The organism is Janibacter alkaliphilus (assembly GCF_013408565.1).
Taxonomy (GTDB): Bacteria; Actinomycetota; Actinomycetes; order Actinomycetales; family Dermatophilaceae; genus Janibacter; species Janibacter alkaliphilus.
Genome location: NZ_JACBZX010000001.1, coordinates 899,691 through 953,768 on the forward strand (window position 1 = coordinate 899,691; position 54,078 = coordinate 953,768).

The following is a 54,078-nucleotide window of genomic DNA, read 5'->3' on the forward strand; positions in this document are numbered from 1 at the left end:
AGACCACCCGCCCGTCCTCGGCGCGGATCACCGCCGGGTCGAGCCGGTCGATGAAGCCGCGGGCGGCGTCCTCGAGGTCCTGCTCGTCCTCGAAGGGCAGGCTCTCCAGGAGCCGGGCGTGCTGGGCGGCGATGTGCGGGGAGGGCGGGCGGGGGCCGGTGTCCATGACGTTCAGGCAAGCACCTCGGAGGCTCCGGCGGGAGGGGTCGGCGGTGGCGCGTCGCGAACGGTCAGGACTGCGCGCCAGGCGTGCCTCGATCGCTCCCTCCGGGGGTGGCCTCCGGGCGTCGGCCGAGGACGACCGCCTGCGGGTCGCGCTCCCGGCCGGCTGCCGGACGGGCACGAGCCGCGACCACCTCGAGGCCGGCCCGCTCGGCGGCCGCGGCCATCACCTCGGGGGTGCGGTGGTGACGGACCAGGGAGACCTCGTGGCCGAGGCTGCGGAAGGCGGCGCCGACCTCGTGCGTGCCCGCCCCGGACTGGAAGCCGAGCAGGACCGAGCCTCCCGGCCGGAGCACCCGGCGGACCTCCCGGAGCGCGCCGGGCAGGGCGGCGTCGGTGAGATGGATCGTCGAGTACCAGGCGAGCACGCCGTCGAGCGTCTCGTCGGCCAGGGGCAGCGCGGTCAGGCCGGCGCGGTGCACCGGGAGCCAGGGATGCTCGCGGCGGGCCACGGCCAGCATCCCGGCGGAGGGGTCGGCACCGGCGATGCGCACCCGTCCCCCGGCCACGTCGCTGACGAAGCGGGCCATCCGTCCGGTGCCGCAGCCGGCGTCGAGGACGCGGGGCGTGATGCCCGCCTGCCCGGTCGGCCCAGCCAGCCCGGCCGCCCACGACCGCACCGCGTCGAGGTCGGCGGGCTGCTCGGGCTCGGTCGTCGGGTAGTGCACGGCATAGTCCTCGGCCGCGAGGTCGTAGGCCCGCACCCCGTCGTCCACCTCGTCACCCACCACCCCGGCATCCTCCCGCGTCGCTCGCCCGTCCACCCCCGTCTCTGCACACCCTGTCGGGGTGGGGGTGGCGGCGTGATGCTTTCGTGATCTAGGGTGGCCGCGGCTCGCGCGACCGCGCGGGTTGCTCGCCGGGGGCCACGCCCAGTCCCGCCAGCCCCGGTGGACCCCTTGAAGCACGCCTGGCGGGAGCGGGGGACCCACTTACGACCGACCGGCACGCCGGTCTCGGGGTGAAGTCCTGACGCGTCGCCCCAGACGCGCCCGGGCAGGGTGACCCTTCCACCCCAACCCGACAGCTAACCCCGCAGGCGTCAGGAGCCACCCCTATGACGCAGTATGTCGGGCGCCACCGTGCCCCTGCCACCCCCCTGACCTCCACCCTCCCCGTCCGCGGCGCGGTCACCCTGGGCAGCGCCGCCGCCCTCGGCCTGGCCGTCCCGGCGACCGCCACCGCGGCCCCCAGCGCCACCGAGACCGCGAGCACCTCCGAGACCACCAGCGCCGCCCGGTTCAACGCCACCGTGCGCGCCGGCGACAAGGGCTGGATCGTCCGCTCCATCCAGCGCCGCCTCGGCATCCCGGTCACCGGCAAGTACGAGATGAAGACGTACTACGCGGTGCGCCACTACCAGCGCGACAACGGCCTGACCGTCGACGGCATGGTCGGCCCGTGGACCGGCCGCAAGATGGGTCTGCCGGCCTCGTACAAGACGGCCAAGCGCACCACCTCCACGACGACCGCGGCGAGCCGCTCCACCAGCCGCAGCAGCATCGTCAGCACCGCTGCTCAGTACTACGGCACCCCCTACCGGTACGGCGGGACCACCACCTCCGGCTTCGACTGCTCGGGCTTCACCCAGTTCGTCTACCGCAAGCACGGCAAGTCGATCCCGCGCACCGCCGAGCAGCAGCGTCGCGCCGCCTGGAAGACCTCGAACCCGCGGCCGGGCGACCTGGTCTTCTTCGGCGCCCCGGCCTACCACATCGGCATCTACGCCGGCAGCGGCAAGATCATCGACGCCGGCCGCTCCGGCAGCTCGGTGACCAAGCGCTCCATCTGGACCAGTTCGGTCACCTACGGCCGCTTCTGAGCCGACCTCCCGGCCCGTCGGTCACAGACGGCTCCCGGCGCATCCACAGGTTCGTCCATGGACTGGCGTCGTGACGCTTTCGTGATCTATGGTGGCGGGCGGCTGCGACGACCGTCGCAGCCGCTCGCCAGGGAACGCCGAGTCCCGCCAGCCCTGGCGATACCCCTTGAGCTTGTCTGGCGGGAGCGGGGGACCCACGTCCGTACGACCGGCACCACCGGTCTCGGGGTGAAGTCCTCGCGGGTCCGAGAGGGCCCGTAGGGCGGGGTGGTCTCCACCCCAACCCGACAGCTAACCCCGAAGGCGTCAGGAGACGACACGCATGACGAAGTACACCGGGCGTCACCGCGCCCCCGCTACCCCCCTGACCTCCACCCTCCCGGTCCGCGGCGCGATGACCGTCGGTGCGGCCGCCGCCTTCGGCCTGGCCATGCCGACCGCCGCGCAGGCGACCACCGCGGCGCCGACCGCCCCGTCCGCCGTGAGCGCCCAGAGCGCCGGCGAGACCACCGAGACCTTCTCCGACTACGTCCGTCGCGGCGACCGCGGCTCGGTCGTGCGCGAGATCCAGCGCGAGGTCGGCGGCATCGCCGTCGACGGCGTCTTCGGCCCCCGCACCGAGAGCGCCGTGCGCAGCTACCAGCGCTCCAACGGGCTCTCCCCCGACGGCATCGTCGGCCCGAACACCGGCAGCGAGATGGGTCTGAGCGGCGCGTCCAGCTCGTCGTCCTCCTCCTCGTCGAGCAGCTCCAGCTCCTCGAGCACCGCCAGCCGGTCGTCCTCGCGGACCTCCAGCGCCAGCTCGGTCTCCTCCTCGAGCATCGTGAGCACCGCCAAGAGCTACATCGGCACGCCGTACGTCTACGGCGGGACCACCCCGTCGGGCTTCGACTGCTCGGGCTTCACCCAGTACGTCTTCGCCCAGCACGGCAAGTCGCTGCCGCGCACCGCGGAGCAGCAGCGTCAGGCGGCCACCCCGGTCTCCAACCCGCAGCCGGGCGACCTGGTCTTCTTCGGCGCCCCGGCCTACCACATGGGCATCTACGCCGGGAACGGCCAGATCATCGACGCCGGCAGCTCGGGCAGCACCGTGAAGCAGCGCGACATCTGGACCACCGCGGTCACCTACGGCCGCTTCTGAGCCGACCGACCGATCCTGACGAAGGGGTCCTGGCCGTCCGCGGCCGGGGCCCCTTCGCCTGTCGGTGGGCGGACCTAGGGTCGTCACCATGGAGCTGATGCAGGCACGCGAGCTGGCGCGGGAGGCGATGGACGCGCACGGGCTGAGCGACTGGGGGCTGCGCTTCGACCGGGCGGTGCGCCGGGCCGGCGCCTGCCGGTACGGCGACCGGGTGATCAGCCTCAGCGCGCCGCTGACCCGGCTGCACGACGAGGCCGACGTCCGGGACACCGTGCTGCACGAGATCGCCCACGCGCTCGCCGGGCCGCGGGCCGGTCACGGACCACGGTGGCGCGAGACCGCCCGGAGCATCGGGGCCTCCCCGCAGCGCTGCCTGCCCGAGGACGCCCCGCGCATCCCGGGCCGCTGGCTCGGCGTCTGCCCGCAGGGCCACACCATCGACCGGCACCGGCGCCCCAGCCGGGTGATCTCCTGCCGCCGCTGCGCCCCCGGCTTCCGGGCGGACGCGGTCTTCGAGTGGACGTACGACGGCCGGCCGGTGGCGATGGACGCCGCGTACCAGGCCGAGCTGGCGTCGCTGGCCCGGGCCGACGCCCACCCGGGAGCCGGCGCGAGTGGCGGTGCGAGTGGCGGTTCGAGTACCGGTGCGACCTACGGCGAGGCGCCCCCTGCGCGCCTCGCCGTAGGATCCCGTGCCCGGATCACGGCCGGTGGTCGTTGGTCCGGACAGATCGGGCAGGTGATCAAGCGAGGCCGGACCCGCTACCACCTGCGCTGCGGCCGGCACGTCGTCACCGTGCCCTTCGCGCTGGTCGAGGAGGTGCGAGGGTGACGCCGGGCCGGTCACCCACCCACCCCGGTGCACCATCGACGCTAGGCCTGTATCCCCGTCCGGGCATCATGCGATCCGGGTGATGCCCGTCGGCCGGTCAGGTGTCTGAGCAGGCTCGTTGAGGCGCTGGTTCGGCGCGGCGTATCCTGGCGGTGCCGGGGTTCGATACGCGGGGGTGTCGTGCCACAAGAGCTGCGGAGGCGTCTGCTCGCAGACAAGATCACCGTCCGGCCGCCCCGTCCGGGGGTGGTGAGCCGGCGGTCCGTCATCACCCGTGCCCGAGGCACCGACGCGCGAGTCGTCGGGGTGACCGCCCCGGCGGGCTACGGCAAGTCCACGCTGCTGGCGGAGTGGGCCTCGCTCGAGGACCGGGCCGTGGCGTGGGCCTCGCTCGACCGCTTCGACGTGGCGCCCGCCGCCCTGCTGACGCTGCTCGCGCGGGCCACCTCGCAGGTCTGCCCGGACAGCGAGAAGGTGGTCGCCGACATGCACGGGACCAGCTCCTCCATGCTGGGCCGCTCCGCCCCGATGCTGGCCACCGTGCTGTCCCGACCCCCGCGCCCCTTCGTCCTCTTCGTCGACGACGTCCACCTCGCCGCCTCACCCGCCTGCCAGGACGTCCTGGAGGTCGTCCTCGCCGGGATCCCGGAGGACTCGCAGGTGGTGCTGGCCAGCCGCCATCAGCAGCCGCACCTGGCCCGGACCCGGGTGGACGGGCGCACCCACGAGATCGGCCGCGACGAGCTGCGGATGGACCTGGACGAGGCACGGCGGCTCTTCGCGGCCGCGGACGTCCGGCTCTCCGAGGCCGAGATCGCCACCAGCGTCACGCGGGCCGAGGGGTGGCCGACCGGGCTGAGCCTCATCGCGCTCTCCGTCGGTGCCGGCGGGGAGGCCGCCGCCGGCGGCGAAGGGAGGTTCGTCGCCGACTACCTCTACCGCGAGTGCCTGCGCCGCCAGCCGGAGCACGTGCAGCGCTTCCTCCGGCGGACCGCCGTCCTCGACCACCTCTCCGGCCCGGTCTGCGACGCCGTCCTGGAGCGGCACGACGGGCGGGTCACGCTGCGGGAGGTCGAGGCCCGAGGCCTCTTCCTCGTGCCGGTGGACGCCACGCAGGGCAGCTACCGCTACCACGCGCTCTTCCGGGAGTTCCTGCTCGGCGAGCTGGAGCGGACCGAGCCCGGCCTCATCGGTGGCCTGCACCGCCGGGCCGCCGACTGGCACCACCGCCAGGGCCACCTGGACCCGGCGATCCAGCACCTCGTCGCCGGGGACGACCTCACCCGGGCCGCAGAGCTCGTGGCCGGGCACTCGGTCCCGACCTACCAGCGCGGTCAGATCGACGTCGTGGAGCGCTGGCTCGGCGAGCTCGGGCAGCGGATCGTCGACGCCTCGCCCGAGCTCGCGGTGATCGCCACCTGGGTGGCGCTGCTGCAGGGGCGGGCCCTCGACGCGGAGCGGATGGCCACAGTCGTGGAGACCCTGCCGCCCCCGGAGGCGGGTGAGGAGCAGCTGGTCTTCGAGTCGGCGCGGGCGATGCTGCGCTCGGCGATGTGCCGGGAGGGGCCCGAGCAGGCGCTGCTGGACGCCCGCTTCGCCGTCGAGCACGAGCCGGAGTGGTCGCCCTGGCGGGACCAGGCGCTGCACCTGCTCGGTGCCGCGCTGCTGCTGGTCGGAGACCGGGACGGCGCCCACGACGCCTTCGTGCAGGCGGCGCTGGTCGCCCACGAGGCCGGCAACCCGGAGTCGGTGATGCTCAGCGAGGCCGAGCTGGCGATCATGGCGGCCGACGAGGGGTCGTGGGAGTCGGCCACCGCGCACGTCGGCGTCGCCCTGCGGGTGATCGACGACCATCACCTGGAGGGCTACCCGACCGCCTCGCTGGCGCTGGCCGCGGGGGCCAGGCTGGCCGTGCGGCGGGGGGATCCGCAGGTGACCGAGCGGCTGGTCACCCGGGCCACCCGGGCGCGGGCGCACAGCACCCACCTCGTGCCGTACCTGGCGGTGCGGACCCGCCAGCAGCTGGCCGAGGTCTACGCCGCGCGCGGCGACCGCGCCGCGGCGCGGCACATGATCAGCGAGATCGACACGCTGCTGCTGCGCCGTCCCCGGCTCGGGGTGCTCGTCGAGGAGCTGCACCGGCTGCGCGAGCAGCTGCGGCACCAGGCCGCCGGCGCGGTCAGCGTGCCGCTGACCCCGGCCGAGCTGCGGCTGCTGCCGTACCTGCAGACGCACCTGACGATCGCCGAGATCGGTGAGCGGCTGTGCGTCTCGCGGAACACGGTGAGCACCCAGGTCGGCTCCATCTACCGCAAGCTCGAGGTGACCACCCGCAGCGCGGCCGTGGACCGGGCCGTCGAGGTGGGGCTGCTCGGCGCCTGAGGCCAGGCGACCTCCCCGGGCGGACGACCGCCGTGGGGGCGCCCCCTTCGCCCGGTTCTGCGCTGACCCCTTCGTCGTCCACCACCGACGAGAACCTCTCGCTCTCGGGGGAAGCCTACCCCGGCGACCGAGCGTTTATCGGGTTACCCGATAAGGGGGGGGACGGGTGGGACGGTCAGTACTCGCCGAGGAGGTCGAGGTCCACGCCGAGGGCGATAGCCACGCGCGGTGCTGCGGTGACCACCTTCGCCCGCCCCACGAGGGGGCCGATGGCCTCGAGCACGTCGACGATGTCCTCGGCGCTGGCACCCTCGCTGACCGCGTGATCGATCTCGTGCCGCACCGACGGGCTGGAGGCGTCGACCGCGACCAGCGCGGCGAAGCGCACCAGGCACCGGGTGCGGGCGTCCAGCGACACCGGGGTGGCGCTGGCGCAGGGTGGGTCCTCCGGCTGGACGTCGAGGACCAGCCGGCGCAGTCGCTCGCTGTGATCCATGTCTCTAGTGAATCCCAGCCTCCGCCACCACGGTTCACCCGATCTGCGTGATGTGCCAGGGGTGGCGCGGCACCTACCGTCGATGACGAGGGGCCGGACTCCACCATCCCCCCGGCGCCCGGCCCCTCCTCGACATCGTCCGGCACGCCGGCCGCCGTGCACCGTGCGCGGCGGCCGAGCCGGCTGAGGAAGGAGTCCGTCATGGACCTGCTCGACGTCCTGCTGTGGATGGTGTGGGTGTGGGCGGTCCTCGCCTGCATCTGGCTGCTCGTCTGGATCGGTATCGACATCTTCCGCGACCGTGAGCTCAGCGGCTGGGCGAAGGCGGGCTGGGTGATCTTCCTCGTGCTCGTCCCCTTCATCGCGGCCCTGGTCTACCTCATCGCGCGCGGCGACTCGATGGCCGAGCGTGAGCGTCAGCGCCAGGCCGACGCGATGCGCGAGCACGCGGACTACATCCGGTCGGTCGCGGGCACCTCGCCCAGCGCCGAGATCGACCAGGCCGCCGGCCTGCTGGACGCCGGCGTGATCAGCCGAGAGGAGTTCGACGCGCTCAAGGCCAAGAGCCTGGCCTGAGCGGCGCCGCGCCGAAGGGGGAGCCGTGCGCACCGACGACGACCGAGCGGGAGCACCGCCCGCCGGCCGGTGGCGCGGGGTCCGCGAGGTGACCGCGGTGCTCGTGCTGTCGCTGACGGCGATCCTCACCGCATGGTGCGGCTTCGAGTCCTCGAAGTGGGGCGGGCAGATGTCCATCCAGTTCAGCCAGGCCTCCAGCGCGCGGATCAGCGCCACCAACCTGGACAGCCAGGCCCGGGACGCCCAGGCGGTCGATCTGACCATCTACGAGATGTGGCTGCAGGCCCGTGCCGAGGGTGACGACGAGCTCGCCGGCTACGTCGAGGACCGGTTCACCCCCGAGCTGGCGGTCGCCTTCGCCGACTGGCGTGCCGACGGGGAGACCGGGCGGTCCCCCTTCGCCGAGGAGTCCTACGTGCCGGTGGGCCAGGCCGACGTCGAGGCGGCATCGGCGCGGGCCGACCGCCTCTTCCAGCAGGCCCTGGAGAGCAACCAGCGCGGCGACCGGTACGCGCTGCTGACCGTGCTCTTCGCGCTCGTGCTCTTCTTCGTCGCGGTCTCCGAGCGCAGCCGCCAGGAGTGGGGCAGCTGGTTCCTGCTCGGGCTGGGGATGGTCGTCGCCGCCCTCGGCGTTGGGCTGATGGTCAGCTACCCCGTCCTCGTGTGACCCCCGCCCTGCGCAGCTGCCCGGGCAGTTCGCTCCACCAACCGCAACTGCCCGGGCAAATTCGGCCCACCCTCCGCAACTGCCCGGGCAATTTCGCTCACCGTCCGCAACTGCCCGGGCAAATGCGGAAGGGGGTGACCGCGGGTGGGAACACCGCGGCCCGCCTCCCGGTTGGCACCGAGCATGAACGTCTCGCAGATCCTGCCCCCTGGACTGGAGCTGCCCGAAGAGGGCAGCGTCACCATGTTCTCCACCTCGTGGTGCGGCTACTGCCGCCGGCTGAAGTCGCAGCTGGACCGTCAGGGCATCGGCTACACCGAGGTCAACATCGAGACCACCCCGGGCACCGCCGAGCTCGTCGAGACGATCAACGGCGGCAACCAGACGGTGCCGACGGTGCTCTTCCCGGACGGCAGCTCGGCGACCAACCCCTCGCTGGCCGAGGTGGAGAAGCGGCTGGCCTGAGGCCGACCGCACGCGCCGGAGCTCCCCGGGACGGCGCGCACCGTCCCGAGGAGCCCTCGGTCCCGCTGGATCAGCGCGGGCAGTTCTCGCCGGGCTGACCACCGGCCTGAGCCGGGGCACCGGACGGGCGCTCGCCCTGGGCCGGCGCACCCTGCGGCCGCTCACCGGCAGTCGGCGCCTGGGCCCCGGTGCCGGTCGCGGCGGTCTGCGCCGTGCCGGTCTCGTTCTCGTCGGTCGAGCCGGTGGCCTCGGTCGAGGCCGTGGACGTCTCGGTGCTGGACGTCTCGGTGGTCGACGTGTCGGTGGTCGACGTGTCGTTGCCCGACGTGCCGGAGGTCTCGGCACCGGCCCAGCAGGACTGCGATGCCAGCCACGGGGTGGTGCCCTGCTCGGTGTAGAGCTCGATCGCCGCGGCGTCCTGCACCGACTCCGGCGCCGAGGACGCGCTGGTGTAGCCACCGGCGGCGTCCATCGACTGCCAGGTGGAGTCGAGGAACTGGTAGGCGCCCGACGCGCCCGAGCTGGGATTGACGGCGGTGTAGTCGCCGCCGCTCTCGCACTGCTTGATGGCCTCGAGGACCGGGATGCCGGTGTCGGCGGCCTGGGCCGAGCCAGCGGTCATCGCACCGCCGACGAGCATGGTGCCGCCGACGCCGATGCCGGCCAGGGTCCGTCGCAGGGAGGTCTTCATGGGTACTCCTCGTGGTTGGGGACGAGACGCCATCCTGGGCAGCGGTCCGTGTGCCTGACGTGTGCCGTCCGTGTAGGCGCGGACATCTCGGCCGTCCTCTCGGGCGCACAGCCGGCTCGGCGCCACGGACACCGGACGCGCACCTGGCCCACAGCGCCGGCACAGCCCCGTCGCGTCCACTGGGAGCATGAAGGCGCTCCTCGTCGACCTCGGTGAGCTGACGCACCCCAACCTGGCCACCGCCCTGCGGGCGCACGGCCACACCGTCGAGGTCGTCGGCTCGATCACCGAGGCCGTCTGGGTCTGCCACGAGACCCGGCCCGCCGTCACCCTCGCCTGCGTCGACTGCTCGGGCGCCGTCGAGAGCCGTCTCGCCGAGCGGCTGCGGGCCTCCGGGGCCTGGTCGCCGCTCATCGTCATCGCCCAGGAGTCGCGGACCGAGGACGTCGTGGCCTGCCTGGACGCCGGCGCCGACGACTACGTCACCCGGCCCGCCCGGCTGGTCGAGGTCTGCGCCCGGGTGCGCGCGCTCGGCCGCCGGGACCACGCCCCACGCGCCCCCGTCCTCGAGGCCGGCGACGTCCGCTGCGACCTGGCGACCGGTGAGGTCACCCGCTCCGGTCGGCCGGTGGACCTCTCCGCCCAGCAGCAGGCGGTGCTCGTCGAGCTGCTGCGACGGCCGGGTCACGTGCTCAGCCGGGCCGAGCTGCTGGACTCGGCCTGGGACCCGGCAACCGACCCGGGCTCGAACGTCGTCGACCAGGCCGTCGCCGCGCTGCGTCGTCGGATCGACACCCCCTACGGCCGCGACGACATCGAGACCGTGCGCGGCCGGGGCTACCGGTGGAAGGTGGGCTGAGCGCGCCCGTCACCCGGTGTGCGGTTCACTGGTGGGGTGAGCCACCCGACGCAGCCCGAGCCGCCGTCCGGCGCGGACCAGGCTCCGGCGCACCCCGGCGCGTCCCGCTCCCCGCACGGTCCTCGTCGCCGTCGCCGTCGGCTACGGCGCGGTGGCCGGGGCGGTGGCCGGGCTCACCTTCGTCCTCATGCGGTGGCTGGAGCACACGGTGTGGTCGGTCAGCGATGCCCGCTGGTACATCCCGGTGGCCATCCTCGTCGGTGGGCTGCTCATCACCGCGCTGCGGCGCCGGGCCGGGCGCTCCGACCTGGAGCAGCAGGTGCGCGAGGGTGCCGACCCGACGACGCTGCACCGGCGGCGCACCGCCTACCTCGGCGCCAGCGCCGCGATCGCGGTGGGCTTCGGCGGCGCGATCGGCCCCGAGGCCGGGCTCATCGCGGTGGTCTCCGAGCTGTCCGCGCTGGTCTCCCGTCGGGTCGCCCGGGACCACACCGAGGCGGTGGCCATCGGCGAGGCCGGCACCGCGGCGGCGCTCGGCGGTCTCTACGGCTCGCCGCCCGGCGCGGCCGCCTACGACGACTCGCTGCTCACCCCGCCGAAGGCGGTCAACCTGCTCGCCGCGATCGCCGGTCTCGGCGGCTTCCTGCTCGTGCGGAGCGTCAGGAGAGCCACGCGGGCCATTGACACCCGGGCCACTGACACGCGGGCCACTGACACGCGGGCCCGGCGAGACCGGGCCAGCAGCACGAGAGGGGCCCTGCGGCACGTGCCGCAGGGCCCCTCGCGTCGATCCGGTGACCGACCTGACGTCAGCGCACCACGTGTCAGCGCTTCACGTCGTAGCGGTCCAGGTCCATGACCTTCGTCCAGGCGGCGACGAAGTCGTGCACGAGCTTCTCCTCCGAGCCCGCCTGCGCGTAGACCTCGGCGACCGCCCGCAGCTCGGCGTTGCTGCTGAAGACGAGGTCGGCGCGGGTGCCGGTCCAGGACTGGCCGTCCGGGCCGGTGCCCTCGAAGCGCTCCGAGTCGTCGACCGCGGTCCACCGGGTGCGCATGTCGAGCAGCCCGGTGAAGAAGTCGTTGCTCAGCGTGCCGACGCGGTCGGTGAGGACTCCGTCGGTGGAGCCGCCGGCGTTCGCGCCGAGCGCCCGCAGGCCGCCGACGAGGACGGTCATCTCCGGCGCGGAGAGCCCGAGCAGGTTGGCCCGGTCGACGAGCAGGTACTCCGCCGGGAGCCGGGCGTCGCGCTCCTCGAAGTTCCGGAAGCCGTCGGCCTCCGGCTCGAGGTAGGCGAAGGACTCCACGTCGGTCTGCTCCTGGGTGGCGTCGCCGCGGCCCGGGGTGAAGGGCACCTCGACCGCGACACCGGCCGCCGTCGCCGCCTGCTCGACACCGAGGTTGCCGGCGAGCACGACGAGGTCGGCGAAGGAGAGGTTGGTCTCGCCCTGGATGCCCTCCAGCGCGGAGACCACCGTGGCCAGCTCGGCCGGGTCGTTGACCGTCCAGCTGCGCTGCGGCTCCAGCCGGATCCGACCGCCGTTGGCACCGCCGCGCATGTCGCTGGTGCGGTGGCTGGAGGCGGCCGCCCAGGCGGTCTTCACGAGCTGGGTGACGCTCAGCCCGAGGCCGGCGATCTTCTCCTTCGCCGCGGCGACGTCGGCCGCGGTGGTGCCGAGCTCGTTCGCCGGGATCGGGTCCTGCCAGAGCAGCTCCTCCTGCGGCACCTCCGGGCCGAGGTAGCGCTCGACCGGGCCCATGTCGCGGTGGGTGAGCTTGTACCAGGCCCGGGCGAAGGCGTCGGCGAACTGGTCCGGGTTCTCGTGGAAGCGGCGCGAGATCTTCTCGTACTCCGGGTCCATCCGCAGCGAGAGGTCGGTGACCAGCATCGTCGGCTTGCGCTTCACGCCGGCCTCGTGCGGGTCCGGGATGATGTCCTCGGCGTCCTTGGCGACGAACTGGTGCGCGCCGGCCGGGCTGGCCGACAGCTCCCACTCGTAGCCGAAGAGGATGTCGAAGAAGCGGTTGGTCCACCGGGTCGGCTGGTCGGTCCAGGTGACCTCGAGACCGCTGGTGATGGTGTCGTTGCCCTTGCCGGTGCCGTAGCTGTTCTTCCAGCCGAGGTCCTGCTGCTGCATCCCGGCGGCCTCCGGCTCCGGGCCGAGGTAGTCGTCGCCGTCGGCGGCACCGTGGGTCTTGCCGAAGGTGTGCCCGCCGGCGATGAGGGCAACGGTCTCCTCGTCGTTCATCGCCATCCGGCCGAAGGTCTCCCGGATGTCGCGGGCGGCCGCGACCGGGTCCGGCTCGCCCTCGGGGCCCTCGGGGTTGACGTAGATCAGACCCATCGTCGAGGCGGCCAGCGGCTTCTCCAGCTCGCGGTCGCCGGTGTAGCGGCGGTCGGTGCCCAGCCACTCGGTCTCGCTGCCCCAGTAGACGTCGTCGTCCGGCTCCCACTCGTCGACGCGGCCGCCGGCGAAGCCGAAGGTGGTGAAGCCCATCGTCTCCAGCGCCACGTTGCCGGTGAGGATCAGCAGGTCGGCCCAGGAGAGGGCGTTGCCGTGCTTCTGCTTGACCGGCCAGAGCAGGCGTCGGGCCTTGTCGAGGTTGACGTTGTCCGGCCAGCTGTTCAGCGGGGCGAAGCGCTGCTGACCGTGGCCACCGCCGCCGCGGCCGTCCTGGACGCGGTAGGTGCCGGCGCTGTGCCAGGCCATCCGGATCATCAGCGGGCCGTAGTGGCCGAAGTCGGCCGGCCACCAGTCCTGGGAGGTGGTCAGCACCTCGGCGATGTCCCGCTTCACGGCCGCGAGGTCGAGCCCCTCGAAGGCGGTGGCGTAGTCGAAGTCCGCGCCCAGCGGGTTGGACACCGGCTGGTTCTTGGCGAGGATCGTGAGGTTGAGCCGGCCGGGCCACCAGTCGCGGTTGGCGTCGCCCTGGGTGGGGTCGGTGGTCCCGTGCATCACCGGGCAGCCCCCTTCGACAGGGGCCGGGGAGTCCTGGTTCACCTCGGCGAGCGCGGCATGGGCGTCGTTGGTCATGCTCACGTGTCCTCTCGGGGTCAGGCGGTGGGCTCCGCCGACGGATCGCCGGCGGAGGGTTCATGGGTGCCGTCGGGCCGCGGGCCGCGGGCGGCGCAGTCCGGGCAGGTGCCCCAGTAGATGACCTCTGCCTCGTCGATGACGAAGCCGGAGTGGTCCGAGGCGGTCAGGCAGGGCGCGGAGCCGACCGCGCAGTCCACGTCGCCGACGGCGCCGCAGCTGCGGCAGACGACGTGGTGATGGTTGTCGCCGGCCCGCAGCTCGTAGCGGGCGAGCGACCCGGCGGGCTGGATGCGGCGCACCAGGCCGGCCCCGGTGAGCGCGGCCAGGCAGTCGTAGACGGCCTGGTGGGAGACGGTGGGCAGGTCCCGCCGGACCCGTTCGATGACGGTCGCGGTGTCCGCGTGCGGCGCCTGCGCGAGGGCACCGAGCACGGCGGCCCGGGGGCGGGTCGCCCGCAGCCCGGCTCCCTTGAGCAGGGCGCCGACGTCGGTGGTCATGGGGTTCAACGATCCGCCCTTTTTTGGATCGTGTCAAGATTAGGCGACCCTAACTGCCCTGCCAGGACGTCGGCGCAGCTGGCATGCACGGTGCGGCAGGGCCGGACCATGCGGAGGCCAACCGCGCTGCAGCCGACCGCGCTCGGCCGGTCACGCTCGGGCGTCCATCACCCGGGAGGCCCCCGCGCGGAGGATCTGCTCGTCGGCCGTCAGCAGCACCGCCCCCTCAGCCTCCGCCTGCGCCAGCAGCAGCCGGTCGAAGGGGTCACGATGCTCCAGGGGGCTGTCGCGGACGCCGAGGGCGTGCTCCGGGCTCACCGGCAGCAGCACCGGACCCGACCTCTCGATCGCGGGCAGCAGCGGAGCGGGGTCGGGGAACTTCCCGATCGAGTGCTTGATCGACAGCTCCCACAGGCTGGCGGCCGAGGCCAGCACGGCGGTCGCACCGTCGATGCCTCGCCGGGCACCGGACCCGAGCCGGGAGTCGTCGGTGAGGACCCAGAGCAGGACGTGGGTGTCCAGCAGGATGCGGGTCACCGCGACCCCAGCAGCCTGGACACCTCGTCGTCCGAGTCCCGCAGGTCGTCATCGTCGTAGTCCAGGTCGAGCTCGCCGTAGACGACGCTGCGCTCCTGGTGCGGCACGAGATCGGCGATGGGGACGCCCGCGCGCGCGATGGTGATGCGCTGGCCCGACCGGACCCGCTCCAGCAGCCGCGACAGGTGCGTCTTGGCCTCGTGGATGTTGACGACGGCATCGGCCTCCATGGACTTAGTCTAGTCGACCATTCTGATCCACGGGCACGTCTCGCCACGCGACTGCTGCTAGGCACGCGTGGTGTGGTCGCCGACCATGGTGTGCATGAGCTTCGACACCCCGCGAGGCGCGGCCTTCACCGCTGCGGAGCGAGGGCTGCCCCGACGCAGCCGCGCCGAGGTGGCCCAGTCCGACGGCCTGTGGCTCGCCGCAGAGAATCTCGTCCGGAAGGTCGCCGACGCCCTGCTCGACGACGACGTGGAGCGGGCACACCGCGTCGCCGGGCGCGCCGCCGCCCTGCCCTACGACGAGCACCAGGAGATGTGGCCCGGCGTCGCCGTGGCGGACCAGGAGATCTACAACACCCTGACTGACGCGGTCGAGATCTGGCCCGCGGACGACCACAGCTGGGTCGACGCCGTCTCCGCCGGCATGGCCGAGTCGCCGACCGCCGCGCAGCAGCTGAGTCATGTCGCGGCGATCCTGGCGCACACCGCGACCGACGTCGAGATCGCTCCCGCGGAGCAGGCGCGGCTCTCCCGGATCGCCGGCGCCCAGGACCCGATGAGGCCGCCGGCCGACGACATCCCCCGCCCGGAGCACACCGACGCCATCGTCGCGCTCGCCCAGGTCGAGCTCCGGCTGCGCCACCACCTCGACGAGGCGCTGACCGCTCTCGACGACCCCGAGAGCTGATCGCGAGCGCCCGCACCACCCGAGAGCTCACGTCCCGGAGCTGGCGCCCCCAGGCGCGGGGTTGGGCGGTCACCGCCCGCGCTGGTCTCAGGGGCAGCAGCGCGGGCGGGACCGGGGTTCGAGGGGAGGTCAGGCCGGCTCGAGCCGGGCCTTGATCTCGGGCTTGACGACCTTGCCGACCTTGCTGCGCGGCAGGTCGTCCCAGACGTGCACCTCCTTGGGTGCCTTGACGCTGCCGATCCGCTCCTTGACGAAGGCGATGAGCTCCTCCGGCTCCACCGACGCCCCGGCGTGCGGCTGCGCCACAGCGACCACCCGCTCGCCCCAGCGCTCGTCCGGCCGGCCGATGACCGCGCAGTCCTGCACCGCGTCGTGCGCCATGAGGGCCTGCTCGACCTCCGTGGAGTAGACGTTGAAGCCGCCGCTGATGATCATGTCCTTGGCCCGGTCGACGATGAAGAGGTAGCCCTCCTCGTCGAGGTAGCCGATGTCGCCGGTGTGGTGCCAGCCGTGCGCCGACGCCTCGGCGGTGGCCTCCGGGTCCTGGTAGTAGCCGGCCATGACCAGCGAGCCGCGCACGACGATCTCGCCGCGCTCGCCGCTGGGCAGCAGGCTGCCGTCCTCGGCCATGATCGCCACCGTGACCAGCGGCGCCGGCCGGCCGGCGGAGGCCAGCCGGCCCCGGGCGACGTTGCCGTCGGCGTCGAGGTGCTCGCTCGGCGGCAGCATCGAGATCATCATCGGCGCCTCGGTCTGCCCGAAGAGCTGGGCCATCACCGGGCCGATCCGCTCGATCGCCTCCTCCAGCCGGGCCACCGACATCGGGGCGGCGCCGTACCAGAAGCACTGCAGCGAGGACAGGTCCGTGCGCTCCAGCTCCTCGGCCTGCAGCAGCATGTAGATCAGCGTCGGCGGCATGAAGAGGTGGGTCACCCGGTGGGTGGCGATCCGGTGCAGCACGTCGTGCACGTCCGGGGCGCGCATGATGACGACCTCGCCCCCCTTCGCCAGCACCGGGAAGCACAGCACCCCCGCGGCGTGGGTCAGCGGGGCCACCGCGAGGTAGACCGGCCGGTGACCGAAGGGGTAGCCCATGAGGGTGAGCGCGGTCATCGCCTCGATGTTGCGCTCGAGCAGGACCACCCCCTTCGGCCGGCCGGTGGTGCCGCCGGTGCCGACGATGAGCGCCAGCTCGTCGTCGGCGTGCCGGTCGACCCGCAGGTCACCGCCCGCGGCCAGGAAGTCCGCCCAGGTCAGGTGCCCCTGCGCCGGGTCGCCATCGAGCCGCACGAAGGTGTGCACCCCCGGCAGGTCGGGGGTGATCTGCTCCACCAGCGGGGCGAAGGCCCCCTGGTAGATCACCACCTCGCAGTCGAAGCGGTCGAGCAGCTCGCGGTTCTCGGCGGCCTCGTTGCGGGGGTTGATCGGGCACCAGATCGCCCCGGCCCGGCTGATCCCGAAGACGCTGGCGAAGGCCACCGGGTCGTTCGCCGAGATGATCGCGACCTTGCTGCTCGTGCTCGCCCCGCGGGCCACCAGCGCGGCGGCGACCTGGTGCGAGAGCTGCTGCACCTGCGCATAGCTCAGGCTCTGGCCGTCGGTGGTCAGACAGGGGGCCTCCGGGCCGAGGGAGGCCCCCTTGTCCAGGTAGTCGACGAGGCGCACGGGGCTCAGCCCTGCACGGTCAGGACCGGCTCGGCGACGAGCCCGAAGGCCCGCAGCACACCGAGCAGCTCGCGGTGGCCGAAGGCCTGGCAGCCGCTGGCGAAGCCGACCCGCTTGGGCGGCTGCTGCAGCAGCGAGTACGCCGCGTAGGCCTGCATCAGCCCGGTCTGCTTGTAGTTGCTGTTGCCGTGGATGACGCAGTGCGCCCGGCCCAGCGGACCGGAGGCGTGCACCGAGTCCAGGGACTTGTTCAGCCGCGGGTTCTCCCGGGGCGGCATGACGTCCATGACCTGCCGGGCGGTCGCGGTGAGCGCGGCGTCCCGGTCCTCGGGGCTCATGTCCTTGGTCGCCTCGAGGGCGGCGGCGACGATCTGCGGGACGTTGTTCATCAGGGCCGCGTTGAAGACCCCGCCCTGCGCCTTGCAGCTGGCCACGCGGGGGTCGCGCTTGAACCACACCGGGTGGCTGGTGCCGCCCCACGGCAGCGAGAGCGCCAGCTCGTGCTGGCCCGGCACCACCAGCGGCACCAGCCCGGCACCGGCCTCGAAGGGGACGTAGGCGTTCTCCTGCAGGTAGTAGGCCGAGGAGGTGGCCGCGTTCACGAGGATGGTCCGGGTGGAGGCGATGGTCGGGCTGCCGCCCCAGAAGACCGCGATGTCCAGGGTGTCCAGGCCGGGGGTCTCCAGGCAGATCTGCGCGGCGATCTCGCCGACCGTGTACATGTGCGCGATGCCGGGCGAGAGCAGCAGCCCCTTGGCGGCGAAGTCGGCGCCGTACTCCTCGTCGCAGGTGATCAGCCAGTCCTGCTCGCCGGTGGTGTCGGTGTAGTGCGCGCCGGCGGCCAGGCACGCCTGGACCACCTCGGGACCGAGGTCGCTGAAGGGACCGACGGTGTTGAGCACCACCTCGACCCCGGTGAAGAGCTCGGTGAGCGCCTCCACGGTGTGCTCGACCGTGACGATCTCGTAGTCGGCGGTCTCGATGCCGGCGACGTTGGAGCGCATCGAGTCGGTGAGCTTCTCCTCGCTGCGCCCGGCCGCGATGAAGGGCACGTTGTACTCGCGCAGGTACTCGCAGACGAGCCGCCCGGTGTATCCCGAGGCCCCGTAGACGAGCACCTTCTTCTCGGTGCGCTGCTCCTGCTGCGTGCTGTCGGTCATGTCGCTCACATCCCCATCCCGCCGTCGACCGGGAGACCTGCTCCCGTGATGAACCGTGCTGCGTCCGAGGCGAGGAAGACCACGGCGTCGGCCATGTCCTCCACCTCGCCCAGACGTCCTGCGGGGGTCAGCTCGACGACCCCCGCCACCGCCTCCTCCGGAGAGGCGAAGAGACCGAGCTCGGCGACGTCGTTGGCCAGGCCCGCACCCATCGCCGTCGGCACGAGGCCGGGGTAGATGCAGTTGACCCGCACGCCGTAGCCGAGCTTGCCCGACTCCATCGCGGCGACCCGGGTGAGCCGGTCGACCGCCGACTTCGTCGCCGAGTAGACGGCGATGCCGGGGAAGGCGATGGTCGCCGCGACCGAGGCGACGTTGATGATCGTGCCGCCGGTGCCGGCGATGCCGTCCGGGCGCATCGTGCGCAGCCCGTGCTTGACGCCGAGCGTGGTGCCAAGCACGTTGACCGCGAGCTGGCGCTGCACGTCGGCCGGGTCGACGTCGACGACCAGGCTGGTGATCTCGATGCCGGCGTTGTTCACCAGCACGTCCAGGCCGCCGAGCATCTGGGTGGTCGCGACGACCGCGTTCTCCCAGCTCCCTTCGTCGGTGACGTCGAGGGCGACGAAGCCGTGGCCCTCGCCGAGGGCGTCGGCGGCGGCCTCGCCCGCCTCGATCTGCACGTCCCCGATGACCACCTGCGCCCCGGCGGCGGCGAGCGCGGCGGCCATGCCCTGGCCGAGGCCCTGCGCTCCTCCGGTGAGGAGGGCTCGGCGCCCGCTGAGGTCCAGTCCGGCCATGGCATCTCCTTCGACAGGGCCCTCGACGGTGAGGGCGGTGACCTGGATCACCAGGGTGGCGGTGAACTTGACGGTCGTCAAGACTTTTCTTTGACAGATGTCCAGACGAAGGGGTGCCGGGGAGCTCCACGAGCGGCGCTCGTGGAGCGCGGCCCCGACGGCAGGGCTACGCTGAGGCAGGTCAGGAGCGTGCGGGCTCCACGGAGGCGAGGAGAGAGACATGGCGATCGCGGCCGGGACGTCGACGCACCTCGAACCCGCCCAGGAGGCACCGGAGCAGGCCGAGCGGGGCAAGGCCGACCGTCGAAGGGACGAGCTCGCCGACTCGGCGCTGATCACCCTCGGCCAGCTCGGCTACGCCCGCACCAGCCTGCGCGAGATCGCCGCGAACTCGGAGTTCAGCCACGGGGTGGTGCACTACTACTTCCGGGACAAGACCGAGCTCATCACCTACTGCGTGCGGCGCTACAAGACCACCTGCTCCAAGCGCTACGACAGCGTCGTGGAGAGCGCCGGCACCGCCGACGAGCTGGCCGAGGGCTTCGTCGCCCGGATGACCGGCACGCTGCGCGAGGAGACGGCGATGCACCGGCTCTGGTACGACCTGCGCGGGCAGAGCATGTTCGAGCCGGGGCTGCGCGAGGACGTGCGGGCGATCGACGACCTGCTCGAGGCGATGACCTGGCGGGTGCTGGCCCGCTACGCCGAGCTCTCCGGGACCGCGGTGCTGGTCGACCCGCCGACCGCCTACGGCCTGCTGGACGGGCTCTTCGAGCAGGCGGTGGTGGCCGCCTCCGACGACGTCGAGAGCGCCGCCGGACGGCTGGCCGAGCGGGTCACCGCGGTGCTGCCGCGCGTCCTCGGCTGACCCGTCGGTCTCCGGTCGGATCGAGGTGATCCGCGCCGCTGACGAGGGCGTCGATCACCTCGACGCCAGCTGCTCGCGGTGGTGGTGGTAGGCCACCCCGACGAGGCCCAGCAGCACGAAGGGCGCCACGGCCAGCGCGCTGCCCGTCACCGCCCCGAGGGCGATCCCCAGGGCGCAGCTGCCGGCGAGGATCAGCCACCGGACGTCGTCGCCGCGGCGGTCCTGGGTGCGCTCGCGCCACGACATCGCCCCGCCGAGCAGCACGAAGGGCACCACCCACACCGCGCTGCCGAGCAGAGCGGCCGTCATCACGCCCAGCGCCAGCGAGATGGCCAGCCAGCCGAGCACACCGGGGTCGATGAGGTCGCGTCGTCGATCCATGCGACCAGTCTCGCGAGCGCGACCGGCGTGGTCATCCCCCGACCGAGGGATCTCTCGCTCCCCCTGCGGGTGGAGCGCCGTCCGGCGCGATGGAGGTGTCCGAGCCGGGTGGAGGTATCTCGACGCGCCCCAGCGCGTGCCATCACCTCCACCCAGCATCCAGGGCCGCGGCCGGGGGCGATGGGCTGGTCAGTCGAGCTCGCGCACCGCGCCGGCGTCGACGTGCCAGCGCCGGGTCAGCCGTACCCGCTGCAGCATCCGCCGGTCGTGGGTGACCAGCAGCAGCGTGCCGTCGTAGGCGTCGAGGGCCTGCTCGAGCTGCTCGATCGCCGGGAGGTCGAGGTGGTTGGTCGGCTCGTCGAGCACGAGCAGGTTGACCCCGCGCGCCTGCAGCAGGGCAAGCGCCGCCCGGGTGCGTTCGCCGGGCGAGAGCGAAGGGGTGGTGCGGGCGACGTGGTCGCCGACGAGCCCGAACTTCGCCAGCAGGGTGCGCACGTCGGCGTCCGGCCACTGCGGGAGCTCGTCGGCGAAGACCTCCGCGAGCGTGCCGTCACGCTCGAGCCGGGCGCGCGCCTGGTCGATCTGGCCGACCAGCACCCGGGAGCCGAGCGCGGAGCGGCCGGCATCGACCGGCGCCTCGCCGAGCAGGGCGGCCAGCAGGGTGGACTTGCCGGCGCCGTTGGGCCCGGTGATGCCGACCCGGTCGCCGAGGTCGAGCTGCAGGTCGACCGGCCCGAGGGTGAAGCCGCCACGGTGGACGACGGCACCGGCGAGGGTGGCGACGACCTCCCCGGAGCGCGGTGCGGCGGCGATGCTCAGCCGCAGCTGCCACTCCTTGCGCGGCTCGTCGACGACCTCGAGCCGTTCGATCATCCGGTCGGTCTGACGGGCCTTGGCCGCCTGCTTCTCGGAGGTGGCGACCGCGTGGTGCCGGATGAACTTGTCCTTCTCGACGTTGCGCGCCCCGCCGGCGCTGCGGCGGGCGGCCCGCACCCCCTTGTCCGCCCAGGCCCGCTGGGTGCGGGCCCGGTCGGTGAGCGCGTCCCGGGTGCCGGCGTACTCCTCGTACGCCTCACGGGCGTGCCGCCGGGCGACCTCGCGCTCCTCGAGGTAGGCGTCGTAGCCACCGCCGTAGGTCGCCACCCGCTGCAGGCTGCGGTCGATCTCGACGACGGTCGTCACGGTCGCGGACAGGAAGGCCCGGTCGTGGCTGACCAGCACCACCGGCTCGGCCCGCTCCCGGACGAAGGACTCGACGAGCTCCAGCCCGTCGGTGTCCAGGTCGTTGGTCGGCTCGTCGAGGAGGTAGACGTCGTAGCGGGAGAGCAGCAGGCCGGCGAGCCGGGCCCGGGCGGCCTGGCCCCCGGACAGCGAGGCGACCTCGCGATCGAGGTCGGCGGCCAGCCCGATCCGGGAGAGCACCTCGGCGGCGCGCTCGTCGAGATCGGGGCCGCCGAGGGCGAGCCAGTCCTCCAGCGCCTGCGCGTACCGGTCCGCCTGTCCGGCATCCTCCGGGTCCGCGGCCATCGCCTCGGCCGCGGCATCCATCGCGACCTGCGCGGGTCCGACGCCGGTAGCCCGGGCCAGCGCCTCGCCGACGGTCTCCCCCGGCGGCCCGTCCGCGGTCTGGGCGAGCAGGCCGATCCGGGCCTCCGGCGGGCTGGTCGCCACCTCGCCCTCGAGCGGCTCCAGCGCACCGGCGAGGACGTGCAGCAGGGTCGACTTGCCCGAGCCGTTCGGCCCGACCAGCCCGACCACCTCGCCGGGACCGACGACGAGGTCGAGCTCGTCCACGAGGGTGCGCGCGCCCCGGCCCACGGCCACGCCTCGGGCCTGGATCGTCGTGCTCACGGCCGCATCATCGCACCCGCCGGCGCGGCCGCCCAGCGGGTTTCCGACGGGCGCGGGGTGCTTCCGCTGCGCCCCGGGCGGGGGCACCCACCCGCGGCTAGGCTGCGGCGGTGCCCGAGGGATCCAGCGACACGTTGTGGAGCCTGATCGCCGCCGACAAGCGCTGCACCCAACGAGCGGTCGCGCTCGGGCTGTGGCAGCTCGTCGACGACGTGCTCGGCGACGGCGAGGTGGTCCACGCCCTGCTCTACCGCGTGACGAAGAACGACACCCGGCCGGTGCTGCTGGTGACCGACCAGCGCATCCTCGCCGCGCGTCGCCGCGCCTTCCGCGGGTGGCAGGTCGAGCACGAGGTGGCCTCGCGCGACGTCGTCGGGGCCACCTGGCGCGCTCGGGGGATCACCCTGCGGGTGGAGGTGCACGCCCGCGCCGGGCCCGGCTTCACGGTGAAGACCCGGGTGGAGCCGTGGGCGAAGGAGGTGGTCGCCCTCATCGACCACCTCGTCGCCGGCGGCGCACCTCCCCGGGCGGGCTGACCCCTTCGTCGTCGACGGACAGGTCAGCACCCGGTGGAGGTATCCGCACGCGCCCTGGCGCGCCGCATCACCTCCACAGGAGGCGGTCAGTCGACCTGGAGCTCGCCCATCCGCTCCCAGCCGTCGCCGTCCACCTGGCGGGAGACGATCTGCGGGGTGGCGGTGAGGTACTGCGGGAACTCCTGCTGCATCCGGGCGAAGTGGTCGGAGGTCACGTGCGCCTCGGCACCGTCGTCGTCGAAAGCCTCGACGACGACGTAGGTGTTGGGGTCCTCGACGCTGCGGGACCACTCGAACCACTTGTTGCCGGGCTCGGCGCGGGTGGCCTCGGTGAACTCCCGGCTGATCTGCGGCCAGTCGTCGGCGTGCTCGGGCTTGATGGGGAACTTCACGACGATGAGGATCATGACCCCACCCTGGCACCCCACGGCCGTCCGGTCACCCCCGCCGGCCCGCCCAGGCATGAGCGCGTCGGTGCGCGCGGCCCCTCAGTGCGGTCCGGCGCCCCCACCGTCGCCGCTCGGGCGGTCGCCTCCCGCAGCCGCACCGTCCCGGCGCGCCGCGGCCTGGCGCCCGGCCGACATCGCGATGGTGATCCCGATGCCCAGGCCGATCCAGGCGAAGCTGCCGAGCGCCACGGAGAGCGCGACCCCGATGGCGACGCCCACGCCGATGACGCTGCCGTCTGCGGTCCTCATGTCCTCGATGAACTGCTTCTTGCCCTCCAGCCTGCCGGTCGGGGCGTCGCAGCACCTCCCACCGGGGGACGAGATCTGGCCTCCCCGGGCGACGGAGAGACACCCGGCGGAGGTCCGGGAGTGGGGCCGGAAGGCGGGAGCGGCGCCGACCGCCCGCGCACCGATCATCCGAGGTCGCGTCGCATGACCAGCCGCGGCATCCGGCTGGCCACCGCGCCGGTCTCGCCGACCACCGCGAAGCCGGCCCGCTCGAACATCGCCCGGGTGCCGACGAAGGCCATCGTCGTGTCCATCCGACGCTCGCCCGGGTCCACCGGGTAGGCCTCCACCGCCGGCGCCCCGCGCCGGCGGGCGTAGGCCACGGCACCCTCGATGAGGTGACCGGTGACCCCCTTCCGGCGGTGCCCTCCGCGGACCACGAGGCAGATGATGCTCCACACGGCCACCTCGTCCACCGGGCGGATCAGCTCCGAGCGCACCAGCCGGGGGATGTCTGCCCGCGGCGAGAGGTGGCACCAGCCGACCGGTACGCCGTCCTCGTACGTGATGACCCCGGGGCGCCGACGTCGTGCGGCGAGGGCACGCATCGCCTCCTCGCGGGTGTCGCCGAGGGCCTCGATCTCGCGCTGGGCGAGCCGGTGGCTCAGGCACCAGCAGTGGTTCGCCCGTCGGTTGGGGTTGATGACGTCGGCCAGGTCGTCCATCCGGGCCGGCGTCAGCGGGTGGGTGGTGAAGCCCATGAGGTCCAGACAACCACGCGGGGCCGACAGCGCGCGGGGTTCACAGCCCGACCCGGCGGGCGGTCGCCCGGATCGAGTCGGCGCTGGCGCGCAGCCGGGCCCGCTCGTCGTCGGTGAAGGGCAGCCCGAGCCGCTGCCCGGCACCGTCGGCCCCGACCAGGGTGGGCACGGACAGGCAGACGTCGCTGATGCCGTGGTAGTCCGCCAGCCAGGTCGAGACCGGCAGCACCCGGTGCTCGTCCCGCAGCACGGCCTCGATGATCCGGGTCGCCGCCAGGCCGACGGCGTAGTTGGTGGCGCCCTTGCCGGAGATGATCCGGTAGGCCGCGGTGACCACCTGCTCGGCGATCTCCTCCCGCTCGGTCGGGCCGAGGCGTCCGGTCGCCCGCTCCCACTCCAGCAGGGGCACCCCACCGATGCTGGCCGCGCTCCACAGCGGGAACTCCGAGTCGCCGTGCTCGCCGACGATGCTCGCGTGCACGCTCTGCTCGGCCACGCCCACCCGGGCGGCGATCTCGTGGCGCAGCCGGGCCGAGTCGAGCACGGTCCCGGAGCCGATGACCCGCGCCGGCGGCAGCCCGGAGACGGTCAGCGCCGCCTGGGTGACGACGTCCACCGGGTTGGTCACCATGAGGTAGACCGCGTCCGGGGCGACCTCGAGGAGCTGGGGCAGCAGCGTGCGGACGAGACCGACCGTGCTCTCGGCGAGCTCCATCCGGCTCTGCCCGGGCCGCTGCTTGCCGCCGGCGGTGACGACGACCACCGACGCGCCGCGGCAGACCTCGATGTCGTCGCCGCCGACGATCTCGCCGCGAGGCACGAAGGAGAGGCCGTGGGAGAGGTCGGCGACCTCGGCCTCCACCTTCGCCCGGTCGATGTCGTAGAGGGCGACCCGGCGGGCCGAGCCGCGCACCAGGGCGGCGTAGGCGGTGGTGGCACCGACCGACCCGGCGCCGACGACGGCGACGGTGGGGGTGCGTGCGGGGGTGACGGACATGGCGGACCTCCTGCGTTCGGGGAGGGCGACGTGGCGGGTGCGGTGTCCCGGCCGGCACCCGCGTGCCCGCCCTCCATCCTGCCGTCGGCGCCCTCGGCCCGCTAGGTTCGAGCGTGTGATCACCTCCGTGCACACGCTCATCTACTCCGACGACGCCCCAGCCACCCGGGCGTTCTTCAAGGACGTCCTCGGGCTGCCCTGGGTCACCGACCTGTCCTCCTCGGCCGACCCGCAGGTCGCCGACGGCGACCCGACCGGCTGGCTGATCTTCGACACCGGACCCAGCGAGCTGGGGGTCCACCCCACCCAGGGCGAGCACGACGGGGTCGCCTTCACCGCGCCCCGGCACCACCAGGTGAGCCTCATGGTCGCCGACGTCGCCGCGGCCGTCGCCGAGCTGGTTGCGAAGGGGGTCGAGGTCGACGAGCCGGCCGAGCTCGGCTTCGGCACCGGGGTGGAGGTGGACGTGCCCGGCACCGATCCGGTGCTGATCTACCAGCCCCGGCACGCCACCGCGGTCCGCCGCTGATCCGGAGCGCCGTCCGGCCCCTGAGCACCACCGATCCGGAGCACCGCTGAACCCGCCCCCTCCTTCGGGCTTGACCCTCACCTGGCGTGAGGCACCAGCGTGGTCGCCATGACCACCGAGCGAGCGCGATCAGCGGGCCGTGCGCACACTGATGTCATGGAGCATCCGCTGACCGTGGGGCAGGTCGCCGAGACCTTCGGCGTGACGGTGCGCACGCTGCACCACTACGACGAGGTCGGCCTGCTCAGCCCGTCGGAGCGCAGCGGCGCCGGCTACCGGCTCTACACCGGGGCGGACCTGGAGCGGCTGAGCACGATCGTCGTCTACCGGCGGCTGGGCTTCTCGCTGGAGGAGGTGGGCGCCATGCTGCGGGCCGACGGCCCGGAGCGGCTGGCCCACCTGCGCCGGCAGCGCGAGGTGGTCAGGGCGAGGGCGGCGGAGATGACCGCTCTCGTGGACGCCATCGAGCACGCACTGGAGGCAGAGATGACCCAGCGACCGGCCACCACCGAGGACCTCAAGGACCTCTTCGGCGACGGCTACCAGGAGGAGTACCAGGACGAGGCGGAGCGGCGCTGGGGCGACACCGAGCAGTGGCGCCAGTCGCAGCAGCGCACCGCCTCGTGGACCCCGGCGCAGTGGGCGACGGTGAAGGCGGAGACCGAGGCCTTCGAGGCCGACCTCGGCGCGACCGTGCGCGCGGGCACCGACCCGGCCGGCGAGCCGGGCGCGGTGCTGGCCGAGCGGCACCGGGCGAGCATCGAGCGCTACTACGACTGCGACCACGCCTTCCAGCTGTGCCTGGCGCAGCTGTACCTCGACGACGAGCGCTTCCGGGAGCACTACGACGCGCTCGCCCCGGGGACGGCGCAGTGGCTGCACGACGCGATCGTCGCCAACGCCGCGCAGCACGGGGCGCACCCGAGCACCGACTGAGCCGCTCGCAGAACGAGCCCGGGACGCATGACGCGTCCCGGGCTCGACCTGTCGGTGGCCGGGTCAGCCGGCGTAGATCGCCTCGATCGCCGCGGCGCGGGTGCGCTCGATGACGTGACGGCGCAGCTTGAGGGTGGCGGTCAGCTCCTCGCCGGCCTCGGTGAAGTCGTCGGCGAGCAGGGTGACGACCTTGATCCCCTCGGCCCGGGAGACGGTCTCGTTCGCCTGGTCCACGGCCCGCTGGATCTCGGCGCGCAGCGCCTCGTCGTCGACGAGCTCGGCCAGCGGCACCTCGCCCCGGCCCTGCTGACGCGCCCAGTCGAGCGTGGCCGCCTCGTCCAGGGTGATCAGCGCTCCGACGAAGCGCCGCCCCTCGCCGACGACCATCGCGTTGGCGACCAGCGGGTGGCTGCGCAGCACGTCCTCCAACGGACCGGGCGCGACGTTCTTGCCACCGGCGGTGACCAGCACCTCCTTCGCCCGTCCGACGATGCTCAGGTAGCCGTCGTCGTCCAGCCGGCCGAGGTCGCCGGTGCGGTACCAGCCGTCGTCGAAGGCGGCCTCGGTGGCCACCTGGTCGCGCCAGTAGGAGTCCATGACGATGGCTCCGCGCAGCTGGATCTCGCCGTCGTCGGCGACCCGCACCCGGTTGCCGGCCAGGGTCACCCCGACGGTGCCGATCCGGTGGCAACCGGGGCCGTTGACGGTGATCGCCGCGCACGTCTCGGTGAGGCCGTAGCCCTCGTAGACGGGCACGCCGACCCCGCGGAAGAAGTGGTTGAGCTCGGCCGGGAGCGCCCCGCCGCCGCTGATCGCGAAGAGGCACTCGCCGCCGAGCGCCTCGCGGACCTTGGCGAAGAGCAGCCGGTCGAGCAGCGCGTGCTCGGCCCGCAGCACCGGGCCGGGCCGGCGCGCGTCGCCGAGCCCGTCGCCGCCCTGGGCGCGGCTCCAGGCGATCGCCGCCTTCTCCCCGCGGGCGAAGAGAGCGCGGCCGGGGGCGCCGCTCTCGGCGGCCGAGGCCCGGACCCCGTCGTGCAGCTTCTCGAAGACGCGCGGCACGCCGAGCACGATGTGCGGGGCGAAGCTGCCGAGCCGGTCGACGAGGGTGCTCGTGTCGGCCCAGAAGCCGACCGTGGCACCGGCCTGCGACGCGGCGTAGGTGACCGCTCGGGCCAGGACGTGCGCCATCGGCAGAAACATCAGCACCCGGCGGCCGGGGGGCTTGGCCTGCTGGCCGATCGGGTGCTCGAGGATCCCGGCGACCTCGGCGGCGAGGTGGCGGTGGGTGAGCACGACCCCCTTCGGCCGTCCGGTGGTGCCGGAGGTGTAGACGATGCTGGCCAGGGTGTCGGTGTCCACCCCGTCGCGGCGGGCGAAGAGGTCCCGGTCGGGCACGTCGGCGCCGCGTCGGGTGAGCTCGGCGAGCGCGCCGTCGTCGAGGACGAGCACCTCGACGTCGATCCCGGCCAGGGCGTCGGCCTGCGCCTGATGCTCGACGACCAGCAGCTTGGCCACCGAGTTGCTGACGATCCACTCGACCTGGCTCGTCGAGGAGCTCGGGTAGACCGGCACGGTGGCGGCGCCGGCGTTCCAGATGGCCTCGTCCAGCAGCATCCACTCGTAGCGGGTGTCGCTCATCAGGGCGACCCGGTCGCCGGGCTTGATCCCCGAGGCGATGAGACCGCGGGTGGCCGCGGCCATCCCGGTCAGGTGCTCGCGGTCGGAGATCGCCCGCCACCCCTCGCCGTCCGGCCGGCTGAAGGCGTGGTGGTGCGGCGACTCGACCGCCCGCTTCCACGGCCGCAGGTGCAGCAGGTCGTCGGTGGCGATCTCGAGCGTCTCCCCGGTAGCGACGATCTGGGTCACGATGCTCTCCTCGGGCCGAAGGCCCTTGTCTACGAACGGATCTACTTCCGTAGAAACGATTCTCTCACGCCCTGCACCCGATCGTCACATCTGCGGCATGCTGGGAGCGTGCCCCACGCCGAGACCGAGCAGACCGACGACCGCCGCCCCGACGCCGCCCACGGCTCCGCCATGGCCTCGCCGTGGCCGCTGCGCACCGAGCGGCTGACCCTGCGACCGCACCGGGCCGAGGACATCGACGCGGTGCTCGCCTACCGCGCGGACCCCGAGGTGGCCCGCTACCTGCTCGTGCCGCCGGCCACGCGGGCGGACGTCGAGGAGCGGGTGGCCCAGAAGCGGTCCGCCACCGGCGTCCGGGACCCGGCGCGCGAGCTCGCGCTGGTCGTCGAGCACGAGGGGCGGGTCGTCGGGGACGTCGACCTGTGGCTCACCGACGCACGGGGCGCCAGCGCGGAGATCGGCTGGGCCTTCCACCCGGAGGTCGCCGGTCGCGGCTTCGCCACCGAGGCGTGCGCGGCGGTGCTGCGGCACGCCTTCGACCACGACGGGCTGCACCGGGTGGTCGCCCAGATGAACGCCCGCAACGCCGCCTCCGCAGCCCTGGCCGAGCGGATCGGGATGCGCCGGGAGGCCCTCCACCTGCAGGACTGGTGGAGCAAGGGCGCCTGGAGCGACACCTTCGTCTACGCGGCGCTGGCCACCGACGCGCCGCGCGACCACGGCGACGCCGTGGTGGTCAGCGCGGTGCTGCTGCCGGACGCCGACGGGCGGGTGCTGACCGTGCGCAAGCGGGGCACCACCACCTTCATGCAGCCGGGCGGCAAGCCGGACCCCGGTGAGTCGCCGGAGGCGTGCGCGCTGCGCGAGGTGGCCGAGGAGCTGGGGCTCGACCTGGCGCCCGAGCGGCTGGAGCTGACCGGGGTGCACCGCACCCGCGCGGCCAACGAGCCCGGTCGGCCGCTGCTGGCCACCTGCTACACCCACCCGCACCTCGCCGGTGCCGCGGAGCCTGAGGTCGTCCCCAGCGCCGAGATCGAGGAGGTGCGCTGGCTCGACCCCCGCGACCCGCTGCCCCCCGACCTCGCCCCCCTTCTCCTCCGGGTCCTCGCCGACTGAACCTCACCCGCCTCCCCTTTATCGGGTAACCCGATAAAGGCTCGGTCGCCGGAGAAGGCTTGTCCCGGAAGGGAGAGGTTCTCGACCGGCGTGGCGGTGCGAGGGCGAAGGGGGCGCCGCTGCGGAGCTGCGCGGCCCGCTGGCGCCGGGTGGAGGTGATGGGCTGCGCCAGGACGCGCCGAGACACCTCCACCGACAGAGCGGGCAGCCGGGTGGAGGTGACCGCACGCGCCCGAGCGCGTCGAGACACCTCCACCGAAGGGGGACAGCGCCGGGAGCGACGCGCGACCCGGCTCCGTCTTCGCCGTCAGCGCACGTCGACGACCGTCCCGGACCGGGGAAGCTCGACCTGCTCGCCCCGCCGGAAGGTCAGCGGCACCCCCGTCGCCTGGTCCCAGCGGGTCGAGTCGCTGACCTGGACGTGCACGTGCGGCTCGGTGCTGTTGCCCGAGCTGCCGCACGCGGCCACCTCCTGCCCGACCTCGACCTGCTCGCCGACAGACACCCGCAGCGACCCTCGCCGCAGGTGAGCGAGCAGCACCACCGGACCCGGCTCGCCCAGCGCGACGACGAGGTGGTTGCCGGCCAGACCCGCCGCCCCCTGCGCCAGCCGCCGACGCTGGGTCAGGGCGTAGCCGAGCAGGGCGACCGGAGCGCGGCGCGCCTCGTGGTCCGGCTCGCCGTCGTGCGCGGCCACCACCCGACCCGTGACTGGCGAGAGCAGCGGCCGCCCGAACCCGACGAAGTCCTCCGGCGGCTCGCTCGCCACCCACGAGCGCCAGGTCCGTGGCGCGGAGCGACCCGCGCCGTCCACCGGGACGAAGTCGATCGCGTGGCTCGACCCCATGAGCGAGGTCCCGTGGCTGGGCACCCGGTCCGCCGGACTCATCTGCACCGCCCACCTGCCGACGAAGGGGTAGGCCAGCACGACGGGAGTCTCCGGGAGCGCCACGGCACCAGACGCTAGCGGGATCGGCCCAACCCCGGCGGAGATCGCGGCCCCGCAGCGGTCGCACAGATGCCCTCGGGGGTCTAGCGTCGAGACCCCGAGCCTGGAGGCCGCCATGCCGCTCCGCCCCGTCCGCGCCACCCTCGCCGCCGCCCTGACCGTCCCCGCCCTCGCCGTGGCGCTCGCCCTGCCCGCCGGCGCCGACCGCACCGACGCCGACCGCACCAGCGCCGACCGCACCGACGCCGACCGCACCGCAGGCACCAGCACCCCCGCCTCGCCCGCCGGGCAGGACGCTGCCGGCACCTCGTCCGTTCCCGCCTCCGCCGCCCCCGTGGGTCCGAGCGCCACCACCGACGCACCGGCCGACTTCGTCAACCTGCACGAGGCGGTGCCGACCATCCACCACGACATCCGCTACTGGACCCGGCACAACTTCATCGGCCGCCGGATCGCCGGCTACGAGGAGCCGCGCTGCCTGCTCACCGAGGCCGCCGCGGACCGGCTCGCCCGGGTGCAGGCCGACGTGCGCTCGCAGGGCTTCACCCTCAAGGTCTACGACTGCTACCGCCCGCAGCGTGCGGTGAACGACTTCGTCTCCTGGTCCGGCACCCGGTACCAGATGATGAAGGAGGAGTTCTTCCCCCGGGTCGCCAAGTCCCGCCTCTTCAGCGACGGCTACATCGCCCGCCGCTCCGGGCACAGCCGCGGCAGCACCATCGACCTCACCCTGGTGAAGCTGCCCGCCGCCGACCAGCCTGCCTGGCGGCCTAGCCAGGGCCTGCAGCGCTGCTACTGGCCGAAGTGGACGCGCTATCCGGACAACTCCATCGACATGGGCGCCGGATACGACTGCTTCGACACCCGCTCGCACACCGACAGCCCGGCGATCACCGCCGACCAGCGCCGCAAGCGGAACATCCTGCGCACCGCCATGGAGAGCCAGGGCTTCTCCAACTACGCCAACGAGTGGTGGCACTACAGCCTCGACGACGAGCCCTACCCGAGCACCTACTTCGACTTCCCGGTGGCGGCCTCCTCGGTGGACTAGACGCACAACCGAGCCGCACGTGCACGGCTGACTGCCCGTTGGTTCGCCGCTCAGGACGCGAGTGCGTTCATTCTTCGCGAGTGTTCACGTAACATGAACATCATGGATCTGGCGAGATCTCCACTCCTGGCGGCCGCTGATACGGCCCTTCGCCACATGGGGGCCGAGGTGATCTGGCATGCCGCGGATCCGACCGGATCTGCGGGACACGACGCCGTTATCGAGATCCGCTTCCACGGCTCCACCGCGTCCTTCCCGGTCGAGGTGAAGCCCCAGCTCCGGCCCGCGACCGTCCAGATGCACGCCCGCAGCTGGCCCGAGGGAGCGCTGATCGTCACCCAACGGGTGACACCTCAGGTTGCCGAGCTGCTGCGTGGGGTGGGAGTGAACTACATCGATGCCAGCGGCAACGCATCGATCCGCGCAGAGGGGCTTCACGTCGAGATCGCCGGACGCCCTCCCCGCGAGCGCCGGGACGGACGACGGTCCCCTCTCTACTCGGGTGCTGCCATGCCCGTCCTCCTGACGTTGCTGTGCGTCCCCGAGCTTGTCGAGCGACCGCTGCGTGAGCTGCAGCAGGTCGCGGGCGTGTCCCTGGGGACGGTGCAGAAGGTCCGGGCCAGACTCGGGGAGCAAGACATCACCGACCCTCCGCACGCCGGCAATCGTGACGCGTGGCGTCGACTGCTCGAGGGGTGGGTCACGGCGTACTCCGACGGACCACGAAGAGACAGGGTGGTGTGCCGCGCGACGAGCCGGATGCGACCAGGTGAGGCCATGAGCTCGTTGCCGCCGGGAGGCCACACCTTCAGCGGCGAAGCAGCAGCCGACTTGGAGGGGCTGGACATCTCCCCCGCGACACTCGATCTCTACCTGCGCAGCGACGTCGCCGAGATCCTGCAGCCGCTTCGTGCGCGCCGGGACGACACCGGCTGGATCACGATCCGCGAGCCCATCTGGACCGATGAGCTCGATCAGATGCTCCGACAGACGGGTCGCACGGCGAACCTCGCCCCGGGGCCGGTCGTCTATGCAGACCTGGTGATGATCCATGATCCGCGCACGGCCGCACTCGCTACGCAGTGGCAGCACCATGACCCGTCGCTTCGACCTCTCTTCGCCTGAGCGTCAGGGTCGGCACGATGTGCCGATCGAGGTGCTCGAGCGGCTGGACCGTGAGGCACAGGCGGCCGGGATCACGCTCCTGGTCATCGGGGCCGCCGCCCGGGACCTGGTCATCCATGCACTGCTCGATCAACCGCCGCACCGCGCGACCAGAGACGTCGACATCGCGGTAGCCACCAACAGTCTCGAGGATCACCGGGTGTTCCTCAGCTCTCTCTCGACGGCAGCCAGCTCCGCGCACCGGGTCACGGTGTTCGGAGTCACGGTCGACGTCGTCCCTTTCGGCGCGATCGAGCAGTCGGGTCAGGTGAGGTTCGAGGACGATCACCTGCTCGACGTGACCGGCCTCCAGGAGGCTGACGCGCACGCGGACCATGTCGTGGTCGAACCCGGCCTCGAGGTGAGGGTCGCTCCCCTCGAGGCCCTCGCCACACTCAAGCTGCTGGCCTGGCGGGACCGCCGAGCAGACAGCACCAAGGACGCCATCGACCTTCGGGCGATCCTCGATGCAGGCAGCGAGGGTCCGTACGAGGATCTCAGCTGGGCTGACCAGCACGCCTTGGACGCGACCGACAGCGACATCATCTTGGCGGGTGCATACCGGATCGGCCGGGTGAGCAGAGCGATGTTCACGCCGCCTCGCGCGGAACCCGTCCGGTCGGTGCTGCTCGACGACGACCTCATGATCAGGCTGCGCCGTGACATGGGCGGACAGGCCCTGGCCTACGACCTGCTCTCGGCCTATCGCGCTGGTTTCCTCGGCGATCCGATCAGGTGACCGCGACCTACCCCACCCAGAAGCCCCGGCCGCCGTACCAGTCCCCGAGGTGGCCGGTGTCGAAGCCGGTGCGTGAGCCGAGGTAGGAGCCGACCACCGCGGCCCCGAGGTCGTCCAGCTCCGGGGCGACCACCTGCCCATCGACCCGCCGCGCCATCGACTCGACGAAACGGGCCAGTCCGGCGTCCTCACCGAGCCGGAAGAAGGTGGTCTGCGCCCCCAGCCGCCGGGCCGTGTCCAGCTCGGTGACGGTGTGCGCCAGGGTCAGCGGGTGCGGCGGGTAGTCGAAGAAGGGGACACCCTCGGGCATGAGGTGGGCGGTCGGCTCCCCGTCGGTGACGACGAGCAGCACCGGCTGCGCGCTGGGGTGCTTGCGGAAGAAGCGGTTGGCCAGCAGCAGCCCGTGGTGCAGGTTGGTGCCCTTGTCGTACATCGCGTCCAGGCCGGTGAGCTCGTCGATCTCCATGACCTGCGCGTGCCGGCCGAAGGCGATGAGCTGCAGGTCGTCGCCGCGGAAGCGGGTGGAGATCAGCTGGTGCAGGGCGAGCGCGGTGCGCTTCATCGGCACCCACCGCCCGTCCATGGCCATGGAGAAGGAGGTGTCCACCAGCAGCGCCACCGCCGAGCGGGTGCGCGCCTCGGTCTCGGTGACCTCGACGTCCCGGATGTCGATGCGCAGCGACGCGGTCGGGTCGCCCCCTTCGGCGGCGGTGCGCTGCACCGCGTTGCCGACGGTGGCGGTGACGTCCCACGGCTCGGTGTCGCCGAACTGCCACTCCCGGGTGCCCCCGGTGCGCTCGCCGGCGGCGCCGGCCCGCCGGTCCTCGTGCTCGCCTCGGCGGTTGCTCAGCCGGGTGGTCGCCTCAGACAGCAGCGCCTTGCCGAGGCGGCGCATCGCCTTCGGCGAGAGCCGCAGGTCGCCGTCGGCGCCCCGACGCAGGTAGCCGCTCTCGCGCAGCGCCCGCTCCAGGTCCGACAGGGTCTTCGCGTCGACCACCGCGTCCTCGCCGAGCTGGCGCTGCAGCGCGTCCAGGTCGACGTCGTCCAGCCGCGCCCCCTGGTGGGCCTGGGCCAGCTGCTCGGCCAGCGCGTCCAGGTCGGCCAGGTCCTGCAGCGCACCGGTGCCGTCGCCCAGCCCGAGACCCTGGTCGCCCTCGAAGCGCTCGGAGCCGGACCAGTTCAGGTCGGGGCGCAGCGCCTGCAGGTTGCCGTCCATCCGGGCCAGCTGCTCCATGAGCTGGGGGCTGCCGAAGGCCTGGGCGGAGAGCTGCATGAGCTCCTCGCGCTGCTCCGGGGTCATCGACGCGAGCATCCGCTGGGCGGCGGCCGAGCGCTGCGCGAGCGCGTCGAGCAGCTCGTCGATGTCCTGCGGGTCCTCCGGGAAGAAGTCGCCGTGCCGGTCCATGAAGTCGGCGAAGTCCTGCGCGGTGTCCGTGCCGGCGGCGTGCTTCTCCAGCAGGTCGTTGAGGTCGGCGAGCATCTGCCCGACCTGCTCCCGGTCCTGCTCGGTGGCCCCCTCCAGGGCCTGCTTCATCCCGGCGAAGCGCTGCTCCAGCATCTCCCGGCCGAGCAGGTCCTTGATCTGCTCGTAGTCCGCACGCGCCTGCGCCGAGCGCCACTCGTAGTCGCCCAGCTCGCTGACCGCGGCCGCCGTCGAGTCCGGCAGCCCGTCCAGGCGCATCTGGGCGAAGGCGCGATCGGTGTCGTCCATCTCGACGTCCCGGGCGAGCTGCCCGCGCTCGGCGAGCACCGCCTGCTCCAGCAGCTGGCCGATCTCCTCCAGGGTGCCGCCGAGGTGGCTGCTCTCCAGCAGCTCGCGGCGCCGCTCGGCGACCCGCCGGGCCAGGTCGTCCAGGCCGCGCTGGTCCTGACCGCCGCGGCGCAGGAACTCGCGCATCGCCCGCTCCGGGGAGTAGCCGGCCATGACGTCCTCGCCGATGGCGTCCAGCGCCTCGGCGAGGTCGACCGGCGGCGCCAGCGGGTCCGGACCGCCGGTGAACCGGCCGTACCGCGACCGGTGCCGGGAGCCGTCGCGTCGCGCTGGGTCCCTGCCTGCCATGCCGGCCTCCTCAGCCGTAGACGACGCTCTCGCCGTCGCTGTCCTTGTCCACCTTGCGGGCCAGGTAGAGACCCTCCAGGGCGAGCTCGACCGCGCCGGCCCGCTCCCCCGGCGTGCTCGCCTGCAGCCGCTCGGCGACCTCGTCGTAGAGCGCGCCGTCGTCGTCGAGGTCGGGCAGCGCGGCCAGCACCTCGGCGGCGGTGACCCGCTCGCCGGTGGCGACGCTGGCGCCCCCTTCGAGCGCGGCGACCAGAGGCGCCAGGTCGATGCCGCGCAGGTGCTCACGCACCGCCTCCACGGTCGCGGTGCGCAGCAGGTGGGTGAGGATCGCCGCCTCGCGGCCCTCCTCGCCGGCCTCGAACTCGATCTTGCCGCCGAGCACGTCGACCGCGGTCTCGATGTCGACCAGCCGGGCCACCGGCTCGTCCTCGCCGCGCACGCTGGCGCGGTGCAGCGCCGACGCGGCGACGGTCTCGGCGCCGGCGATGGAGAATCGCGCCGACACCCCGGAGCGCTGGTCCACCGAGCCGGACTCGCGCAGGCCACGGGTGAAACGCGCCAGGATCTCGACGAGCACGTCCGGCACCTGGCCGACGAGGTCGGCCTCCTGCCGGACCACGGCCATCTCGTCGGCGAGCTCGATCGGGTAGTGGGTGCGGATCTCGGCGCCGAAGCGGTCCTTGAGCGGGGTGATGATCCGGCCCCGGTTAGTGTAGTCCTCCGGGTTGGCCGAGGCGACGACCAGCACGTCCAGCGGCAGCCGCAGCACGTAGCCGCGGATCTGGATGTCCCGCTCCTCCATGACGTTGAGCATCGCCACCTGGATCCGCTCGGCGAGGTCGGGCAGCTCGTTGATCGCGACGATGCCGCGGTGGCTGCGCGGGATGAGCCCGAAGTGGATGGTCTCGGGGTCGCCGAGGCGCCGCCCCTCGGCGACCCGCATCGGGTCGACGTCACCGATGAGGTCGCCGACCGATGTGTCCGGGGTGGCCAGCTTCTCGGCGTAGCGCTCCTCGCGGTGGCGCCAGAGCACCGGCAGCTCGTCGCCCAGCTCGGCGGCGCGGCGCCGGGACTCGTGGGTGATCGGCTCGTAGGGGTGCTCGCCGAGCTCGCTGCCCTCGATGACCGGGGTCCACTCGTCGAGCAGGCCGACGAGGCTGCGCAGCAGCCGGGTCTTGCCCTGGCCGCGCTCGCCGAGCAGGACGATGTCGTGCCCGGCGAGGATGGCCCGCTCCACCTGCGGGATCACCGTGCTGGAGAGGCCGTGCAGCCCGGGCCAGGGGTCCCGGCCGGCGCGCAGCGCGGCCAGCAGGTTCTCCCGGAGCTCGGTGCGCAGCGGGCGCTGCTCGTGCCCGGAGGCGCGCAGGTCACCGAGGGTGGCGGCCTGCGGCGGGGGCTCGGTGACGCTCGCGGTGGGGTGCGGGTGGCTGGTGTCCACGGTGTCGGTCACCTCTCGCACGCTACCCCGCGCACCTGGGCGGCTGCGGGGCCCCGTCGGTACCCCCTTCGCCCCGTACCCGTGGGGGTCGACCGGTGGCCCCAGGCAGGGTCGGCGCTCAGCCGCGACGTGCCCGCAGAGCGCCACGGGCCAGCGCGCCGGTGAGCACGATCATCACCGCCCAGACCACCATGCAGTAGGGGCACAGGGCGCCGATGACGACGATGCTCTGGTACATCAGCCACAGCACGAACGCGGCTCCGGCGAGGATCCCGCCGGCCAGTCCCAGCCAGTACCAGCGGGCGAGCCGGGCGCCGGCGAGCACCACCACGCCGGTGGTGAGCACGACCGCGAAGCCGACGAGGCCGAGGTAGGGGTTGGGGAAGCCGAAGGCGCTGGACTGCGCCGACTGCATGATCTGGGTGCAGCTGACGGTCTCGTTGACGCTGCAGCTCGGGACGTAGAAGGGGTTCTCCAGCAGGCGGTACTTCTCGTAGGAGAGGATCGCCGCGGCGGCCAGCCCGAGCGCCCCGCAGACCGTGAGCAGCCAGCCGGCGATCGGCCCCTTCGCCGGAGCGGTCACCCGATCGCCTCGCGGATCTGCGAGCGCAGGTCCTCCTGGCTCTCCGGCTGGAAGGGCTCGCCGTCGAGGAAGAAGGAGGGCGTCCCGGTGAGCCGCAGCTTCTCGGCGTCGGCGACGTCCGCCTCGACCCGCTCGGCGACCGCGTCGGAGGCCCGGTCCTGCTGCCACTGCTCCATGTCCAGCCCGATGGTCTCGGCCATCTCGACGAAGAGGTCGTCGACGGCACCCTCCTCCTGCTCGCCCCACTCCGCCTGGCGCTCGAAGAGCTGGCGGTACATCTCCTCCAGCCGCCCCTGCCGGGCCGCGGCCTCGGCGGCGTGGGCGGCCGGGCGCGAGTTGGCGTGGCCGTCGAGCGGGAGGTAGCGCAGCGCGTAGGTGAGCTCGCCGGCGAACTCCTCGCGGACCTGCTCGATGATCGGGAAGACCGCGCCGCACGACTCGCACTCGAAGTCGAGGAACTCCACGAGCACACCCTGGGTGCCGCCGGCGTCGAGCACGTGGCTCTCCGGACGCAGCCAGGTGCCGTAGTCGAGCCCCTCCGGGTGCTCCACCGGCGTGCCGGAGGCGGGGGCGGCGGACCCGGACGACGCGGACGATGCGTTCGAGCCCTGCCCCGACTCGTTGCCGCAGGCTGCCAGCAGCGCGGCGCCGCCGAGGATCCCGCCGGCGGACAGCGCGGTGCGGCGAGAGAGCAGGACGTCACGGCCAGGGGTCATCCGGTGGGTGCTCACGCGCACGAGGGTGCCGGGAGAACCTGGGAGCCGACTGAGCGACGCCGCGCGCTCACCGGCACGTGGTTCTCATGGGCGCGGGGTTCCCAGGGGGCGCAGGGTTCTCACGGGCACAGCGTTCTCATGGGCGCAGGGTCCTTACGGGCGCAGCGTGATCGCCTCCACCACGTGCTCGGCGATCGCCAGGCTCGAGGTCGCCGCCGGCGAGGGCGCGTTGCGCACGCTGGTGACCTGCGCGTCGCCGTCGATCCGGAAGTCGTCGAGCAGGGACCCGTCCCGGCCGACCGCCTGCGCCCGCACCCCGGCACCGGCGCGGCGCACGTCAGCGGGACCGATCTCGGGCACGTAGCGGCGGGCGCTGCGCAGGTAGGCGCGGGTGGACAGCGACCCGGCCACCTCGCGCACCCCGGTGCGCCAGTGCTGCCTCGCCAGCTGCCAGGTGCCGGGCCAGGCGAGGGTCTCGGCGAGATCTCCCGGGCGCGCGTCCCGGCGGCGGTAGCCCTCGCGCGCGGGGGCGAGCACGGCGTTCGGCCCGACCTCGAGGCCGCCGTCCACCCGCCGGGTCCAGTGCACCCCGAGGAAGGGGTAGCGCGGGTCCGGGACCGGATAGACCATCCCCCGGACGAGGTCGGCCTTGTCCGGGCAGACCTCGAGGTACTCCCCCCGGAAGGGGACGATCCGGGGGTCGGCCGAACCGCCGGCCAGGCGGCCCAGCCGGTCGGCCTGCAGGCCGGCGCAGAGCACGACATGGTCGGCCACCTCCGGCGAGGTGGTGCCGTCGGCGTCGGCGCAGCCGAGCAGCACCGACCCCGACCGCCGCTGCACCCCGGTCACCCGGGTGCCCAGGCGCACCCGCCCACCGGCGGCCCGCAGCTCCTGACCGAGCTGGTCGGCGACGGCGGTGTAGTCGGTGATCGCGGTGCGCGGCGAGTGCAGCGCGACCAGCCCGGTGGCGTGCGGCTCGATCTCGGCGATGCCGGCGCCCTCGACCCGGCGCAGCCCGGGCACCCGGTTGGCCTCGGCGGTGCGCTGCAGCGCCTCGAAGCAGCCCCGCTCGGTCTCGTCGACCGCCACGACGAGCTTGCCGCACTCGCGGTAGGGCAGGGCGTGCTCGGCGCAGTAGTCGGCCAGCAGGTCCCGGCCGCGGGCGCACAGCCGGGCCTTGAGGCTGCCCGGTCGGTAGTAGATGCCGGCGTGCACCACCCCCGAGTTGTGCCCGGTCTGGTGGGCGCCGAGGCGGTCCTCCTTCTCCAGCACGACGACCGCGGCGCCGGGGTGGCGGCGCACCAGCTCACGGGCCACGGCCAGCCCGACGATGCCGCCGCCGACGACGGCGACCCTGCGCTCACCCACGCCTCGCTCCCCCTTCGCCCTCGGTGCTGCTCCGTTGCGGTTCAGGCTACGGCCGGACGACCCGGTGAGCGGCCGGGGGACGTACCGTGCCGGGATGAGCGACTACTTCGCCGGGGACCCGCGCAGCCACCGTGAGCGGATGCTCGCCGGTGACCCCTACACCGACGGCGACCCGGACAACGCCCGCCTCTCCCGACGGGCGATCGAGCAGGCCGACGCCTACCACCGCACCTACGTCGAGCAGGGGGCCGAGGCGGCCCGTCCGCTGCTGGCCGACCTGCTCGGCACGCTCGGCGAGGGCACCCACGTCAAGCCCCCGCTCTACCTCGACTACGGCGGCCAGCTGCACCTCGGCGCGCGGACCTTCGTCAACTACGGGCTGGTCGCGCTCGACGTCGTCGACATCCGGATCGGCGAGGACTGCCAGATCGGGCCGAACGTGCAGCTGCTCGCGCCGACCCACCCGCTGGAGCCGCAGCCGCGGCGGGACAAGATCGAGGCCGGGTCCCCGATCACCATCGGCGACAACGTCTGGCTCGGCGGCGGCGTCATCGTCTGCCCCGGGGTGAGCATCGGCGACGACAGCGTCATCGGTGCCGGCGCGGTGGTCACCACCGACATCCCCGCAGGGGTCGTCGCCGTCGGCAACCCGGCCCGGGTGGTCCGCGAGCTCGACGGGCGCTCGCACCCGCCGGCCTGAGCGCACCCGCCGTCCGGGCGAGTCCGAGCGCACCCGCCGCCCGAGCCGGTCCGAAGCGCGCCCACCGGTCCGGGGGCGACCGAGCCGCTGCGGCGGGTAGGTTCGCAGGTAGCGGCCCCGCCTCGGGGCACGCACCCGGACCCAGCAGGAGACGACATGGCCCTCACCGCCCCGCGCGTGATGCACGCCCTGACCGCCGCCTACGGCGCCTACGCCATCGCCCGGCCCGACCACCTGGCCCGCGGCCTCGGCGAGACCCCGAACCCGCAGGCCCGGCGGCTCGCCCAGGCCCTCGGGGTACGGGACCTGGCCACCAGCGCGCTCGCCCTGAGCAGCTCGCCCGGCCTGGTCCGGGCCGCGACCGTGGCCCGGGTGGCCAGCGACCTCGGCGACGCGGCCTACCTCGGCTCCCGGGCCGGCGCGTCGTCGCGGCCGAAGATCCTCGGCGTCACCCTCGGCTGGGCCAGCCTCAACCTCGCCGCGGACCTGATCCACCGGCGGCGCTCGTGACCGCCCGCCGCACCCGCGCCGCGGCAGCGCTGGCGGCGACGGCGCTGCTCGCCTCCGGCTGCTCCCTGCTGGGCCTGGACGACGGCTCGTCCTCCTCGAGCTCCAGCGACGACGGCGGCGGCGCCCAGGACGCGCCCAGCAGCAGCCCGCAGGAGACCAGCGTGGAGACCTTCGACGTCGCCCCGGAGGGCCGCGACTGGGTGGTGCTCGTCGAGGACCCGGCGGACACCGGCGACGTCGCCGACGCCCTGCGCCAGGCCGACCTCGAGCTCACCTCGATCAACAGCGGCGTGGGGATGGTGACCCTGCGGACCACCGCCGAGGACGTCGCCGAGACCGCCGAGGGGATCGACGGGGTCACCGCGGCGGTCACCGACCGCAGCGTCGGCTGGAGCCCCAGCGACCCGGTCAGCCCCTCCCCGGACGGGGACCTGCAGCCGGCCACCGACCTGCCCTCCCCGCCCGAGGCCCCCGAGGGCGGCGACCCGCTGGACGGGTGGCTGTGGGGGCTGGACGCGATCTCCGCCTTCGAGGCCCGGGAGAGCACCAGCGGCCGCCGTGAGGTGCGGGTCGGGATCATCGACACCGGCGTGGACGCCAGCCACCCCGACCTGGCGCCGGTGCTCGACACCGGCCTGTCCAAGACCTTCGTCACCGACATCCCGGACATCGACGGAGAGTGCGAGCACGAGAGCTGCATCGACCCGGTCGGCGAGGACGGCGGCGGTCACGGCACCCATGTGGCCGGCACGGTGGCCGCGGCCAGCAACGGCCTCGGCGTCAGCGGGGTCGCCCCGGACGTGAGCATCGTCGACCTGCGGGCCGGCCAGGACGGCGGCTTCTTCTTCCTCGGCCCGTCGGTCAACGCGCTGACCTACGCCGCCGACCAGCAGCTCGACGTGGTCAACATGAGCTTCTACGTCGACCCGTGGCTCTACGCCTGCGAAGGGGGCGCCCCCGAGGACGACCCGGAGCAGGCGACCACCCAGGACGTGACCATCGAGCTGATGCGCCGGGCCCAGGACCTGGCGCACGAGCAGGGCGTGACGATGGTCGGCTCGGCCGGCAACTCCTCGGCCGACATGGCCGACCCGGGCACCGACGAGACCAGCCCGAACTACGGCGACGAGCCGCACAGCCGGACCATCGACCCGGAGAGCTGCTACGACCTGCCGGTCGAGGGGCCGCACGTCATCGGGGTCTCCTCGATCGACGAGGGCGGGTCGCTGTCCAGCTTCTCCAACTGGACCACCGAGCCGGACGGCGAGGACATCGAGGTGGCCGCGCCGGGCGGCGGCGCGGCGGTCAGCCCCCGCGGGGTGCTCTCGGCGACGCCGCGCTCGCTGGCCCGGGTGGAGGGCCTCGTCGACGACGACGGCCGCCTGACCCAGCTGGGCGTGGACGCCGGCTACGTCCGCGACTGCCCCGAGGGGATGGCCGAGGACGCACCGGACCCGGACCAGCGCTGCGGGCTCTACACCTACGCCCAGGGCACCTCGATGGCCTCGCCGCACGCCGCCGGGGTGGCCGCGCTGATCATCAGCGCCGAGGGTGACCGGATGGCGCCGGACGCGGTCCGCGAGCGCCTGCTCGGGACCGCCGCCGACCAGGCCTGCCCGAGCGGGACCGGCTCCGGCGGCCCGCGCTGCGTCGGCGATGCCGGGCGCAACGGCTTCGTCGGCGAGGGGGTCGTGGACGCGGCGGCCGCCGTGAGCTGACGGGCTCGTCGGCGCCCCAGGGACCACCGCAGCCTGGCCGGTCGAGCACGACCCGGCGCCCGCTCGTAGGCTGGCCAGGACTCGTCTCGAGGAGGTCATATGAAGCTCGCCGACCAGATCGTCGCCCAGCTCGTCGACGCCGGGGTGCGCCGCATCTACGGGATCGTCGGGGACAGCCTCAACCCGGTGGTCGACGCGGTGCGCCGCACCGGCGGGGCCGCGAAGGGCGGGATCGACTGGATCCACGTCCGGCACGAGGAGGCGGCCGCCTTCGCCGCGGCGGCCGACGCCCAGCTGACCGGGGAGCTCGCGGTCTGCGCCGGCTCCTGCGGGCCGGGCAACCTGCACCTCATCAACGGGCTCTACGACGCCAACCGCAGCCACGCGCCGGTGCTGGCGATCGCCTCGCACATCCCGAGCGCGCAGATCGGCACCGGCTACTTCCAGGAGACCCACCCCGACCGGCTCTTCGTCGAGTGCTCGGTCTACCGGGAGATGATCTCCTCGCCGCAGCAGTCCCCGCGGGTGGTCGCCTCGGCGATCCGGCACGCCGAGAGCCTGCGCGGGGTCGCGGTGCTCACCCTGCCCGGCGACCTCGCCGACGAGGAGGCCACCGCGCCCACCCCGGCCTACCGGCGGGCCGCCCGGCCGACGCTGGTGCCGGACGAGGCGGTGGTGACCGAGCTGGCCGAGCGGATCAACGCCGCCGGGCGGGTGGCCATCTTCGCCGGGGCCGGGGTGGCCGACGCCCACGACGAGGTGGTCGAGCTGGCCGGGCACCTGGGCGCCCCGGTCGGGCACTCGCTGCGCGGCAAGGACGCGATCCAGCACGACAACCCCTACGACGTCGGGATGACCGGGCTGCTCGGCTACGGCGCCGCGGCCGAGGGGATGAAGGACGCCGACCTGCTGCTGCTGCTCGGCACCGACTTCCCCTACGACCAGTTCCTGCCGGACGTCACCACCGTGCAGATCGACACCGCCGGCGAGGTCCTCGGGCGTCGCACCGAGGTGGACCTGCCGATCCACGCCGACGTGCGGGCCACCATCGCGGCCGTCCGACCGCTGCTGCAGCCCAAGGACTCCCGCTTCCTCGAGGCCACCCTGAAGCGGCACGAGAAGCTCATGACGAAGGCGGTCGGGGCCTACACCCACGACGTCGAGGACAAGACCCCGATCCACCCGGAGTACGTCGCCTCGATCCTCGACGAGGTGGCCGCCGAGGACGCGGTGATCACCGCGGACACCGGCATGTGCAACGTGTGGACCGCGCGCTACATCACCCCGAACGGTCGCCGTCGGCTCATCGGCTCCTACCTGCACGGCTCGATGGCCAACGCGCTGCCGCACGCGATCGGCGCGGCCGTGGCCCACCCGGGCCGGCAGGTGGTCTCGGTCTCCGGCGACGGCGGCCTGTCCATGCTGCTCGGCGAGCTCGTCACGGTGGCCGCCTACCGGCTCCCGGTGACCGTGGTGGTCTTCAACAACTCGACGCTGGGCATGGTCAAGCTGGAGATGCTCGTGGACGGGATGCCCGACTTCGGCGTGGACGTCCCGATGGTGGACTACGCGAAGGTGGGCGAGGCGCTGGGCTTCGAGGCCGAGCGGGTCGAGCAGCCGGGTGACGTGCGGGCCGCGCTGACCCGGGCCCTCGCCCACGACGGCCCGTCGCTCGTCGAGGTGGTCACCGACCCGATGGCGCTGTCCGTGCCACCGGCGATCACCGGCGAGCAGCTCATCGGCTTCGCCACCGCGATGAGCAAGGTGGTGCTCAACCGCGGCGCCGGCGAGGCGGTCGCGATGGCCCGCTCGAACCTGCGCAACATCCCCCGCTGAGCGCCCGCCGCGCTGGCTTGCTGGGGAGCCGCTCAGGCGTCGGCGGTGAGGTCGGCGACCCACTGCCGGAAGCGGGGGCAGGTGGCGACGTCGTGCGCCCGGCAGCCCATCGCGTGCTCGGTCATCGCCCGGGAGAGGCGCATCTGCTCCATCCGCCGGTCCAGCTCGTCGAGGTGGTCCTGCAGCACCTGGTGGCGACCGGGGGCGTCGCTGTCCAGGAGCACCCGGATCTGCTCCAGGCTCATCCCGGCGTCCCGGTTGCGCCGGATCGTCGCCACCCGGACGACGTCCGCTCCCCGGTAGCGACGCCGTCCGCCGCCGTCGCGCTCGGGGTCGAGCAGGCCCATCGACTCCCAGTGCCGCAGCACGTGCGTGGGCATGCCGAAGCGGGCGGCGACGTCACCGACCGACCAGCGCAGCTCGGGGAGGACGCTCTCGGGAGACGGGCTCCCGGCCGACCGGGGGCTCGGGTGACGCGCTCTGCGGGACCCGAGGCTCGGAACGGCTTGACTTCATGTCGACATGAAGTCAAGCGAGGTCGCGCTGACGCCCGAGCCGGTCTGAGGCTCCGCGGGCATCGGGCGGCGGGGCTAGGGTCGCTCCATGAGCGCACGCGACGACGCGATCGAGGTCACCGTCCCCCCGTCCGGCACCGGCTGCGCGGACTGCCTGGCCACCGACGACGGCTGGTGGGTGCACCTGCGGCGGTGCGCGACCTGCGGGCACGTGGGCTGCTGCGACAGCTCCCCCGCCCAGCACGCCTCGCACCACGTCGCCAGCACCGGCCACGCGGTCGTGCAGAGCTTCGAGCCCGGGGAGGACTGGTTCTTCGACTACGACGAGGAGCAGGTCTTCCGCGGGCCGACCCTGGCCGACCCGACCAGCCGTCCGGAGGAGCAGGGCATGCCCGCCCCCACCGACCGCGTCCCCGACGACTGGCGCTCCCACCTCCACTGACCCCGCCAGTCACCAGAGCCTTTATCGGGTAACCCGATAATCGCTCGCTCTCGGGGGAAGGCTTCTCCGGGGAACGAGAGGTTCTCGACGGCAGCGCGCTCCGCCTTGCCGAAGGGGCGGGCGTCCGTCACCGAGTCCTGCCCCCGCCGCCCCGGGCGGCGTACCGCGTCCGGTTCGGCTCACCCCTTCGGCGGCAGACCGCGGACGTAGCCGACGCCGATCCGCACCAGACGGGCCAGCTCGTCGTCGCCCAGAGCCACCTCCGGGTCGATGTCCGACCAGCCGCGGATCGGTCCGCCACGCATCACCGTCGGCGCGAGCAGCGGGTCGGGAGAGTCGTCCGCCGGGTCGTGCCGCACCATGAGGCCGCCCTTGCTGTCCGCGGCGACCGCCATGTGACCGTCGAGCATGAACCCGAGCCCGCCGAACATCCGGCGCTCGGTCAGCCCCGGCTCGTCGGCCAGCAGCGCCCGGACCCGGTCGGCGATCTCCTCGTCGTGCGCCACGGCTAGGCCCGCTCCACCGTCGCCAGCCGGGCGGCCAGCACGAGGTACCCGGCGGCGAAGACGCGCTGCACCCGCCGCACCACCGCCGGCCGGGTGATGACGTGCTCGCGCATGAGCGCGGCGCACCAGCCGTACCCGATGAAGACGATGAGGGTGAGCGCCATGAAGACCCCGCTGAGGGCCAGCATCTGCGTCAGCTCGCCGCGCCCGGGGGTGACGAACTGCGGGAGGAAGGCGAAGAAGAAGAGGGTGAGCTTCGGGTTGAGCAGGTTGGCCAGCACCGCGGTGACCACCAGCCGCCGCGCCGAGGTCGGCGCCACCTGACCGTCGACGGCGATCTCGCCACGGTCCCGCCAGGTGGCCCAGGCCATCCACAGCAGATAGGCGATGCCGGCGATCTTGAGCATCTCGAAGGCGGTGCCGCTGGCCCGCAGGAGCGCCGCGGTGCCGGTGATCGCCGCCACGAGGTGCGGCACGATGCCGAGGGTGCAGCCGAGCGCGGTGATGGTCGCCGGACGTCGCCCGCCGCGCAGGCCGGCCGCCATGGTGAGCACCACACCGGTCCCGGGGGTGGCGACGATCGCCAGCGACGTGAGGAAGAAGGCGAGGTCCATCGGGGCTCCTGCGCAGGTCGGGTGCTCCCGACCCTAGCGACGCATCGACCCGCGCGCGGGCCAGAGCCGCAGGACGATCCGCTGGAGCGCGAGCCGATGGCCGCATCCGGGTGGCAGCGGCGCGCCTCAGCCGCAGCCGACGTCCTCGACGACGGCCTCCGTGCACCCCTGACGGGCGATCGCCGCGGCGAGCACCCGGCGCAACGCGGCCACGTCGTCTGCCCCGAGGTCGGCGACCCAGTCCGCCTCGATCTCGGCGAAGAGGCGCCGCACGGTGCGCTGCGCCTCCTCCCCGGCCGGGGTGAGGGTGAGCAGCCGGGCCCGTTGGTCCGCAGGATCTGGCCTGACCGCGATGTAGCCGCCGCGCTCGAGCTGGCCGATCTGCTGGCTGACCGCCTGCTTGCTCATCCCGCACGGCTCGACGAGCTGCGAGGCGCGGGCGGGCCCGGTCGTGAGGTGACGCAGGACGGTCCGGGAGTGCGCCAGCGTGACCCCGGGCAGACCCGCCGCGGCCAGACGGCGCTCGAACTCCAGGACGAAGGCATCGTGCGCCCCGCCGAGCAGCGCCACCAGGGGCAGCCCGTCGACGACCTGATCCCCGCTCATGCCCTCCACGATACGGGAACACGTCAAGCGTCTTGACTTGTTCTTCGTGACGGCCGTACGTTGGTCAAGCAAGTTGACCATCTTCACCGCCCGACGAGCAGCACAGCGCCGTGAGCTCGCCCCCTTCCTCTCGACAGGAGCGCTCATGCACGTCCTCGCCATCGTGGGCAGCACCCGCGCCGCCTCCACCAACCGCCGGCTCGCCGAGACCGCGCTAGCCCAGCTGCCCGAGGGCAGCACCGGCAGCATCAGCGAGCTCCCGGCCCACCTCCCCTTCTACGACGAGGACGTCGACTCCGCCGGCGCCCCCGACGCGGCGACCCGGCTGCGCGCCGAGGTCGGCGAGGCCGACGCCGTGCTCCTGGTTACCCCGGAGTACAACGGCGGCATGTCCGCGGTCGCCAAGAACGCCATCGACTGGCTCTCCCGCCCCTTCGGCGACGGCATCATCAAGGGCAAGCCGGTGCTCGTGCTCGGCGCCACGATGTCCGCACGCGGCGCGCAGTGGGCCCGGGAGGAAGCGGTGAAGTCGGTGACCATCGCCGGCGGCCTGCCGCTGCAGCGCCACCTCGGGGTCCCCTCGGCGTTCGAGGCCTTCGACGAGGACGCGCTGCGCGAGCCGGAGCTGCACGACGACCTGCGCACCCTCGTCGGCGACCTGCTGACCGCCGCCGCAGAGAGCCGGGAGCCGGCCGGGGTCTGACCTCGTCAACCACCGCCAAGGGGTACCGACCGTGACGGTCGGCACCCCCTTCTCCGCAACTGCCCGGGCAAATTGCACCTCCGCCTCGCAACTGCCCGGGCAAATTGCACCTCCCCCTCGCAACTGCCCGGGCAGTTGCGCAGCACCGCTCGCATCCACCCGGGTGAACGCGAAGGGGGTGGGGTCGCCGGGGCCTCCGAGGGGTCGCGCAGAGCCTGGTCAGATCGTTGAAGCATCCCTCACCGCCATACCCCGGACCTGCGGCGCCGCCGTGGCTACCGTCGGGTAGGACCGGCGTCAACGACGACGTCGGCAGATCCAGGGAGAGCACCCCATGCGCCTGACCACCCGAGCCATGAAGGTCGTGGTCGCCACAGCCGCGACCACCGCCTTCGTCGCGCTGTCGCCCGCCTCGGCGAGCGCCGCCACGACCTACGACACCGGTGAGGGCTACGGGCCCTACAAGATCAGCTTCCTCGCCGCCACCATCTACAGCCAGGGGTACCCCGACAAGCAGCCGCAGGGCGTCAACGACTGGGGCTGCACCCCGGACGACCCGCGCAAGCAGCCGGTGGTCCTCGTGCACGGCACCTACGCCAACCAGTACAACAGCTTCGCCCGGATGGCCCCCGAGCTGGACTGGGACGGCTACTGCGTCTACGCCTTCAACTACGGCATGGACGACGACTCCCTGGTCGCCCAGTTCCCCGGCATCTACGGCACCACCGGGCTGTCCGCGAACGCCAGCGAGCTGGAGGCCTTCACCGACGAGGTCATGCAGCGCACCGGCGCCAGCGAGGTCGACATGGTCGGCTGGAGCCAGGGCGGCACCCTCATCAACGACTACCTCAAGCGCCGCGGCGGGGACACCGTCGACGACGCCGTGACGCTCGGCGCCACCCACCACGGCACCACCCTGCTCGGGCTGGGCAACCTCGCCGACGACGTCGGCCTGGACAACGTCCGCGCCGGCCTCGGCCAGGCCGCGGTCGACCAGGTGCGCGACTCGGAGTACATCGCCCAGCTCAACGCCGAGGGCGACACCGTCGCCGGGGTCGACTACACGGTGATCGCCACCCGCTACGACGAGGTCTCCACGCCGTACAGCGCGACCTTCCTCGAGGCGGTGCCGGGTGCGAACGTCGACAACGTCACCCTGCAGAACGGCTGCTGGCTCGACAAGAGCGACCACCTCTCGATGATGTACAGCCCACGGGCGATCGACATCACCCGCAAGGCGCTCGACCCCGACGGACGCGGCTACCTGCGCTGCCGGCTCAACCTGCCGATCGTCTGACCGGCGGGACCGACAGGTCGAGCACGACCGCCGACCGCTGACCCTCGGAGGGTGAGCGGTCGGCGGTCTGTGCTGTGTGGTCTGTGCTGTGCGCTCTGTGCTCGGTGGACCGGCCCACATCCCAGCCGGGACAGGTGCAGGGCCAGCCGCGTCCGGTCCCCCTGGTGCAGCTTGCGCAGCAGCATCGAGACGAGGTTCTTCACCGTGCCGTGGCTCAGGTGCAGCGCGCCGGCGATCTCGGCGTTGCTCGCCCCGGTCGCCACCAGGCGCGGCCACCTCCCGCTCGGTCGGCGTGAGCGCGGCGAGCGGGTCCTGCGGCGGCGAGGCGGCCACCGCGCGCCGCACCAGGTCGGGGTCGTCGAAGGTGGTGAGCACCACCACCGGCACCTCCGGGTGGTCCTGGGCGCAGGCCGCCACCAGCCCGGGGCCGTCGAGCACCGGCATCCGGGCGTCGGAGAGCACGACGTCGGGGCGCACCCCGTTGACGACGGCCAGCGCCTCGCGGCCGTCAGCCGCCTCGCCGACGACCTCGACCCCGTCCAGGGTCGCCAGCACGAGACAGATCCCGCGCCGCACCAGCTCCTGGTCGTCGACGACGACCACCCGCGTCGGGCTCATCGCGTCGACCGTCCCTGGTCGACCCCGCGCCGGAGGCCGCCACCGAAGACGTCGGTCCGGCGGCGACCGGCTGGTCGGGGACGACCACGGCGAGCCGGCGGCCCCCTTCGGGCGGATCGGTGGAGGTGAGGCTGCCGCCGAGGTCCTCGACCCGGGCCCGCATCGCGGTCAGGCCGAATCCCTCGGCGGCACCTCCCACCCCCCGGCCGTCGTCGGTCAGCTCCAGCCGGACCCCGCTCCCGTCACGCCGCACCTCCAGGTGGGCGTGCTCGGCTCCGCTGTGCCGCACGACGTTGGTGAGCCCCTCCTGCACGCACCGGTAGACCACGAGCGCCTGCGCCGTCCCCAGGTCCTCCACGTCGGCATCGACGTCCACGGCGAGCCCGGTCCCGCGGAAGCGTTCGGCGATCGGCTGGAAGGCCTGGCAGTCGCTGAGCTCGCTGAGCGGCACCGGGCTCAGCGCCCGCACCCAGGTGCGCATCTCCTGCAGCGCCTCCCCGGTCGCCTGCCGGACCTCGGCGACGCTGGCCCACGCCTGCTCCGGGTCCCGCTGCTGGAGCCGCTGGGCGCCGTCGAGCAGCAGCCCGATCCCGGTGAGCCGGTGCCCCAGGCCGTCGTGCAGCTCGGCCGCCGCGCGGGTGCGCTCCTGGGCGAGGACGAGCTCCTGGGTGGTGCGGTGCTGGGTGGTGCGGTGCTGGCTGCGGCGCCAGGTCACCCACAGGGCCAGCATGAGCAGCACCGCCGCGGCGAAGGCCCACGGCTGCCAGGTCGGGGCCTCCGGGTCGCCGACGAGGAGGACCACGACGGGCACCTGCAGCGCGACCGCCCCCACGAGCAGCGCGTCGAGGATGCGCAACGCTCGCGGCTCGTCGATCACCCCGCCACCGTAGGCCGGTCAGGCCCGGCAGGACCCATGACCAGGGTCATGGGTTCGGGTCGTCCGCGGTCACGACGGGTCGTGACGGTCAGGAGGCGCGCGCCGGCGCCACCCGGGAGGATGGTTGATCCACGAGCACACCGACCGCCTCCGCCACCCCCCTCCGACTCGTCCTCCCGCAGCGCTGACCTGGTCACCGACCAGTCCGCCGGCGCCACCTCCCCCCGCTGGCCCGCCTGGGCCCGCGTCCTCGGCGTCACCGTCCTCTTCTTCGTCGCGATGTTCGCCTCGGCACTCCTCCTCATGCCGGTCGCCGAGCTCTTCCCGAAGACCGCCTCCGGCGAGGCCGTCGTCAAGATCCTCGGCCACGTCTTCTTCGGCGTGCTGCTCGTCGCGGCGATGGCCGTCTTCGTCCACCGGGTCGAGGGTCGCCCGCTGTCCTTCAGCGGTTTCGTGCTCACCCGGTGGAGCCTGCCGCTGCTGCTGCTCGGCGCGGTCGCCGCCGGCGTGGTCCAGCTGCTGGCCGTCGTCCCCGCGGAGGCTCTCGGCGAGGTCGCCGAGACCGAGCCCTTCGGCGCCGGCGCGCCCGTGCTGCTGGTGACGATCATGGCGATCACCCAGGCGCTCTTCCTGCAGGGGCTGCCCGAGGAGCTCGTCTACCGCGGCTACATGATCTCCACCCTGCGGGCCCGCCCGCTGGTCGCGGTGGTCGTCAGCACGCTGGTCTTCACGCTGCTCCACCTCCTCTCCGGCGGCGGCCAGGAGGGCGCGGTCGAGATGGTCCTCTACCTGGCGACCCCCTTCGGCTTCTCCCTCTCCGCGGCCGGTCTGGCCCTGCTGTGCGGCTCGGTGTGGCCGGCGGTCGGGGTGCACGCCGGATTCCACTGGGCCTGGATGATCGGCTCCCAGATGGGCCTGGGCGACGGGCCGGGCATGTGGGTGGCCTGCGGGATCGGGCACACCATCATCGGGATCGTCGCCCTGACCGTCTGGTACCGCCGCGGCGCCCGGATCGACTACCACCGCTGACCCGCCACCGGGTGAGGCCGCCGACGCACCCCACGGGGTGCGTCGGCGGCTCGCGTGCGGGGCGCTGATGTCTGGGCGGGATGCGAAGGTGGGCGGCGTGGAGGAGATCCCCGGCGACGCCCCCGACGAGACCCACGAGACCGTGGACCGGCTGCACCCGCTGCTGGCACGGCGGTGGAGCCCGCGCGTCTTCGACCCGGCGCACGAGCTGACGGAGGCGGACGTCGACCTGCTGCTGGAGGCGGCACGCTGGGCGCCGTCGGCGGGCAACAGCCAGCCGTGGGCCTTCCACGCCGCCCGGCGCGGGACGCCCGAGCATGCCGCGCTGGTGCCCCTGCTCGCCGGCAGCTCGGCCCCGTGGGCGAGCACCGCGTCGCTGCTCCTGGTCAACCTGTGCCACGAGCTGGTCGAGGACACCGACTGGGAGTACAGCGAGTTCTCCCGCTACGACCTGGGGCAGGCGGTCGCCCACCTGACCATCCAGGGCGAGGCGATGGGGCTGGCCTGCCGGCAGTTCCGCGCCTTCGACCGGGACGCGATCACCGCGCTGCTGGACGTGCCGGAGCACTGGAGCGTGCTGACGATGGCCGCGGTCGGACGGCCGGCGCCGGAGGCCGAGCGTGGGCCGCGGGCGAGCACCCGGACGACGCAGGTCACCTGGCCGCGGGAGGACGACCGGTGACCTCCCGGGTCAGGCCACCGGCAGGTGCAGCCCGACCCCGACGAGGGTGACGCCCCGTCCGTCGTCCTCGTAGCCGCTGCGCACCAGCGCCTCCTGGGCGGTCGCCCAGAGCGCTGGCTCGTCCCGGGTAGGGCGCTCCAGCGGCACCGGCACCTGCACCGACTGGTCGTCGTCGAAGCGGACGTGCACGTCGACCCGGGTGGGCTCGCGGGGATCGTCGGCCAGACGCTGCAGCGCCCGGTCGAGGTTCTCGCGCAGCGACCGCTCGATCACCGAGCGCTGCCGGGTGGCCCGGCCCAGCGAGCGCTGCGAGGAGACGGATCGGCGCGGCCCGGGCAGCCGGATGGTGGCGTCGTCCGTGCCGTCCCGGATCGTGATCAGACGCCGAGCCATCGCGCGAGCGACCCGGGCCTCGACCAGGCCGTCCTCGCTCCAGCCCACCAGATCCGCGACCCGGGCGATCCCGACCTCGGCGAGCTTGTCGGTGGTCACCGGCCCGACGCCCCAGAGGTCGGCGACCGGCAGCCGGGGCCGCACCCGGGCCTCGGTGGCCGCGTCGACGACCACGAGCCCGTCCGGCTTGGCCCGGCGGCTGGCGAGCTTGGCGAACAGCTTGGCTCGGGCCACCCCCGCAGAGACCGGCAGCCCGAGCTCGGCCCGGGCCCGGCGGCGCAGGTGCTCGGCCACCCGGCCGGCCTCGTCGATCGAGCCGCCGTCGAGCGCGCTCACGTCGAGGAAGGCCTCCTCCATCGAGCCGGGCTCGACGAGGTCGGTGGCCTCGCGGAAGAGGGCGAAGAGCTGGCCGCTGACCTCCTCGTAGACCTCGCCGCGCAGCTCGGTGACGGCCAGCTGCGGCCAGCGCCGCAGCGCGTGCCGCAGCGGCGTGCCGGCCCGCACCCCCAGCGCCCGCGCCTCATAGCTGGCGCAGGCGACCACCTGCTCGCCGACCACCATCGGCCGCCCGCGCAGGTGCGGGTGGTCGCGCTGCTCCACCGACGCGAAGAAGGCGTCGGCATCGGCGTGGATGATCACCCCGCCAGGCTGGCACCCGGCACCGACAGCACCCCGGTCACCGGGACTCCCCCCGTCGCACGCCGCGCAGCGTCACAGCCGGGCGCGCAGCCACCCCGGTCCCTGGACCTGGGCCGGGGCCACCTGCTCCGCCAGCGCCCGGTCGGCGGTGACCACGACGACCGACGACCCGCCCTGGACGGCCAGCGCGGCCTGCCGGGCGATCTCCGGGTCCCCTTCGCCCGGGGCGTGCACCACCCGGTGCAGCGCACCGGAGGCCGACGGGCCGTAGAGGCCCTCGGGCACCCCGCCCTTCGCCCTCCCCTCGAGCACGAGGACGACGACGTCGGCCGCCAACGGGGCGGCGTAGAGCTGCTCGTGGAGCCGTCGAGCGGCGCCCTCGCGGTCCTTCCACCATCCGTCCGGCCGGGAGCCGACGACGTTGGCTCCGTCGACGACGAGCACGTCCGCGGGCTGGTCCGGCCGGTGGTCGCTCATCCGGGTCACGGTAGCGACGAACCGTGCCCGGTCGTCGGCGGCGGCCCCTAGGGTGGCGGCTGCCCGCGCAGAACCCCAGCGACGCGACCGACCAGACCACCCACGAGACCACCGAGACCGACGAGAAGGAGGCGCGAGCGTGCTGCCGAGCCTCGGCCCGAACCTGCCGCTGGCCGCCGCGAGCAGCGGGGACGGCCCCTCGCTGCCGGTCTACCTGGCGCTCGTGCTCGCGCTGGCCGTGGCCTGCCAGTGGGCCGCCTGGGCGCTGCGGATCCCCTCGCTGCTGCTGCTCCTGATCGTCGGCTTCGGGCTCGGCCAGTGGGTGACCGCCGACGACGTGCTCGGCACCGACGCGCTCTTCTCGGTGACGACGATCGCGGTGGGGATCATCCTCTTCGAGGGCAGCCTGTCGCTGCGGCTGCGCGAGCTGCGCGGGATCTCCGGGCCGGTGGTCCGGCTGTGCTCGAGCGTGGTGGTGCTCGCCTGGGCTCTGCTCACCGCGGCGGGTCTCGTCGTCGGCATCGACTGGCGGCTGGCGCTGCTGCTCGGCGCGATCCTCGCCGTCACCG

60 protein-coding genes, 1 pseudogene and 2 riboswitches (2 of these 63 running past the window's edge) are annotated in these 54,078 nt (G+C 73.5%); of the genes and pseudogenes, 28 read left to right on the forward strand and 33 right to left on the reverse strand.

All coding sequences use genetic code 11. The features are described 5' to 3' along the window. A protein-coding gene (locus BJY28_RS04280; protein ID WP_179461905.1) for an alkyl/aryl-sulfatase crosses the window boundary here: on the reverse strand, nt 1-166 show its beginning. It extends 1,721 nt beyond the left edge of the window; 166 of the gene's 1,887 nt are visible here — the first part of the coding sequence; the start codon lies at nt 164-166; its stop codon lies off the left edge, out of view. 64 nt (nt 167-230) lie between these two features. Further along, the gene (locus tag BJY28_RS04285; protein ID WP_343036956.1) at nt 231-950 is read right to left on the reverse strand and encodes a class I SAM-dependent methyltransferase; all 720 of its coding nucleotides are present in this window, start codon (nt 948-950) and stop codon (nt 231-233) included. Between the two features lie 169 nt (nt 951-1,119). Further along, nucleotides 1,120-1,276: riboswitch (cyclic di-AMP (ydaO/yuaA leader) on the forward strand. Nucleotides 1,277-1,279: 3 nt separating this feature from the next. On the opposite strand from BJY28_RS04285, the gene BJY28_RS04290 reads away from it, so the two are divergent. From BJY28_RS04290 to BJY28_RS16740, 4 genes are all read left to right on the forward strand, one after another. Continuing rightward, entirely contained in the window at nt 1,280-2,044 is a 765-nt protein-coding gene (locus BJY28_RS04290) for a C40 family peptidase (protein ID WP_179461907.1), read from the forward strand. Nucleotides 2,045-2,203: 159 nt separating this feature from the next. Next, nucleotides 2,204-2,364, forward strand: a riboswitch (cyclic di-AMP (ydaO/yuaA leader). Between the two features lie 2 nt (nt 2,365-2,366). After that, nucleotides 2,367-3,185: a C40 family peptidase gene (locus tag BJY28_RS04295; protein ID WP_246313341.1), complete on the forward strand. Its 819-nt coding sequence runs from the start codon at nt 2,367-2,369 to the stop codon at nt 3,183-3,185. Nucleotides 3,186-3,273: 88 nt separating this feature from the next. Further along, nucleotides 3,274-4,017 carry a SprT-like domain-containing protein gene (locus BJY28_RS04300; protein WP_179461908.1) on the forward strand — a complete coding sequence of 248 codons (744 nt, stop codon included), beginning with the start codon at nt 3,274-3,276 and terminating at the stop codon, nt 4,015-4,017. Nucleotides 4,018-4,323: 306 nt separating this feature from the next. Then, complete coding sequence (locus tag BJY28_RS16740) at nt 4,324-6,399, forward strand: winged helix-turn-helix domain-containing protein (protein WP_179461909.1); 2,076 nt, start codon at nt 4,324-4,326, stop codon at nt 6,397-6,399. A 175-nt stretch (nt 6,400-6,574) separates the two neighbouring features. Here BJY28_RS16740 and BJY28_RS04310 read toward each other — a convergent pair whose 3' ends face one another. Then, the gene (locus BJY28_RS04310; RefSeq protein ID WP_179461910.1) at nt 6,575-6,895 is read right to left on the reverse strand and encodes a carboxymuconolactone decarboxylase family protein; all 321 of its coding nucleotides are present in this window, start codon (nt 6,893-6,895) and stop codon (nt 6,575-6,577) included. A 201-nt stretch (nt 6,896-7,096) separates the two neighbouring features. Between BJY28_RS04310 and BJY28_RS04315 the strand changes: the two genes are divergently transcribed. From BJY28_RS04315 to BJY28_RS04325, 3 genes are all read left to right on the forward strand, one after another. After that, nucleotides 7,097-7,471, forward strand: coding sequence for an SHOCT domain-containing protein (locus tag BJY28_RS04315; protein ID WP_179461911.1), 375 nt, complete (start codon nt 7,097-7,099; stop codon nt 7,469-7,471). 25 nt (nt 7,472-7,496) lie between these two features. Next, on the forward strand, nt 7,497-8,138 hold the full coding sequence (locus BJY28_RS04320; protein WP_179461912.1) for a hypothetical protein: 642 nt from the start codon (nt 7,497-7,499) through the stop codon (nt 8,136-8,138). A 183-nt stretch (nt 8,139-8,321) separates the two neighbouring features. After that, nucleotides 8,322-8,603 (forward strand): mycoredoxin, encoded by a 282-nt coding sequence (locus tag BJY28_RS04325; protein ID WP_179461913.1) that lies wholly within the window; start codon nt 8,322-8,324, stop codon nt 8,601-8,603. Nucleotides 8,604-8,673: 70 nt separating this feature from the next. On the opposite strand, the gene BJY28_RS16570 is transcribed toward BJY28_RS04325, so the two are convergent. Then, nucleotides 8,674-9,294: a transglycosylase family protein gene (locus BJY28_RS16570; RefSeq protein ID WP_281366901.1), complete on the reverse strand. Its 621-nt coding sequence runs from the start codon at nt 9,292-9,294 to the stop codon at nt 8,674-8,676. A 187-nt stretch (nt 9,295-9,481) separates the two neighbouring features. Here BJY28_RS16570 and BJY28_RS04335 point away from each other — a divergent pair, with 187 nt between their 5' ends. Together BJY28_RS04335 and BJY28_RS04340 are read left to right on the forward strand one after the other, a co-directional pair. Further along, the gene (locus BJY28_RS04335) at nt 9,482-10,153 is read left to right on the forward strand and encodes a response regulator transcription factor (RefSeq protein WP_179461914.1); all 672 of its coding nucleotides are present in this window, start codon (nt 9,482-9,484) and stop codon (nt 10,151-10,153) included. 151 nt (nt 10,154-10,304) lie between these two features. Next, nucleotides 10,305-11,012, forward strand: a complete 708-nt coding sequence (locus BJY28_RS04340; protein WP_179461915.1) for a voltage-gated chloride channel family protein — start codon at nt 10,305-10,307, stop codon at nt 11,010-11,012. On the opposite strand, the gene katG is transcribed toward BJY28_RS04340, so the two are convergent. The 4 genes from katG to BJY28_RS04360 all read right to left on the reverse strand — a co-directional run bounded on the left by katG (nt 10,978) and on the right by BJY28_RS04360 (nt 14,452). Beyond that, nucleotides 10,978-13,185 carry a catalase/peroxidase HPI gene (gene katG / locus BJY28_RS04345; RefSeq protein WP_179461916.1) on the reverse strand — a complete coding sequence of 736 codons (2,208 nt, stop codon included), beginning with the start codon at nt 13,183-13,185 and terminating at the stop codon, nt 10,978-10,980. The two genes, BJY28_RS04340 and katG, sit on opposite strands and share 35 nt — an antisense overlap. 20 nt (nt 13,186-13,205) lie before the next feature. Continuing rightward, nucleotides 13,206-13,685 carry a Fur family transcriptional regulator gene (locus BJY28_RS04350; protein WP_179461917.1) on the reverse strand — a complete coding sequence of 160 codons (480 nt, stop codon included), beginning with the start codon at nt 13,683-13,685 and terminating at the stop codon, nt 13,206-13,208. A 150-nt stretch (nt 13,686-13,835) separates the two neighbouring features. Continuing rightward, nucleotides 13,836-14,222, reverse strand: a complete 387-nt coding sequence (locus BJY28_RS04355) for a PIN domain-containing protein (RefSeq protein WP_179461918.1) — start codon at nt 14,220-14,222, stop codon at nt 13,836-13,838. After that, on the reverse strand, nt 14,219-14,452 hold the full coding sequence (locus tag BJY28_RS04360) for a type II toxin-antitoxin system Phd/YefM family antitoxin (protein WP_179461919.1): 234 nt from the start codon (nt 14,450-14,452) through the stop codon (nt 14,219-14,221). Before BJY28_RS04360 ends, BJY28_RS04355 begins: the two co-directional genes overlap by 4 nt. A gap of 94 nt (nt 14,453-14,546) precedes the next feature. Between BJY28_RS04360 and BJY28_RS04365 the strand changes: the two genes are divergently transcribed. Next, the gene (locus tag BJY28_RS04365) at nt 14,547-15,137 is read left to right on the forward strand and encodes a hypothetical protein (protein WP_179461920.1); all 591 of its coding nucleotides are present in this window, start codon (nt 14,547-14,549) and stop codon (nt 15,135-15,137) included. 129 nt (nt 15,138-15,266) lie between these two features. On the opposite strand, the gene BJY28_RS04370 is transcribed toward BJY28_RS04365, so the two are convergent. Genes BJY28_RS04370 through BJY28_RS04380 form a run of 3 tightly spaced genes read right to left on the reverse strand, consistent with a single transcriptional unit; the run spans nt 15,267 to nt 18,843 of the window. Further along, the gene (locus tag BJY28_RS04370) at nt 15,267-16,802 is read right to left on the reverse strand and encodes an AMP-binding protein (RefSeq protein WP_179461921.1); all 1,536 of its coding nucleotides are present in this window, start codon (nt 16,800-16,802) and stop codon (nt 15,267-15,269) included. A 5-nt stretch (nt 16,803-16,807) separates the two neighbouring features. Beyond that, entirely contained in the window at nt 16,808-17,962 is a 1,155-nt protein-coding gene (locus BJY28_RS04375) for a DUF5938 domain-containing protein (protein ID WP_179461922.1), read from the reverse strand. A 5-nt stretch (nt 17,963-17,967) separates the two neighbouring features. Beyond that, nucleotides 17,968-18,843: an SDR family NAD(P)-dependent oxidoreductase gene (locus BJY28_RS04380; RefSeq protein ID WP_246313342.1), complete on the reverse strand. Its 876-nt coding sequence runs from the start codon at nt 18,841-18,843 to the stop codon at nt 17,968-17,970. 139 nt (nt 18,844-18,982) lie between these two features. Here BJY28_RS04380 and BJY28_RS04385 point away from each other — a divergent pair, with 139 nt between their 5' ends. Beyond that, nucleotides 18,983-19,630, forward strand: a complete 648-nt coding sequence (locus tag BJY28_RS04385; protein WP_179461923.1) for a TetR/AcrR family transcriptional regulator — start codon at nt 18,983-18,985, stop codon at nt 19,628-19,630. 54 nt (nt 19,631-19,684) lie between these two features. On the opposite strand, the gene BJY28_RS04390 is transcribed toward BJY28_RS04385, so the two are convergent. Together BJY28_RS04390 and BJY28_RS04395 are read right to left on the reverse strand one after the other, a co-directional pair. Beyond that, the gene (locus BJY28_RS04390; protein ID WP_179461924.1) at nt 19,685-20,011 is read right to left on the reverse strand and encodes a hypothetical protein; all 327 of its coding nucleotides are present in this window, start codon (nt 20,009-20,011) and stop codon (nt 19,685-19,687) included. A 189-nt stretch (nt 20,012-20,200) separates the two neighbouring features. Further along, nucleotides 20,201-21,862 (reverse strand): ATP-binding cassette domain-containing protein, encoded by a 1,662-nt coding sequence (locus BJY28_RS04395; RefSeq protein ID WP_179461925.1) that lies wholly within the window; start codon nt 21,860-21,862, stop codon nt 20,201-20,203. A gap of 110 nt (nt 21,863-21,972) precedes the next feature. On the opposite strand from BJY28_RS04395, the gene BJY28_RS04400 reads away from it, so the two are divergent. Continuing rightward, nucleotides 21,973-22,398 carry a PH domain-containing protein gene (locus tag BJY28_RS04400; RefSeq protein ID WP_179461926.1) on the forward strand — a complete coding sequence of 142 codons (426 nt, stop codon included), beginning with the start codon at nt 21,973-21,975 and terminating at the stop codon, nt 22,396-22,398. An 86-nt stretch (nt 22,399-22,484) separates the two neighbouring features. On the opposite strand, the gene BJY28_RS04405 is transcribed toward BJY28_RS04400, so the two are convergent. From BJY28_RS04405 to BJY28_RS04420, 4 genes are all read right to left on the reverse strand, one after another. After that, nucleotides 22,485-22,805, reverse strand: a complete 321-nt coding sequence (locus BJY28_RS04405; RefSeq protein WP_179461927.1) for a putative quinol monooxygenase — start codon at nt 22,803-22,805, stop codon at nt 22,485-22,487. A gap of 81 nt (nt 22,806-22,886) precedes the next feature. Continuing rightward, a complete protein-coding gene (locus BJY28_RS04410; RefSeq protein WP_179461928.1) occupies nt 22,887-23,096 on the reverse strand; it encodes a hypothetical protein in 210 nt (69 codons plus the stop codon). 164 nt (nt 23,097-23,260) lie between these two features. Further along, nucleotides 23,261-23,836 carry a GNAT family N-acetyltransferase gene (locus BJY28_RS04415; protein WP_179461929.1) on the reverse strand — a complete coding sequence of 192 codons (576 nt, stop codon included), beginning with the start codon at nt 23,834-23,836 and terminating at the stop codon, nt 23,261-23,263. A 40-nt stretch (nt 23,837-23,876) separates the two neighbouring features. Further along, nucleotides 23,877-24,833, reverse strand: coding sequence for an L-lactate dehydrogenase (locus tag BJY28_RS04420; RefSeq protein WP_179461930.1), 957 nt, complete (start codon nt 24,831-24,833; stop codon nt 23,877-23,879). A 115-nt stretch (nt 24,834-24,948) separates the two neighbouring features. On the opposite strand from BJY28_RS04420, the gene BJY28_RS04425 reads away from it, so the two are divergent. After that, a complete protein-coding gene (locus tag BJY28_RS04425) occupies nt 24,949-25,362 on the forward strand; it encodes a VOC family protein (protein WP_179461931.1) in 414 nt (137 codons plus the stop codon). 156 nt (nt 25,363-25,518) lie between these two features. Next, the gene (locus BJY28_RS04430) at nt 25,519-26,298 is read left to right on the forward strand and encodes a MerR family transcriptional regulator (protein ID WP_179461932.1); all 780 of its coding nucleotides are present in this window, start codon (nt 25,519-25,521) and stop codon (nt 26,296-26,298) included. Nucleotides 26,299-26,361: 63 nt separating this feature from the next. On the opposite strand, the gene BJY28_RS04435 is transcribed toward BJY28_RS04430, so the two are convergent. Next, nucleotides 26,362-28,164 (reverse strand): AMP-binding protein, encoded by a 1,803-nt coding sequence (locus BJY28_RS04435; RefSeq protein ID WP_179461933.1) that lies wholly within the window; start codon nt 28,162-28,164, stop codon nt 26,362-26,364. A gap of 108 nt (nt 28,165-28,272) precedes the next feature. Here BJY28_RS04435 and BJY28_RS16745 point away from each other — a divergent pair, with 108 nt between their 5' ends. Next, nucleotides 28,273-29,280: a GNAT family N-acetyltransferase gene (locus BJY28_RS16745; protein ID WP_179461934.1), complete on the forward strand. Its 1,008-nt coding sequence runs from the start codon at nt 28,273-28,275 to the stop codon at nt 29,278-29,280. A 307-nt stretch (nt 29,281-29,587) separates the two neighbouring features. On the opposite strand, the gene BJY28_RS04445 is transcribed toward BJY28_RS16745, so the two are convergent. Continuing rightward, entirely contained in the window at nt 29,588-30,232 is a 645-nt protein-coding gene (locus BJY28_RS04445; RefSeq protein WP_343036957.1) for a M23 family metallopeptidase, read from the reverse strand. Between the two features lie 112 nt (nt 30,233-30,344). On the opposite strand from BJY28_RS04445, the gene BJY28_RS04450 reads away from it, so the two are divergent. The 3 genes from BJY28_RS04450 (at nt 30,345) to BJY28_RS04460 (ending at nt 33,183) form a co-directional block, all read left to right on the forward strand. Next, nucleotides 30,345-31,280, forward strand: a complete 936-nt coding sequence (locus BJY28_RS04450; RefSeq protein WP_179461936.1) for a M15 family metallopeptidase — start codon at nt 30,345-30,347, stop codon at nt 31,278-31,280. A gap of 93 nt (nt 31,281-31,373) precedes the next feature. Next, nucleotides 31,374-32,405, forward strand: coding sequence for a type IV toxin-antitoxin system AbiEi family antitoxin (locus BJY28_RS04455; RefSeq protein ID WP_179461937.1), 1,032 nt, complete (start codon nt 31,374-31,376; stop codon nt 32,403-32,405). Next, nucleotides 32,374-33,183 carry a nucleotidyl transferase AbiEii/AbiGii toxin family protein gene (locus BJY28_RS04460; RefSeq protein ID WP_179461938.1) on the forward strand — a complete coding sequence of 270 codons (810 nt, stop codon included), beginning with the start codon at nt 32,374-32,376 and terminating at the stop codon, nt 33,181-33,183. The genes BJY28_RS04455 and BJY28_RS04460 overlap by 32 nt, the downstream gene beginning before the upstream one ends. Before the next feature lie 7 nt (nt 33,184-33,190). On the opposite strand, the gene BJY28_RS04465 is transcribed toward BJY28_RS04460, so the two are convergent. The 5 genes from BJY28_RS04465 to lhgO form a co-directional block, all read right to left on the reverse strand. Further along, nucleotides 33,191-35,242, reverse strand: a complete 2,052-nt coding sequence (locus tag BJY28_RS04465) for a vWA domain-containing protein (protein ID WP_179461939.1) — start codon at nt 35,240-35,242, stop codon at nt 33,191-33,193. Nucleotides 35,243-35,252: 10 nt separating this feature from the next. Next, nucleotides 35,253-36,692, reverse strand: a complete 1,440-nt coding sequence (locus BJY28_RS04470; RefSeq protein WP_425485696.1) for a MoxR family ATPase — start codon at nt 36,690-36,692, stop codon at nt 35,253-35,255. Nucleotides 36,693-36,798: 106 nt separating this feature from the next. After that, nucleotides 36,799-37,263 (reverse strand): vitamin K epoxide reductase family protein, encoded by a 465-nt coding sequence (locus BJY28_RS04475; protein WP_179461940.1) that lies wholly within the window; start codon nt 37,261-37,263, stop codon nt 36,799-36,801. Next, nucleotides 37,260-37,994: a DsbA family protein gene (locus BJY28_RS04480; protein ID WP_343036958.1), complete on the reverse strand. Its 735-nt coding sequence runs from the start codon at nt 37,992-37,994 to the stop codon at nt 37,260-37,262. Before BJY28_RS04480 ends, BJY28_RS04475 begins: the two co-directional genes overlap by 4 nt. Nucleotides 37,995-38,132: 138 nt before the next feature. Next, nucleotides 38,133-39,347, reverse strand: coding sequence for an L-2-hydroxyglutarate oxidase (gene lhgO / locus BJY28_RS04485; protein WP_179461941.1), 1,215 nt, complete (start codon nt 39,345-39,347; stop codon nt 38,133-38,135). 94 nt (nt 39,348-39,441) lie between these two features. Between lhgO and BJY28_RS04490 the strand changes: the two genes are divergently transcribed. From BJY28_RS04490 to BJY28_RS04505, 4 genes are all read left to right on the forward strand, one after another. Beyond that, entirely contained in the window at nt 39,442-40,047 is a 606-nt protein-coding gene (locus BJY28_RS04490) for a sugar O-acetyltransferase (RefSeq protein ID WP_179461942.1), read from the forward strand. Between the two features lie 156 nt (nt 40,048-40,203). Next, entirely contained in the window at nt 40,204-40,557 is a 354-nt protein-coding gene (locus BJY28_RS04495; protein ID WP_179461943.1) for a hypothetical protein, read from the forward strand. Next, nucleotides 40,554-42,275, forward strand: coding sequence for a S8 family serine peptidase (locus tag BJY28_RS04500; RefSeq protein ID WP_179461944.1), 1,722 nt, complete (start codon nt 40,554-40,556; stop codon nt 42,273-42,275). Before BJY28_RS04495 ends, BJY28_RS04500 begins: the two co-directional genes overlap by 4 nt. A 99-nt stretch (nt 42,276-42,374) precedes the next feature. Next, nucleotides 42,375-44,111 (forward strand): pyruvate dehydrogenase, encoded by a 1,737-nt coding sequence (locus BJY28_RS04505; RefSeq protein WP_179461945.1) that lies wholly within the window; start codon nt 42,375-42,377, stop codon nt 44,109-44,111. Nucleotides 44,112-44,143: 32 nt separating this feature from the next. On the opposite strand, the gene BJY28_RS04510 is transcribed toward BJY28_RS04505, so the two are convergent. Next, complete coding sequence (locus BJY28_RS04510; protein WP_281366986.1) at nt 44,144-44,530, reverse strand: MerR family transcriptional regulator; 387 nt, start codon at nt 44,528-44,530, stop codon at nt 44,144-44,146. Nucleotides 44,531-44,714: 184 nt separating this feature from the next. On the opposite strand from BJY28_RS04510, the gene BJY28_RS04515 reads away from it, so the two are divergent. Beyond that, a complete protein-coding gene (locus BJY28_RS04515) occupies nt 44,715-45,068 on the forward strand; it encodes a UBP-type zinc finger domain-containing protein (RefSeq protein WP_179461947.1) in 354 nt (117 codons plus the stop codon). Between the two features lie 179 nt (nt 45,069-45,247). Here BJY28_RS04515 and BJY28_RS04520 read toward each other — a convergent pair whose 3' ends face one another. The 3 genes from BJY28_RS04520 to BJY28_RS04530 form a co-directional block, all read right to left on the reverse strand. Further along, the gene (locus tag BJY28_RS04520; protein ID WP_179461948.1) at nt 45,248-45,574 is read right to left on the reverse strand and encodes a TfoX/Sxy family protein; all 327 of its coding nucleotides are present in this window, start codon (nt 45,572-45,574) and stop codon (nt 45,248-45,250) included. 2 nt (nt 45,575-45,576) lie between these two features. Further along, nucleotides 45,577-46,188, reverse strand: a complete 612-nt coding sequence (locus tag BJY28_RS04525; protein WP_179461949.1) for a LysE family translocator — start codon at nt 46,186-46,188, stop codon at nt 45,577-45,579. Nucleotides 46,189-46,314: 126 nt separating this feature from the next. Continuing rightward, nucleotides 46,315-46,794, reverse strand: coding sequence for a MarR family winged helix-turn-helix transcriptional regulator (locus BJY28_RS04530; protein ID WP_179461950.1), 480 nt, complete (start codon nt 46,792-46,794; stop codon nt 46,315-46,317). A 73-nt stretch (nt 46,795-46,867) separates the two neighbouring features. Here BJY28_RS04530 and BJY28_RS04535 point away from each other — a divergent pair, with 73 nt between their 5' ends. After that, nucleotides 46,868-47,497, forward strand: a complete 630-nt coding sequence (locus BJY28_RS04535; RefSeq protein ID WP_218875179.1) for an NADPH-dependent FMN reductase — start codon at nt 46,868-46,870, stop codon at nt 47,495-47,497. 334 nt (nt 47,498-47,831) lie between these two features. Continuing rightward, a complete protein-coding gene (locus tag BJY28_RS04540; protein WP_218875182.1) occupies nt 47,832-48,794 on the forward strand; it encodes an esterase/lipase family protein in 963 nt (320 codons plus the stop codon). Here BJY28_RS04540 and BJY28_RS16070 read toward each other — a convergent pair. The 3 genes and pseudogenes from BJY28_RS16070 to BJY28_RS04550 all read right to left on the reverse strand — a co-directional run bounded on the left by BJY28_RS16070 (nt 48,758) and on the right by BJY28_RS04550 (nt 50,289). Continuing rightward, a complete protein-coding gene (locus tag BJY28_RS16070) occupies nt 48,758-49,057 on the reverse strand; it encodes a response regulator transcription factor (RefSeq protein ID WP_343036959.1) in 300 nt (99 codons plus the stop codon). The two genes, BJY28_RS04540 and BJY28_RS16070, sit on opposite strands and share 37 nt — an antisense overlap. A 124-nt stretch (nt 49,058-49,181) precedes the next feature. Next, nucleotides 49,182-49,412: pseudogene (locus tag BJY28_RS16075) on the reverse strand (response regulator transcription factor); the annotation flags it as partial. Then, nucleotides 49,303-50,289: a histidine kinase gene (locus BJY28_RS04550; RefSeq protein WP_179461951.1), complete on the reverse strand. Its 987-nt coding sequence runs from the start codon at nt 50,287-50,289 to the stop codon at nt 49,303-49,305. The gene BJY28_RS04550 and the pseudogene BJY28_RS16075, both read right to left, overlap by 110 nt. A gap of 120 nt (nt 50,290-50,409) precedes the next feature. On the opposite strand from BJY28_RS04550, the gene BJY28_RS04555 reads away from it, so the two are divergent. Together BJY28_RS04555 and BJY28_RS04560 are read left to right on the forward strand one after the other, a co-directional pair. Next, entirely contained in the window at nt 50,410-51,318 is a 909-nt protein-coding gene (locus BJY28_RS04555; RefSeq protein WP_179461952.1) for a CPBP family intramembrane glutamic endopeptidase, read from the forward strand. Nucleotides 51,319-51,415: 97 nt separating this feature from the next. Beyond that, a complete protein-coding gene (locus BJY28_RS04560) occupies nt 51,416-52,000 on the forward strand; it encodes a nitroreductase family protein (RefSeq protein ID WP_218875184.1) in 585 nt (194 codons plus the stop codon). Nucleotides 52,001-52,009: 9 nt separating this feature from the next. Here the strand turns inward: BJY28_RS04560 and BJY28_RS16750 are convergent, their stop codons facing one another. Together BJY28_RS16750 and BJY28_RS04570 are read right to left on the reverse strand one after the other, a co-directional pair. Then, nucleotides 52,010-53,032: a Y-family DNA polymerase gene (locus tag BJY28_RS16750; protein WP_179461954.1), complete on the reverse strand. Its 1,023-nt coding sequence runs from the start codon at nt 53,030-53,032 to the stop codon at nt 52,010-52,012. A gap of 72 nt (nt 53,033-53,104) precedes the next feature. Further along, complete coding sequence (locus tag BJY28_RS04570; protein ID WP_179461955.1) at nt 53,105-53,509, reverse strand: hypothetical protein; 405 nt, start codon at nt 53,507-53,509, stop codon at nt 53,105-53,107. 139 nt (nt 53,510-53,648) lie between these two features. On the opposite strand from BJY28_RS04570, the gene BJY28_RS04575 reads away from it, so the two are divergent. Continuing rightward, on the forward strand, nt 53,649-54,078 hold the 5' portion of the coding sequence (locus BJY28_RS04575; RefSeq protein ID WP_179461956.1) for a cation:proton antiporter domain-containing protein. It continues 152 nt past the right edge of the window; the window shows 430 of its 582 coding nt (coding positions 1-430); the start codon lies at nt 53,649-53,651; its stop codon lies off the right edge, out of view.

What these genes read in the sequence shown, in the direction of transcription:
- BJY28_RS04390 (WP_179461924.1), bottom strand. Translation starts at nt 20,011, where the DNA reads ATGGATCGACGACGCGACCTCATCGACCCCGGTGTGCTCGGCTGGCTG.
- BJY28_RS04375 (WP_179461922.1), bottom strand. Translation starts at nt 17,962, where the DNA reads ATGACCGACAGCACGCAGCAGGAGCAGCGCACCGAGAAGAAGGTGCTC.
- BJY28_RS04540 (WP_218875182.1), top strand. Translation starts at nt 47,832, where the DNA reads ATGCGCCTGACCACCCGAGCCATGAAGGTCGTGGTCGCCACAGCCGCG.
- BJY28_RS04530 (WP_179461950.1), bottom strand. Translation starts at nt 46,794, where the DNA reads ATGAGCGGGGATCAGGTCGTCGACGGGCTGCCCCTGGTGGCGCTGCTC.
- BJY28_RS04295 (WP_246313341.1), top strand. Translation starts at nt 2,367, where the DNA reads ATGACGAAGTACACCGGGCGTCACCGCGCCCCCGCTACCCCCCTGACC.
- BJY28_RS04430 (WP_179461932.1), top strand. Translation starts at nt 25,519, where the DNA reads ATGGAGCATCCGCTGACCGTGGGGCAGGTCGCCGAGACCTTCGGCGTG.
- BJY28_RS04455 (WP_179461937.1), top strand. Translation starts at nt 31,374, where the DNA reads ATGAACATCATGGATCTGGCGAGATCTCCACTCCTGGCGGCCGCTGAT.
- BJY28_RS04465 (WP_179461939.1), bottom strand. Translation starts at nt 35,242, where the DNA reads ATGGCAGGCAGGGACCCAGCGCGACGCGACGGCTCCCGGCACCGGTCG.
- BJY28_RS04555 (WP_179461952.1), top strand. Translation starts at nt 50,410, where the DNA reads ATGGTTGATCCACGAGCACACCGACCGCCTCCGCCACCCCCCTCCGAC.
- BJY28_RS04325 (WP_179461913.1), top strand. Translation starts at nt 8,322, where the DNA reads ATGAACGTCTCGCAGATCCTGCCCCCTGGACTGGAGCTGCCCGAAGAG.
- katG (WP_179461916.1), bottom strand. Translation starts at nt 13,185, where the DNA reads ATGACCAACGACGCCCATGCCGCGCTCGCCGAGGTGAACCAGGACTCC.
- BJY28_RS04410 (WP_179461928.1), bottom strand. Translation starts at nt 23,096, where the DNA reads ATGAGGACCGCAGACGGCAGCGTCATCGGCGTGGGCGTCGCCATCGGG.
- BJY28_RS04450 (WP_179461936.1), top strand. Translation starts at nt 30,345, where the DNA reads ATGCCGCTCCGCCCCGTCCGCGCCACCCTCGCCGCCGCCCTGACCGTC.
- BJY28_RS04310 (WP_179461910.1), bottom strand. Translation starts at nt 6,895, where the DNA reads ATGGATCACAGCGAGCGACTGCGCCGGCTGGTCCTCGACGTCCAGCCG.
- BJY28_RS04385 (WP_179461923.1), top strand. Translation starts at nt 18,983, where the DNA reads ATGGCGATCGCGGCCGGGACGTCGACGCACCTCGAACCCGCCCAGGAG.
- BJY28_RS04495 (WP_179461943.1), top strand. Translation starts at nt 40,204, where the DNA reads ATGGCCCTCACCGCCCCGCGCGTGATGCACGCCCTGACCGCCGCCTAC.
- BJY28_RS04350 (WP_179461917.1), bottom strand. Translation starts at nt 13,685, where the DNA reads ATGACCACCGACGTCGGCGCCCTGCTCAAGGGAGCCGGGCTGCGGGCG.
- BJY28_RS16570 (WP_281366901.1), bottom strand. Translation starts at nt 9,294, where the DNA reads ATGAAGACCTCCCTGCGACGGACCCTGGCCGGCATCGGCGTCGGCGGC.
- BJY28_RS04300 (WP_179461908.1), top strand. Translation starts at nt 3,274, where the DNA reads ATGGAGCTGATGCAGGCACGCGAGCTGGCGCGGGAGGCGATGGACGCG.
- BJY28_RS04460 (WP_179461938.1), top strand. Translation starts at nt 32,374, where the DNA reads ATGACCCGTCGCTTCGACCTCTCTTCGCCTGAGCGTCAGGGTCGGCAC.
- BJY28_RS04365 (WP_179461920.1), top strand. Translation starts at nt 14,547, where the DNA reads ATGAGCTTCGACACCCCGCGAGGCGCGGCCTTCACCGCTGCGGAGCGA.
- BJY28_RS04525 (WP_179461949.1), bottom strand. Translation starts at nt 46,188, where the DNA reads ATGGACCTCGCCTTCTTCCTCACGTCGCTGGCGATCGTCGCCACCCCC.
- BJY28_RS04515 (WP_179461947.1), top strand. Translation starts at nt 44,715, where the DNA reads ATGAGCGCACGCGACGACGCGATCGAGGTCACCGTCCCCCCGTCCGGC.
- BJY28_RS04335 (WP_179461914.1), top strand. Translation starts at nt 9,482, where the DNA reads ATGAAGGCGCTCCTCGTCGACCTCGGTGAGCTGACGCACCCCAACCTG.
- BJY28_RS04415 (WP_179461929.1), bottom strand. Translation starts at nt 23,836, where the DNA reads ATGGGCTTCACCACCCACCCGCTGACGCCGGCCCGGATGGACGACCTG.
- BJY28_RS04490 (WP_179461942.1), top strand. Translation starts at nt 39,442, where the DNA reads ATGAGCGACTACTTCGCCGGGGACCCGCGCAGCCACCGTGAGCGGATG.
- BJY28_RS04505 (WP_179461945.1), top strand. Translation starts at nt 42,375, where the DNA reads ATGAAGCTCGCCGACCAGATCGTCGCCCAGCTCGTCGACGCCGGGGTG.
- BJY28_RS04420 (WP_179461930.1), bottom strand. Translation starts at nt 24,833, where the DNA reads ATGTCCGTCACCCCCGCACGCACCCCCACCGTCGCCGTCGTCGGCGCC.
- BJY28_RS04315 (WP_179461911.1), top strand. Translation starts at nt 7,097, where the DNA reads ATGGACCTGCTCGACGTCCTGCTGTGGATGGTGTGGGTGTGGGCGGTC.
- BJY28_RS04405 (WP_179461927.1), bottom strand. Translation starts at nt 22,805, where the DNA reads ATGATCCTCATCGTCGTGAAGTTCCCCATCAAGCCCGAGCACGCCGAC.
- BJY28_RS04360 (WP_179461919.1), bottom strand. Translation starts at nt 14,452, where the DNA reads ATGGAGGCCGATGCCGTCGTCAACATCCACGAGGCCAAGACGCACCTG.
- BJY28_RS04290 (WP_179461907.1), top strand. Translation starts at nt 1,280, where the DNA reads ATGACGCAGTATGTCGGGCGCCACCGTGCCCCTGCCACCCCCCTGACC.
- BJY28_RS04570 (WP_179461955.1), bottom strand. Translation starts at nt 53,509, where the DNA reads ATGAGCGACCACCGGCCGGACCAGCCCGCGGACGTGCTCGTCGTCGAC.